The following is a 55,523-nucleotide window of genomic DNA, read 5'->3' on the forward strand; positions in this document are numbered from 1 at the left end:
CTTCCGGCGGGAACTGGCGCGGGTCGGCGACCGATTTGAGCGAAACCAGCTGGGTGAGATCCTTTTTCGCCTGGCCCATCAGCCCGGCGATCGTGGTGCGCAGCGCAGCCACTTCGGGGGTATCCGTCATCGATCACGCCTCACTTCGTGGTGTCGTCCAGCTTCAGGGTGTCGAGATGAGAAAGATAGTCCGGCAAGCGATCCGGGCAATAGACGGCGATGGTGAGCGCCACCGCCTGGGTGGTGGCACGCGGGCCGATCACCGGGCGCTGCCCCGGCCCAGCCGCGCCGTTGGTGATCGAGGCCTGGTAATTCGCCTCGATCAGCGGCGAACTCGGGTCCTGGCACACCGAGCCGCCGTCGTCGCCGAGCGCATCGGCGATCACCTCGGGCTCGGGTGCGGGCAGGCCCGCCGCGAGCAGATCGCTGTGCAGCTGTTCGGCTTTGGCGCTCGCCTGGGTGTTCTCGCGGATCCCATCGAAGGTGAGCAGGCCGATCAGGGCGAACACCACGAGCAGCGCACCCGCGGTGAGGTAGATCCAGCGGCGCTTGTGTGCGGGGGCGTCTCCGGTCGTCATGCCTTCTCCCCTTCCGGAACGTCGAGTTTCCAGCTGTCCCTGCGGTTTCGGTAGAACAGGTACGGGATCAGCAGACCGACGATGCCCATGCCGCCGCCGACGATGAGCAGATACACCCACGGGCTCCCCGACCCGAATTGCGAGGGCGGCACGAAGCCGATCGCGAACGCCGCGATCGAGGACGCGGCGCCGAGACCGCAGAGCGCGAACAGGGCGGGTGCCCGATAACCGCGCGGATGGCCGGGATCGTCGCGGCGCAGTTTGGCGGCTGCCGCGAACATCAGCACGTACATGATCAGATACACCTGCGTGGTGATCACCGACAGAATCCAGTACGCGCTGGAGACATTCGGGATGAAGGCGTAGAGCAGCGCGATGAACGTCGTGAACACGCCCTGCGCCACCAGCATGTTCTGCTGCACGCCGTGCTTGTTCATCGTGGTCAGCCACGGCGGCAGATAGCCCTCGCTGCGCCCGATCAGCAACAGCCCCTTGGACGGTCCGGCCAGCCAGGTGAGCATGCCGCCGACCGCGGCCGCCACCAGCGCGATGCCCACGATCGGGGTGAGGAAGCCGACGCCGAAGTGGCTGAAGAACCCGTCGAAGGCCTGCATCACGCCCGCGGTCAGGCTCAGGCTGGCCGACGGGACCACCCAGCTGATCGCCAGCGCGGGCAGGATGAAGATGACCAGCACCAGGCCCATCGCCAGGAACATCGCCTTCGGGAATTCCTTGGCCGGATTCTTCAGCGACGACACGTGCACCGCGTTCATCTCCATGCCCGCGTAGGACAGGAAGTTGTTCACGATCAGCACGAGACTCGCCAAACCGGTCCAGGCCGGCAGCAGGTGACTCGAATCCATCGGCGCCGCAGACGGATTGCCCTGCGCGAGGAACACCATACCAAGCAGGACCAGGATGGTGCCGGGGATCAGTGTGCCGATCACCAGGCCCATACTCGACAGCCCGGCCACCGTCTTGGTGCCCTGCGAGGACACGTACACACCTGCCCAATAGACGGTGATGATCACGATCGCCACATAAAGACCGTTGGACGCCAGTGACGGATCGATGATGTACGCGAAAGTGCTTGCCACATAAGCGAGCAAGCTCGGGTAGTAGAAAATCGTCATGGCGAATTGACACCAGACGGCGAGAAAGCCGAGCGGCTTGTTCAGCCCGTCCCCGACCCATTTGTAGATACCGCCCTGCCAGCCCGAGGCGAGTTCCGCGGCGACCAGCGAGGTCGGTAGCAGGAAAAGAATCGCGGGAATGATGTAGAGGAATACACAGGCGAGTCCGTAGACCGCCATGGTGGGCGCCGAGCGGAGGCTGGCCACCGAACTCGTGGTCATCAGCGCCAATGTCACCCAGGATAAATACTTCGTCGTCGTCGCGGCTTTCGTCGCGGAGCCCGTCATCAGCGCTGCCTCCTGCTGTGTCTGCACAACTAGCGGAAACCCTCGATCACTTGCTCTTGCATAGTAACTGTCCAGCATCCTCCCGGTAGGCTCGAATCGAGCACAAAGAGAACGGAATCGTTGCAGAATCCCGATAGAGCAAACACCTGGCAGTGCACCCGCTGACTGGAGGAACAGTGGCCGAGAATCTCTTCCCCAACGACCTTTTCAGTCTTCCCGGCTTCACCCGGCCCGCCCCGCACGGCGGTTTCCCGGCCCATGAGCTCTTTCCCGACGTCGCCTACGAGATCGTGCACGACGAATTGATCCTCGACGGTGTCGCCCGGATGAACCTGGCCACCTTCTGCACGACGTGGATCGATGACAAGGCCCGTCGCCTGATGGCCGAATCGATCGACAAGAACATCGTCGACAAGGACGAATACCCCCAGACCGCCGAGCTGGAGAAGCGCTGCGTGCGCATGCTCGCGGACCTGTGGCACGCCCCCGATCCCGCATCGACGCTCGGCACCTCGACCACCGGATCCAGCGAGGCCGCGATCCTCGGCGGTCTCGCCGCGAAGTTCCGCTGGCGGGCGCGCGGCGGCACCGGGATGCCGAACCTGGTGAGCGGGCCGGTGCAGGTGTGCTGGGAGAAGTTCGCGCGCTACTTCGATGTGGAACTGCGGCAGGTCCCGTTGCGCGGCGACCGGTACACCCTGCACCCCGACGACCTGCCGAACTACTGCGACGACAACACCATCGCCGTGGTGCCGACCTTCGGCCAGACCTTCACCGGCCTGTTCGAGGACGTCGCCGCGATCAGCGCCGCCCTCGACCGCATACACACCGCGGGCGGTCCCGACATCCCGATCCACGTCGACGCGGCCAGTGGCGGCTTCCTCGGTCCGTTCACCGCACCGGAGCTGGTGTGGGACTTCCGGTTACCGCGGGTGAAGTCGATCAACGCCTCCGGTCACAAGACCGGTCTCGCCCCGCTCGGCGTCGGCTGGGCGTTGTGGCGCGAAGCCACCGATCTGCCGCGGGACCTGATCTTCGACGTCGACTACCTCGGCGGCAACATGCCGACGTTCAATCTCAACTTCTCCCGGCCGGGCGGGCAGGTCATCACCCAGTACTACGACTTCATCCGGCTCGGCCGGGCGGGCTACACCCGGGTGCAGTCGGCGATCTACTTCGTCGCACAGCATTTCGCGAAGGGGTTGGGCGCGGTCGGACCGTTCGAGCTGATCCACGCGGGCGAACCAGAGCGTGGCATCGCCGCGGTGGCATGGCGGCTGACCGAGGGCGCCGACTACAACCTCTACGACCTGTCCGACCGGCTGCGCGCACGCGGGTGGCTCATCGCGGCCTATCCGCTGCCCGCCGACCGGCAGGACGAGACGATCATGCGCGCGGTGTTCCGGCACGGCTTCACCATCGACATGGCCGAACTCCTGCTCGCCGACATCGGGCGCAGCCTGCGTCAGCTCTCGGCCAATCCGTGGCGCACGCCGCTGACCCGCGCGCAGGCGGGTGGCTTCACCCACGACGCCGCCCCGGAAGTGCCGTGACATGGGGCCACCGCCGCGCGCTTGATCGCCGACGCGCGCGGCGGTGGCCGGTCAGGCAGCTCTGGCCGCGGTGAAGGGTTCCCAGCGGTAGACGTCGCTGCGCGCACCGTGATACAGCGCCAGGTCGACGGCGTCGAGCATCGCCTGGCGCGGGCCCGATCGTTGCAACTGGGCCGCCGAGATCGCCAGCCGCAGGACACCGCCGCGGCGAGCCGTGCGCGCGGCACCCATCACCAGCGCACGGCACCACCACGGTTCGGCGCGGAAGCCCTCACCGATGCCGTACACCCGGGCCCGCTGTGCCACATCGCGTTCCAGGTCGAGCATGGTGGTCAGACCGAAGGCCATGCGGAAGCCGACGTCGGGCAGCGCGGCCAGCGCGCCCGCCGAGGCGTCCCAGCGCGGCGCGGCGAACAGCCGGGTGCGCAGCTGCACCTGTTCCATCACCCGGTCGGCAGCCTTGAGCCGCAGCGTGGCCTCATGCCTTGGCAGGCTCGCGAACTCGGCCCGCCGGGACTTGGTCGCCGCCTGGTCGTACCCGTGCAGCACGATCGCGTCGCCCTCGAGCCGCCTGCCCCGCAGCCACGACTGCGTCGCCGGATCGTCGACCAGCCGGTATTTGCCCTTCAACCGAGGCGCGACCAGCAGCGACAGCCGAACACCGCGCTGGTCCATCTCCGCCCCGAACTCGATCGCGGCGTCGCGGGTCGTGTCCCGGATCCCCGACACGGAAACGATCAGCTCAGCGTTCATGAACCTACGGTGTCAGCCCCAGGTGACACCCGCGTGCTGCGCCGATGACGCCCCGACGAACATCGGCGCACGCCTTCCGCTGCGGTTACGCGTCCGCCAAGCCGACCTTGTCCAGGACCCAGGCGTACTCGAAGCCGACTTCCTTCCACTTCTCGTAGCGCCCGCTGACGCCGCCATGGCCTGCGCTCATCTCCGTCTTCAGCAGCAATTCGCTGTCGCCGGACTTGGTGTCGCGCAGTTTGGCGACCCACTTGGCAGGCTCGACGTAGAGGACGCGGGTGTCGTTGAGGCTGGTGATCGCCAGGATCGCGGGGTAGTTCTTGGCTTCGACGTTCTCGTAGGGTGAGTACGACTTCATGTAGTCGTAGACTTCCTTGTTCGCCAACGGGTTTCCCCACTCGTCCCATTCGATGACCGTCAGCGGCAGCGACGGGTCGAGGATCGAGGTGAGCGGGTCGACGAAGGGCACGTTGGCGAGGATGCCGGCGAACAGTTCCGGCGCCAGGTTGGCGACCGCGCCGACCAGCAGGCCGCCCGCACTGCCGCCGTCGGCGATCAGCCGGTCCGCCGCCGTGGCGCCGCTGTCGATGAGATGGCTTGCGCAGGCGACGAAGTCGGTGAAGGTGTTCTTCTTCAGCAGCGTCTTGCCGTGCTCGTACCAGAGCCTGCCCATCTCGCCGCCGCCACGCACATGCGCCACCGCGAACACCATGCCACGATCGAGCAGCGACAGCCGCGAGACCGAGAACGACGGGTCGATGCTGGCCTCGTAGGAGCCGTATCCGTAGAGCAGCATCGGCTTCGGTCCGTCGGCGGGCAGGTCGCGGCGCTTGATGAGCGAGATCGGGATCCGGGTGCCGTCCTGGGCTACCGCCCAATCACGGTGCTGCTCATAGTCGTTCGGGTCGTAGCCGCCGAGCACCGGCTGCTCCTTGCGCAGCAGCAGCTCACCGGTGGCGGGCACGTAGTCGAACACCTGCATCGGGGTGATGAACGAGGTGACCCCGACCCGCAGCGTCGGCTGTTCCCACTCCGGGCTGGAACCCGCTCCGGCGGAGAACAATTCGAGCCCGAAGTCCAGCTCGGTCAGTTCGCCGTACCCCTCGGCGGTCAGCGGCCATACCGACAGGCGCGGCAGCGCGTCACGGCGGTAGCCGAGCACCAGGTGGTTGGCGAAGGCGTCGATGTCCTCGAGCCGCACGTCCTCGCGGTGCCCGATCAGGATCGTCATGTCCGACGGGTCGGTGGCTGGCGCCTCGGCGAGGACGAAGTTCTCCGCCTTCACCCCGTCGACCACGTCGTTGTGCAGGATCAGGAAGCGATCCTGGCCCGCGATCACCGCGTGCTCGGCCGAGTACTCCACGCCCTCGCGGCGCGGCAGCAGCACCCGGAACTCGCCCTCGGGGTTGTCGGACTCGAGCACCCAGCCCTCGGTGGTGATCTTGGAACCGAGCCAGATCATCAGATACTTCTCGGAGCGGGTCGCGCCGACGCTCACCCAGTAGCGCTCGTCGGGCTCGTGGAACACCGTCACGTCGGTGTCGGCGGCAGCCCCGACGCGGTGCCGCCACACGGTGTCGGGACGCCACGACTCGTCGACGGTCTGATAGAAGATGTGCGTGCCGTCCAGCGACCAGGTCGCCCCCGGTGCCGCGCCGGCGACCTCGTCCGGCAGCAGCTCACCGGTGCGCAGGTCCTTGATCCGCAGCGTGTAGCGCTCGTCGCCGGTGCTGTCGACCGAGTAGGCGAGCAGGGTGCCGTCGTGGCTCAGCGAGAACGCGCCGAGCGCGAAGAAGTCGAGGCCCTCGGCCAGGACATTGCTGTCGAGCAGTACCTGCTCGCCCTCGATCACCGTTTCGGCCTCGAGCTGCGGCGGCGTCCACGCGTCGATGCCCTCGGCGTTCGCGTCGATGGGACAGCGGCAATGCACGCCGTACTGCTTGCCCTCGAAACTGCGGGAGTAGTACCAGTACTCCCCCAGCCGGGTCGGCACCGACAGATCGGTCTCCTGGGTGCGGGCCTTGATCTCGTCGAAGATCTTGTCCCGGAGCGGCTGGAGCTGGTCGGTCTGCGCCTCGGTGAAGGCGTTCTCGGCCTCCAGGTACGCGATGACCTCGGGATCGTCCTTGTCCCGTAGCCACTCGTACTCGTCGACGAACGTGTCACCGTGGTGCACCCGCTCGAAGGGCACCTTCTTCGCGATCGGCGCCGACACCGTCTCATTCTCGCCAGCCATGGGTCCACCGTAGCCGCAGCGCTCCAGCCGGGCCCGCCAACTCGGCCGCTACGCCCCAGGGCGTCCGTGCTAGGTATTTCTGCGGATGGCAGCGGGGCGGTGGGTGCGTAGCCTGCTCGCATGGGGATGCGGTATGCGGTTCGATCGTTCGTCGTGGCTGTCGGGGTGGTGCTGGCGGCAGGTTGGGCGGCGGTCACGCCGGCGACCGCGTGTGCGTGCGGTGGGGTGGTCAGCGGGGGAAACTCGGCCCGGGTCGACAGTGAGACCGCGGTGCTCGGCTGGGACGGGACGCGCGAGACGATCCTGATGCGGTTGGGGATGCGGTTCGATGGTGCCGATGCGGCCTTGATCGTTCCCACGCCGACACCGGCGACCGTGTCGGCGGGGAGTGCGGCCTCGTTCAGCGAGCTGTCGCGGCTCACCGCGCCCGAGGTGGTCAAGGAATACCGCTGGTTCGGTAGCGGCTATGACGGCGCGACCTCGGGTGCCGCGCCCGGCTCCGGCCCTGACGTTCTCGGACAGGTGCGGCTCGGCCCGCTGGAGGCGACCACCTTGCGCGGCGGCGACCTCACCGGCGTACGAGAGTGGCTGGACGTCAACGGCTATCAGCTCCGCCCCGAGGTGAGCGCCACCCTCGACCCGTATCTGCGCGAGGGCTGGTCCTTCGTCGCCATGCGTCTCACCAGCGCGAAACCCCTTTCGGGCGAGCTCGATCCGGTGCGCCTCACCTTCGATTCCGACCGCCTCGTCTACCCGATGCGGATGTCCGCCGCGGCCACCCGACCCCAGTCGGTCCACCTCTACGTCTTCAGCGACCACCGGGTGGCTCGCACCGACGCCGACACGGCGACCCAATCGACCACTACCGAATTCGCTTCCCCCATCGGCGAACTCACCGACTCTGACCTGAAAGCGCTTGCCGCGGGCAAGAATTACCTGACCGAGCTCTCGGTGAACATTCCCCAGCCGTCGAGCATTACCAGCGATTTCACCCTCGCCGCCGCATCGGAGGACGTCACCGTGCGCGACCGGGTGGTGAGCAGGGAGTACGTCGAGATCCTCGGCTTCCCAGCGGGTTACGTGCTGATCATCGCCGGGCTCTCAGTCGTCGGGGTCATCGCGGGCGCGGTACTGCGCCGCCGATCGGCTCGATAGCACCCTGGAACGCACCGCGGCCCGGCTCTCGGGCCGCGAAGCCGTCGAGCCGGGCCACGTCGGGCAGGATTCTCAGGCCCCCAGCGCCGGGCCGATGGTGTGCCACGACGCGTGCAGCGCGTCCTGCCAGTAGGACCACGAGTGCGTCCCGACCGGGTGGTAATCGATCTTGGCGCCGATGCCCGCCGCGCGCAGGCGCTGGTCGAAGGCCACCATGCACGTGTTGACGCCGAGTTCGATCGGCCCGCCGAGGAAGATGTTCTCCGCCAGCTGCGGCTTGAGCTCGGCTTCGTGCGGGCCGGGGATGCCGGTACCGGTCGACAGGTACAGCGCCTTGCCGCGCAGCCGGTCGATCATCAGCGCCGGATCGTGCGCGGCCCATTCCGGGCTGCCGGGCGCGCCCCACATATTGAGCGGGTTGCCACCGCGATTGGCGATGGAGAACATGATCGCGCCCGCCGCCATAGCGCTGTCGGGGCACGCGCTGTAACCGGCGACGGCCCGATACAGCTCGGGGTGGCGGGCGGCCAGGACATAGGCCGCGTTGCCGCCCATCGACAGGCCGCCGATGCCGTTGACGCCGTTGCCTGCGAACTCCGCGTCGATCAGGCCGGGCAGTTCCTTGGTGAGGAACGTTTCCCACTTGTACCGGCCGAAGCGCGGGTCATCGGTGATCCAGTCGGCGTAATAGCTGGCCTGCCCGCCGATGGGCATCACCACGTTGACGTTCTTGCCGCGGAAGAAGGCCTCGGCGTCGGTCGCATTGGTCCAGGTGCTCTGGCCGACACCGGGATCGAGCCCGTCGAGCAGGTAGTACGTCGATCGTGCGCCGCCGCCCGCCGGGTGCAGCACCTGCAGGTCGACATTGCGGCCCATCGCGGGCGAGGTGACCGTGATCGCAGTGCGGGTGGGGCTGAGGTTGTTCGCCCCGATGATCTGCGCGGCAGCCGCGGGAGCGGGGTTGACCACCGCGGGTCCGAGCAATGCGAGAGCGAAAGCCAGCACTGAAGCAGCAACACCTATACGACGCACGACCCACCCTCCATTACCGCATGCCAATGACAGTCCAAAGTAACCCAGAGGTGAATGAACTGGAAGCATTTGGCGCTTCGGGCGTTTCTTCAGCAAACTCGCTGGTTCGCAATGCCCGGTTAGCCCGAAGTGGGCGTCAGCGAGTGAGCGCGCCCCGGATGGAACCGGCCAGATAGTCGAGGTCGGCGCGGGCAGGCGAGGTCGGGCGGGCGCGCAGCCCGAAGCCGTCGCCCGGCGTCCGCGGGATCACGTGCAGATGCACATGGAAGACTTCCTGCCCGGCCGTGACCCCGTCGGCGAGAAAGAAGTTCACCCCGTCGGCGGCCACCTCACTGGCACGCAACGCGGCCGCGATCCGCTGACCCACCTGAAAGAGCTTGCCGCCCAACGCCGGATCCAGATCCGCCAGGCTCGGCGCGGCCGCCTTGGGCACCACGAGCACATGCCCCGGCGTCACGGGACGAATATCCATGAATGCCAGGACATCGTCGTCCTCGTACACCTTGGACGAGGGGGCGAGCCCGGCGATGATGTCGGCGAAGATCGTGTACGGATTCACCCGCGTACGGTATCCAGCCCGGTATTTTCGTGCACTTCGGCCGCTTCGAGTCAGAAAACTGACTGCGACGAGCCGAAGTGCACGAATACGCCGGATCAGAGAATCGGCGACGGCGTGTAGCGCGCCGCCTCGGGGTTCGCCTCGACCAGCTTCTGCACCTGCGCGATCACCTCGGACACCTGGTCGGACGCGGCGCCGATGAACGCCGACTTGTCGGCCAGCGCGGCATCGAGGCCGGCGCGGTCAAGCGGCATCCGATCGTCGGCGGCGAGGCGGTCCAGCAGATCGGGCTCGCGACCCTGCTCGCGCATGGCCAGCGCCACCGCGACCGCGTGCTCCTTGATGACCTCGTGCGCGGTCTCGCGACCGACACCAGCGCGCACCGCCGCCATCAGGATGCGGGTGGTGGCCAGGAACGGCAGGTACCGGTCGAGCTCACGGGCGACCACCGCCGGGTACGCGCCGAACTCGGCGAGCACGGTCAGGAAGGTCTCGGTCTGGCCGTCGATGGCGAAGAACGCGTCCGGCAGCGCGACGCGGCGCACCACCGAGCAGAACACGTCGCCCTCGTTCCACTGCGCGCCCGCGAGCTCGGCCGCCATCGAGCCGTAACCGCGCAGCACGACCTGCAGGCCGTTGACGCGTTCGCAGGAGCGGGTGTTCATCTTGTGCGGCATCGCCGACGACCCGACCTGGCCGGGCTGGAAGCCCTCGGTGACCAGCTCGTGGCCCGCCATCAGCCGGATGGTGTGCGCGAACGACGACGGGCCCGCGCCCAGCTGCACCAGCGCGGAGAGCACGTCGTGGTCGAGCGAGCGCGGATACACCTGGCCGACGCTGGTGAACACGGTCGCGAAGCCGAGGTGCGTGGCCACCTGCTGCTCGAGCGCGGCCAGTTTGCCCGCGTCGCCGTCGAGCAGGTCGAGCATGTCCTGGGCGGTGCCCATCGGGCCCTTGATCCCGCGCAGCGGGTAGCGGTCGATCAGGTCGCGCAGCCGGGCCAGCCCGACGAGCACCTCGTCGGCGGCGGAGGCGAATCGCTTGCCCAGCGTGGTGGCCTGCGCGGCGACATTGTGCGAGCGACCGGCCATCACCAGCGTCTGGTATTCGGCGGCCCGCTCGGCCAGCCTGGCCGCGACGGCGACACCGTGGTTGTAGACGTGCTCGAGCGAGAGCCGGATCTGCAGCTGCTCCACGTTCTCGGTGAGGTCGCGGCTGGTCATGCCCTTGTGCACGTGCTCGTGCCCGGCCAGCGCGTTGAACTCCTCGATGCGCGCCTTCACGTCGTGGCGGGTGACCCGCTCGCGCTCGGCGATCGAGGCCAGATCCACGTGGTCGATCACGCGCGCGTAGTCGTCGATCACGCCGGCGGGGACGTCGATGCCGAGCTCCGACTGAGCCCGCAGCACCTCGAGCCACAGCCTGCGCTCGAGCACGATCTTGTTCTCGGGCGACCAGAGCGCGACGAGCTCCGGGCTGGCGTATCGGGTGGCGAGGACATTCGGGACGAGGCTCACGAACGTTCAGTCTAGTTGGCGTGCCCGTTCCAGCTGCTGGGGCATCATGTTGGGCACCACGGGCGGGGCGACGATGTCGATCATGTCGAGCAGACCGGCCCGTGCGGGGCGGCGCGGCTCCGGATGGCCCTCGATCAGCGCGGCCACTACGGCGCCGTCGACGACGGCGACCAGCCTGCGTAACTGCTCGGGGCGCACCACTCGGTCGGAGCGGCGCAGCACGTCGGCGAGCAGTTCTTCGAGCTGGGTGCGTAGTCGGAGCTGGACCTCACGTAACTCGGGGTGCCGGGCGGAGGCGACCGAGCGCTCGTAGCGGGCGATCAGCTGACCGCGGGCGTCGAGGTCGCCCTCGTCGGGCCCGACGAGTAGGTCGAGGACCAGGTCGACGGTCGCCTCGGCGCCGCGCCTGCGATGGCTGACCTCACCGACCCGGCGACGCATCGCGTCGAGTTCGATCGCGCCGCTGAACTCGACGGCCCGGGCGATCAGATCTTCCAGCGACTCGAAGTAGTAGGTGGTCGAGGCGAGCGGAAGATCGGCCCGCGACGCCACCGAGCGATGTCGCACCGCGTCGAAGCCGCCTTCGAGCAACAGTTCAGCGGCCGCCGCCACCAGGGCCTGGCGGCGTCGTTCACCTTTCGGGGTCGTCGCGGTGGTCACCGTGCCATCGTGCCAGTCATCATCAGTTCAACCGTGCGCAATCGTCATCGGGGAAACGCGGGAAATCGGGATAACTGAGTTTTACCGTATCCCGGCACGGAAGTGTTCGTACTAGGCAAAGTTGTTGTCGCACATCACTGTTGACAGCGAGACCGGTCAGTCCTTCAGGAACCTTCCCAACCGGTCCAGCGCTGCGGCGATGTCGTCGCCCGAGCCGGCGAAGGAGAAGCGAACCGTGCGAAGTCCGTGCACGGTGTCGAAGTCGAGACCGGGCGCCAGCGCGACGCCGGTGTGCGCGAGTATCTCGGCGCACCAGGCACGGGAATCGTTGGTCAAATGACCAATATCGGCATAGGCGTAGAAGGCGCCGTCGGCGGGCGCGAGATCGGTGATACCGATGCTCGGCAGACCCTCCAGCAACAGTGCCCGGTTGCGCGCGTACCGGCGCACATGACCGTCCAGTTCATCCTTGGCTTCCGGTCCGAACGCGTGCACCGCCGCGTATTGGGAGATGGCGGGCGGGCAGACGGTCATGTTGGAGGCCAGCCGCTGCAGGGCGGGACGCAGGTCCTCGGGGGCGAGCATCCAGCCAAGGCGCCAGCCGGTCATCGAGAAATACTTCGACACCGAGCCGATAACCACCGCGGATCGGGAGAATTCCCAGGCCGACGAGGTCGGCGTGCTCGCCCCCTCGTAGGTGATGCCGTGATAGATCTCGTCGGAGATCAGCAGGGTGCCGTGTTCCTCGCACCAGCGGGCCAGCGCGGCCAGTTCGGCCGGGTCGATCATGGTGCCGGTCGGGTTGGCCGGGCTGGCCACCACCAGGCCCGCGGGCGGCTCTGGCAGCGCCTCCAGCATGGCCACGGTCGGCTGGAAGCGGGTCTGCGGGCCGCAGTCCAGTTCGACCACGGTGCAGCCGAGCGCCGTCAGCGTGTTCCGGTAGGCGGGGTAGCCGGGCCTGGCCACCACCACGGTGTCGCCCGCGTCGAAGGCGGCCAGGAAGATCAGCGTGAACGCGCCCGACGATCCCGTGGTCACCACCACTTCGTCCGGGTGCACGTCGTAGCCGTAGGTCTCGCTGTGATGCCCCGCGATGGCTTCGCGCAGCGGCAGGATGCCGAACGTCTCGGTGTAGCCGAGCAGTTCGTGGTCGATGGCGGCCCTGGTGGCCCGCAAGACCGGCGCCGGCGCCTGCGTCGACGGCTGCCCGGCCGCGAGGATCAGCACATCTCCATGCGACCTGGCCCGTTCGGCCGCCGCCTTCCACACATCCATCACGTAGAAGGGGGGAATTGTCGACCGGCGCGATTCTCTGGACACCCGAGAGACGGTAGAGCACCCGATCGCGCGCGTTCACAGATATGGTCGGCACAATGGCTCCGACAGCGAAGACGCAGCCACCGACGCAGCAAGCGCGTCGGTGCCGGGGCGCGGGGGCACCATGGAGTGGATGAGGGCGGGGAGAGTGCGGCGGGCGGATGCGCGAACGGCCGATCGCGCTGACACGTCGTCGGCAGTCGATGGTTCGTCGGCCGCGGCAATCGCGTCCACGACGGGTGACAGTGTGCGCCCGGCGGATACAGCGGCAGACAGTCACGAGCAAGCGGTAGCCGACGGGGTCGGCACGGCCGATGCAGGCGTCGGCAAGCAGGCCACAGCCAACAGTGTTGCAGCGGATGACACTTCGGCCGGCCACGATGCCCCGGCGGACGACAACGCGTCGGCACGATCCGCCGCCGATAGTGCAGCCCGGCGCATCGTCAGCATCAACGGCCATGTCCTGCAAGCGAATTGGCGCGAACAGCTGACGTCGAAGACCAGCGTCCGCGAGCGGGTGACGGCCTGGGTGGACAAGCACCCGGCAGTCGGCGAGGTCGCGGGTGAACTGCGCCGCGGCGATGCGCGCACGGTGTTCTGGCTGCGGCCCAAGGCACATGCCGAAGCGCTGTGGGCGCAGCGGCCGAGCCGGGATCGAGTGCGTCAGGTGCTGCTCGAGCGTCGGGTGCTGATCGCCGGAGTCGCCGTCGTCGCGGTGTTCGCCGCCGCCGACTCGCAGATCAGGGACATCGCGAGCGAACGTCCGCTGGTGCCGGGTGAGGCGCAGCGGGTGGCGATCGCCTATCCACCGCAGCTCGCGCCGAATCCGCAGTCGTCGAGCCGCCTGCTCGCCGCCATCGCCAGGGGTGAGAAGCGCCGCGAGGCAGCGGTGGTCGCCGCCGCCGCGCGCGCCACCCTGGAGCGGGCGAAGGCGGAAGCGGCGGCCGCGGCGTCGGGCGAGTGGCAGGACTGGATGGGTCAGCGCGCCCCGGTGGTCCCCGGGGTCATGGTGCCAGGGTCGACACCGTCCGGCGGCGGCTTCAGCCTGCCCGCCAAGGGCGCGTTCACCTCCGGTTTCGGATCGCGCTGGGGCACCATGCACCGCGGCATCGACATCGCCGCCCCCATCGGCAGCCCCATCTACGCCGTCGCCGACGGCACCGTCGTGGAAGCCGGACCGGCGCAAGGTTTCGGCCTGTGGGTCCGCATCCGCCACGACGACGGCACCATCAGCATCTACGGCCACATGTACGACTTCTTCGTCTCCCAGGGCGAACGCGTCCCCGCGGGCATGCAGATCGCCCGCATCGGCAACCGCGGCGATTCCACCGGCCCCCACCTGCACTTCGAAATCGTGCAGAACGGCCAGCACGTGGACCCACAGGCCTGGCTGGCCCTGCACGGTTTACGCCTGACCTGACGCCCGGCCTCACCAACGGGAAATCGGAGTCGTTCGATCACCGGATGCGCTCGGCGCGAACGGCTTACTGCCAGAGTCGCCGGACACCCACGGCCGCATTTGCACCAATCATGTCGATGTTCACCGACTGTTCGTCCGACGTGTACGGAACGAGTAGGTCGATCGCGATGCCACCCGCGTGCTCGGCGGCGATCTTGATCGCATCGCCGACGAAGGGATGTCGCGCGGTCACGGCGTACACGATGACTCGAGCGCGCAACTCCCGCCGATCATCATCAAAGGTGAGGTCATCCCGGATCGAATCTTCGTCTGAGGCCGCCCCCGCAAGCCGGCGCATCGACTTGGCCCCGTCCACGCCAACAACCAGCATGAAAGGCACGAGACCTGCTACGCCACTGAGCATTTCACCGGCGACACCTATACTGTCTCGCAGCAGGTTGTCCAGGTCGTCCTGGTCTTGTTGCGACGCCACGCTACGCCAGTCCATGCGCGCTTCCTCCAGACAGACGATCGGGAACGGGGAAGGGAATGCTATGGACGACAGTACGCTCGACGTCAGCCCGGAGAAGCTTCGGCAAGCAGCGACTGCGCTGCAGAACAGCCAGGGCGATCTTCTCTACGAACTCAACAGGATTCACCTCGCCCACACAGATCTCCAAAACACCTGGCAGGGCGCCGCCGCGGATCTGATCGCCACGACATGGGAGTCGTTGAACTCACGGGTCGCCGCGCATACCAGTCACCTCGAAAGCTATGCACAGCACCTTCGAACCGCTGCGCAGGCCTTCGCCGGACAAGATGACAACAGCGCCGCAGAGATCCAGCAGTACAGATTGAACCTGTGACAGGGCAGGACCGCATTCCTGATGGCACTTTTCTCATACGATCTGTCCGCGATGACCCAATTCGTCACCGATCTCGACACCCGCATCGCGACGTTGGAAACCTATCTCGCCGACGCCCGCACCACCGCCGCGACTCTCGCCCAGGAATATTCGGGGGAGGCAGCAGACGCTTTTGCCGAAACTCACACGAACTGGCAGGCCACCGCTGCGGACCATCTCGTTGAGTTGCGGGAGCTTCGGCGCCATGTCGATAGTTGCCGCCAGAACTATGCCGACGCTCGTGAGGCCAATCGCCAGATGTTCGGCTGGTCAAACGGATGACCGACATCGATCCCGAGTCCTACTACAATGCCGCACGACAGCTGACCGGCACTAGCCGGGACGTGGAGCGTGATCTTCGAGCCCTCAAGTCCAAGTTGACGGTCGCCAACTCCGCCGGGAGCTATTTTCCGGGAGGAACCCGGTGGGGCCAGAATTTCGACCAGGCAGCCACCGATATCTTCGAAGTTGCTTCGACCAGCGCAATGGCCGCACGCGAACTGGGTTACCAGGTGCACTGGGCCGGACTCAATCACGCCCATGCCGAGAACAACAACAACCCGAAAGCTAATCAGCCGACCCCTGCAGCACAGGACGGCACTACGCTGAAGATAAATCTGCACCCTGGCGAGTACGCGGCAGGCGGTCAGCACGATACGCCATCCAACTGGGACTTGCTGAGGGGATTGGTTACCCGCCCATGGGCCGATAGCGACCCCGCAAGGATCACGAAGGCAGGCACCGATTTCGGCGATTGGGGTCGAGCCACCAAGAGAACCGCCGACACGATGCGCAATTTTGCAGTATTGAAATGGTCCGCCGAAGAGAAGGCTGACGTCGAGGTCAGCGGAATCATAGATGAAATCAACAACGTGCACACGGCATTGCACGACTCCGGCGAGCTCGGCACATACCTCGAGACCGCCTGCAAATCGGTAGGGACGATCAGCGCGGACAATCGTGCATTGATAGTGACTTCGCTCAACATTCTCCGGATCATCCTCCTGTCTTATGAAGCAGACAAATTTGCCCTGAAACGCCTTCCCGGGTTCATATCGGGGCCGATAATCAGGGCGATAGAAAGACTTGAAGAGAAAACAAAGAAGGATTACGCCAGCGCAATCGACGGGTTACTGAACGAAATAAATGAACACGTCGACCAAGCGATTGGCAACTGCCAGGGCATCTACGCGGCAGCAAGTGGCGACGTACAGTTCTTGTCATCTATCCTGAATCGAACACCGCGCAACGCCCAACCAATTCGCAATCGCAATAGGGACGACAACGAAGAAGCCGGCGACCGCGGCGAGGAAAGAGCGGGGATCCCGCTGCCCGCCGGCCAAAGAGGAGTAACGGTAAACGGTGACACGATATACCCTGACTACATCGATGTAGGAAACAAGCAAGTGGTCGAGGTGAAGAATGCAAACGAGCTGGACGACCGCTCGATCAAGCAGATCAAACTCGAAACCATATACGCGCAGAGTCAGGGCTATACCATGGTTCTGGTAACCGACCACCGAACAAACATAAACGATCCCGATATTCAACATATGATTGATACCGGGCAAATCCAGCTGGTCAGGAAGGAGCTAGACGATAACAATGACGCCAAACCCAAACCTCGATAGGTCATCGGAGCTCCGGAAGTTGCGAGAGCAGATCGCGCGGATAGAGTCGGGGACGGAAGACATCGCCGAGGCAGCCGCCGAGGCGCGAGCGAAGGCCCGCATCCAGGAACCCGAGAAGATTGCGCAGCAGGAATGGTCGGGCGCTAACTATCCGGGAATGCCGGATGGTGACGACTGGCTTGAGAATATTCCGCCGGAATACGTTGATGGCGAGCGCGGGTTCGAACTGCGACTCGCTCAGGACCTGGCCGCCGTCGGAGTTCGATGCTTCAGACTTGCCGACCTCGACAATTACGTCGGCACCGACCCGCAAGCGGTACCAGTTTTCACAGATTGGCTGGCCAATCTTGACAGAAAGATTCCTGGACCCGAGACAACGCACCGGCAGGGGATCCGCGCCCATCTGCTGCACAACCTCGCCGATCCGGTTGCCTACGGCGATCAAGCAGCGATCGCCGCGTTGATTGCGCAGCTTCGGCGAGACCCGCCGATGCCAACTGATTTGCAATGGTGGGCAGGCGGCGCACTCGACAAGATCGCGGGGCCGGAGAACTATGCTGAAATACTCGGTCTGTTCAACGAACTGACAGATGACAACCCGCGTGCCGCTCTACTCCCGTACCTCGGACGATCGAAGACCCCCGAAGCGATACAAATCGCTGTCGATGCACTCGCCGATCGCGGCACCCGCCAATGGGCGATTCAAGCTCTCATTCTCGCGGAGGCGGACGGCACTCTCCCGCTCATTGCCCGCTATGCCGACGATGAGAGCGAACAAGTTCGCGATTGGGTCCACACAGCGATGGAGCAACTCGAATGACACCGAACGATTCCGAACTGGAAGCCGCCGCCGACGAGTTCGAGGCCCAGTTGCGGGCCATCGAAGCCAACAGCGAGCAGATCGCCCGAATCGAGGGGGAGGCACGGACACCGGATGGGGCAGTCAGGGTTCGAGTGAATGCCATGGGTCTCCTCCTCGATGTCGAGCTCGGCCGGACTACGTCGAACGCAAATCGGGAATGGCTCGGACGCACGATCGTCGAACTGACGGCTGCGGCTGCCCAGAATGCGGCTGCGCAGGTCGACAACCACTATGCAGATCTCCGCGCTGCGCAACGAGCGGTCCAGGATCGGATCACCGATGTAGACCGTGTCCAGGGCCAATTTCTACGCATGGTGTCCAACAGCGTCCAACGCCCGACATGAACGCGAACGACCGATGGAACTCTGCTGAGGGCGCAGCGCAGAAGTGCTAGCTACGTCGTCCGCTCGGGAACAACCACCTCGGTCGCGCCGATATCGGTGCGGAAGTGGCTGCCGGGGAGCTTGATCTGGGCGAGCCGGGCGTAGGCGCGTTCCCTGGCCTGGGCGAGATCCGCGCCGACGCCGACGACGTTCAGCACACGGCCGCCCGCCGAGACCAGCGCCTTGTCTTCGCGCTGGCTCGTACCCGCGTGCAGCACCAGCGTGTCGCCGACCAGCACGCCGTCCTCGGCGCCGGTGATCACGTCACCGGTGCGGGGGCGGGCCGGGTAGTTCTCGGCGGCCAGCACGACCGTGATCGCGGAGCCGTCCTTCCAGCGCGGCGGCTCGACCTCGGCCAGGCGGCCGGTGGCGGTGGCGTGCAGGAGTTCGGCGAACGGGCTGTCGAGCAGGGCCAGGACGGCCTGGGTCTCGGGATCGCCGAAGCGGCAGTTGAATTCGACGACGGCGGGGCCGTTGGTGCCGATCGCCAGGCCCGCGTACAGCAGGCCGGAGAAGGAGCTGCCGCGCGCGACGAGCTCGGCCGCGACCGGCTTGACCACGTCCTCGACGATCTCGTTCAGCGTCTCTTCGGGCAGCCACGGCAGCGGGGTGTAGGCGCCCATGCCGCCGGTGTTGGGGCCGGAATCGCCGTCACCGACGCGCTTGTGGTCCTGGGCGGGCAGCAGCGGGACCACGGTCTCGCCGTCGACCAGACAGAACAGCGACACCTCGGGACCGTCCAGGAACGACTCCAGCAGCACCGGGTGGCCCTGCTCGAGCAGCTCGGCGCCGTGATCGCGGGCCGCGCGGCGGTCGGCGGTCACCACGACGCCCTTGCCCGCGGCCAGGCCGTCGTCCTTGACCACCCAGGTCGGGCCGAAGCGGTCGAGCGCGGCGTCCAGGTCGGCGGGGGTGTCGACGATCTCGCTGTGCGCGGTCCGCACACCGGCGGTCGCCATCACGTCCTTGGCGAACGCCTTCGAGCCCTCGATCCGGGCCGCGTCCCTGGACGGACCGAACACCGGGAACCCGGCCGCGCGCACGGCGTCGGCGATGCCGAGCACCAGCGGCACCTCGGGTCCGATGACCACGAGATCGGCGGCGACCTCGGCGGCCAGCGCGACGACGTCCTCGGCCGCGCACGGATCGACCGGGCGTAGCTCGGCATGCTGACCGATGCCCGGATTGCCCGGGGCGGCGATGACCGCCGTCACGGACGGGTCCCGGCGTAGCGCCAGGACGAGGGCATGTTCACGGGCTCCGGAACCGATGACGAGTACGCGCACGGTCACAGATTAGTCGCGCACTTCGCACCTGCTTCGCACGCCCCAGCCCGCTACCTGGTCGCGGTATCCGGTACCGGCCGCCCGGCCGTGGCCGTGGGTCCCGGCACCGGGAATTCACCCGCACACTCCACCCACATCGGGTTCGCTTGGGGGACAATGGTGCTGGCGGGACGACGGGTCCGCCAGCTGCCGAGGGGAGCACAGCATGGGTCTGCTCGACGGAATGATGGGCAATGCGGGCCGCATCGACCCCGCCGCCGCCCAGCAGGAGTACGCGAGGCTGTTCGGCCAGGGTGAGCAGGTCTACTCGGCCTTCATCCTGGTGCGCGACGCGATGCTGTTCACCAACCGCAGGCTGATCCTGGTCGACAAGCAAGGCGTCACCGGCCGCAAGGTCAGCTACCACTCCATCCCCTACCGCTCTATCACCCACTTCGCCGTCGAGACCGCGGGCACCTTCGACCTCGACGCCGAGCTCTACATCTGGATCGGCAGCGGGAACGAGCCGGTCAAGCAGCGGTTCAACCGTCAGGTCGACATCTACGAGGTGCAGGGCATCCTGTCGCATTTCGTCGGGATCTGATTAGGCTCGCCGCATGGCATCCGTCTTCAACGCGATCATCGCCGGACAGCTTCCCGGCCGCTTCGTCTGGGAGGACGACGAGTTCGTCGGCTTCCTCACCATCGCCCCCGTCACCCAGGGCCACACCCTCGTCGTGCCGCGCGCCGAGATCGACCAGTGGCAGGACGTCGACCCCGCCGTCATGGCCCGGCTCACCGGCGTCGCCCAGAAGATCGGCCAGGCCGTCCGCATCGCCTTCGACGCCCCCCGCGCCGGCCTCCTCATCGCGGGCCTGGAAGTCCCCCACCTGCACACCCACGTCTTCCCCGCCTACACCATGGGCGACTTCGACATCTCCGGCGCCGACACCGCCCCCAAACCCGAATCCCTCGACGAGGCCCGCGACAAGATCAAGGCCGCCCTCCGCGAACTCGGCTACGGAGCCAACGTCCCCGACTGAGCCTTGCCCGCCGAGGGTTGTGTGAGTTCGCACACCTCGGTGGACATCGGTCCGGACCTCTGTGGCGAATCGTTCAACCATGCACGGATCGTGCGGCGAATGCGTCACCGGAAGTTGCTTTGCAATATCCAGTCAGAGTTCAGCCAATCCCCTCACAGCCGAAGTTCTTCAAAGCCACTCGTCCAATGATCTTCGTCGACCGTATATCGCTGTACTACAAAATTGTCGGGGTATTCACGAAATCCTGGCGCAGCACTAAGGCGTGCAGCAGCCGCCCGTGCAGCACCCTCCGACACGTACACGCCGATTCGCTTGGACTCTTCAGTGCCATCTTCCTTTGTGTACGTATGTTCGAGCAGATACACCGAGTCCATCGAAGCCTCCACAGGTAGTGTGCTCATGTGCTTGCGGAAACAAAGCCGCCGGTCCAATGATCTTTGCCCACCGTATATCTGTCCACACTGAAATTATCGGGGCGGTCACGAAATCCCGGCAACTTCTTCATTCGATCTACTGCATCGCTGGCTTTCAGTTCCGACGAATACAGCCCAATCGTACGGATGACCTCCTCCCCATCTTCCAATTCGTACCAATGATCGACCACAAATATTTCGTCCATTCACATCTCCATCAGCGCACTACTTGGGGTCTTGCCAGGCACGATCACCATACTTCTTGATCTTGTTGAACTCACTCTTCGGTCCCGTCCCCTCCCAATTACCGGGCCCATACTGCTCATCCATCAGTCGGCGCGCATAATCTTTCCCGCTTTCACCTACGAATGGCGGTCGACCCTTGGCCCAGCTTGGCACATCATCTGCCTTTTCTTTACCCGAGCCAGAGGTTGGCACCTTCTTGGGCCGATCGACCGGGACAGCGTCGTCGTTGGCGGCGATGTATACCGCCATGCCGGCGATCGCCGTGACCGCGGCGCTGACACCAGCATTGGTGAGGTCGGGGATTCCGGTGAATCCGCCTGTGGCAGTGCCCGCCGCGACGACAGCGCCGAAGATCATCAGGAGGCGGCTGGCGGTCACTGTGTTCTTGATGATCAAGGCGGTGCTCTCGACGATCTCGACCGTGATCACCGCACCACCCGCCGCTGCGCCGCCGGAGGCGAGTCCAGCGGTGAAGACCGCGGTGACCGCGACGACGGCGATGGTGATGCCGATCGCGGCTGCGATCTCGATGCCGGCTTGGGCAACGGCGGATTGAATCTCCGAGCGCATGTCGGTAAGCGCCGTGTGATGCTCGGTGACAGGCGTGACCATGCCCTTGGCGGCCTCGGCTACGAGTTTCGCGGCCTGCTCGAGTGTGTCGAGCTTTTCCTCGATACCGATGATGTTCGGGTCGGTGCTGCCCTCGAACTTGGCGCCGATCCCCTTGATCCGGTCTTCCGCACCGGCGATGTAGCCACTCTCGGCGAACTTCTTCCAGGCATCGCGCGCCGTAGCGAGCTTGGTGGCGTCTCCGTTGGGAATCTTGCCGACCTTCTCCAGCAACCCGACGACAGCGCCTTCATCCAAGCCCGCGCCGTTGTCACCCTTGGCGGTGACGGGTAGCGCCATCCCGGAGTCGTACAGGGGTTCCGAAACCGATGGTCGTGCGGGTTCAGCGCCACTGGCCGTGGCTCGGTTGGAGTGCCACCAGTTGTAGCCGTTCGCTTCCAGCACGTCACCATATCGGCGAAGCGCGTTCGCCAAGGTAGCGGTGAGAGTGATGATGTCGGCGGCGTGCCGGTCGTAGGCGGTGGTCCACTCCCCGCATTTCTCGTGGTCCCCAGACATTCCACCGCACTCATGTTGCAGCGTGGAGTTCAGCGGGCCCAGTGCAAGGCTGATATCGTCGGCGAGCAGATGACATTTTTTCGCGGCATCATAATACATGCCGGAGTCGATGGTCCAAGTCATCGGCTAACCGCTTTGCAGCATCCGCTTGTTGGCATCCGCCGCCGTGGAATAGCGACCGTGAGCGGCCTTCGCCGCGTCGCTCATATCACTTATGCCCTCGGCGAATTCGCGTGCCCCCGTGATCCACTGCTGGTGCGCTACCTGATAGGCATCCGCCGCGAGCCCCTCCCAGCTGGTGCCCTTCAGCTTGGCGACCTGATCATCGATGTCATCGAGATGATCGGCTACAAACCCAGCCAATCCGGCCAGGCGAGCCACGATCTGATCGAGCTGATCCATATCGACAGAAAATTCCGAACCCATTACAACTCCGATAGATCGAGGCCAATCATATTGAGAGAGAACTGATTCGAGACATCTTGACTCTGGAACGTGTCGGCGGTGACACCCAGCTTCTCGGCCATCTCGGTCAAGGCTGTGCAGATCTGGCGGCCGCCACTGCTTGTTTCGGTCCAACCGGTACCGAATTCGTCGGCCAGATCACCGAGCCATCCGCCGCCGAGCAAGGCCTCGACATCCCCACTCGCCGAATCCAACGCTGCGCGCAGCGTTTCGGCGAGACCGTAGACGTATTTGCCGACGTCACTGACTTCGTCGGGGACCACCGACAACGACTGACCGTCGCTCCCCCCAGGAGTACTCATGGCGGAAGACGCTACCGGACAACGACATACGGGACCAACCCTGGCTGGGCGGCGAAGGGCAGTCATGGATGGTGGCTCATCAGCAGGCAAGTGCGGATCAGGGCAGGTCGATTACGAACGGTAGGGAAATGTCAAAATCAGCGCCGCCGAGATGGCGCACACGGTGATCAGCGTCGCCGTCCCGCTGCCGCCGACCGCGATCGAGGTCATCACCAAGGACGAGCAGGCTCGGCGCGCCGAAGCTCCGACACTGCCGGAGCTGATATCCGCCCCCGAGGTGGGCGAACTCCTCGGGGTAAGCCGTCAGCGGGTGCACCAGCTTCGCTCGACCCCGGCGTTCCCGCAGCCGCTGTTCGAATTGCGTACCGGTCGGGTGTGGGGATGCGGTACCGATCCGCAAGCTCGCGCAGGAATGGGACCGCAAGCCAGGCCGACCGAGGACCAACCGCGCCTGACAGATTCTAGTTCGCCAGCGCCTGAGCACCCTCAGGCGCTGGGTGGGGTCAACTCCGTAACGGTGCCGAGGAAGCTCGTCACATAGAGGGCGTGCGCGTCCCAGCCCGGGCCTGCGCCGAAACGGACCGAGGAGGACAGTGGGAGTCCGTCGGCGATCGTGCAGGATTGGCGGGTGTCCAGGTCGACCTGCTGGATTCGGCCTGCGACATTGAGCGCCACGTATGCCTTGCCGTCCGGGCCGACGGTCAGGTCGTCGGCCGCGTTCAGTGGGCCGTATCCGGGGATCACGGTTTGCGGGGCCGGCTTGGCGGGGTCGGCGTAGTCGACGAAGGTGACCACTGTTGTCGGGTCGAAGGTCGTCGAGACGACGAGCCGATCGCGGGCGCGGTCGAACGCGAGGCCGTTGGTGGAGGTGAGGGACGGTGCGTAGGGTGACGCGCTGCCATTCGCCGCTACTCGCGTCATGGATCCCGCGCCGACGTCCTTGCTGACGACGAAATCGCCGTTCGGCAGCTGCGCCAGGCCGTTCGGCATCGTCAAGCCGGTGGCGACCGTGGTGACCGCGCCGGTGTCGAGGTCCAGCGCGCGAATGGTGCCGTCCGCGCGGCCCGTCAGCGCGGCCACGGCGCTGTTGCCGGTCGTGAAATAGGCCGTGTCGCCCACGACGATGACTCCGCCGGGTCCGTCGATACCGCCCACCGCGACAGACTTCGCGCCGTCGGCCGCCAGGCGCTGTAGCGAGCCGCCGACTCCGGTGGTGGATTGCTCCGACAGCAGCAGGTTGCCGCGGCCGTCGAAGGCGAGATTCTCGAGCAACCCGTAGCCGGACGCGACCGTGCGCTGTGTCCACTGTGGACACGATTCCGGTGCGGCGGCAGCCGGGTTCGCCGCGGGCAGCAGCGCGGCCGTCGCGATGACGGTCAGCACGCCGATTGTCCGGAATGCCGGACGAGAGAGGTTCATCGGTTCTCCAGGTAGTTCACCGGTGAACTCACCCTATGCCGAACGCTTCGCGTATGAGTGCAGTTGCACGAAAGGCCTCCGACTGCGTTTCAACGCAGTCGGAGGCCTGTTCTCGGAGCCCCCTGTCAGGATTGAACTGACGACCTTCGCTTTACAAGAGCGGTGCTCTACCACTGAGCTAAGGAGGCGGGTACTTCATCGCCCCGGAGGGCAGCGACCATCATAGCGGCACGCGGCGGCCGCGTGGCATCGGTAGGAGTGCCACACGGCCGTCACGCTCAGCGAGGTCCCGGCGCAGTATCGGTGTTACTGCTCAGGACTGGGCGCGGGCCGCATCGTCGGCGGCCATCGCGTCACGCAGGCTCTTGGGACGCATATCGGTCCAGTTCTTCTCGACGTATTCGACGCACGCGGCCCGGCTTTCTTCACCGAACACGACACGCCAACCCGCCGGGACCTCCGCGAACGCGGGCCACAGGGAGTGCTGCTCTTCGTCGTTGACCAGAACGAAGAAGCGGCCGTCCTCGTCGTCGAAGGGGTTGGTGCTCAATTTCACCTCACTGGATACTGGCGCTGTGTACGGGATCGCTCAGGGGTGCGCACCCCCGGGCGTTGTGTCGACCCTAGCAAGGCAGACGTTACGTGTAGGTGGTTACCTCAGCCCGCGAAGAAATCGAGCAGGATCTTGTTGACCGCCTCGGGGCGTTCCAGGTAGCCGTAGTGCCCGGTGTCCGGAATCTCCTGGTACCTGGCGCCCGGGATGGCTTCGGCAACCTCCCGTGACAGATAAGGCGGAATCATCCTATCATCGGCGAAGCCAATTGCCAGGCAGGGCACCGTGATTGCGCGATAGGCGGCGATCCGGTCGAACTCGTGGTCCATCGCCCGCTGGGCCCGGATTCCGGGGGTCGCGGCCCCGCCGGTGAACTCGAACAGATCCAGCCAATCGCGGGCGGCGTTGGTGTCGGCCATGGTCGCGGGTGACAGATTCATCACCGCGGTCAGGGCCGCCTCGAATTTCGCGGGCAGCTGCACACCGGCGGCGTCGAGGTCCTGTTCACCGGCCGACAGCGTCTTCTGGAACTGGTCGAGCCTGCCGTGGCCAGCCATGAAAACGGCCTTGCGGACCAGGTCGGGACGGGCCAGCGCCAGCTCCTGGGCGACCCTGGCGCCCATCGAGGTGCCCGCGACCAGGGCTGGCCCCTCGTCCAGGAACTCGATCAGCGCCGCGGTGTCGGCCACCAGCTCCTCGATCCGCATGCCATCGGCCGCCTCGAACGACGGCGCGATACCCCGGTTGTCGAAGACGCACACGCGGTACCCGGCCGCGACCAGCGCGGGAACCTGGTGCAGATCCCACACCCGGCCCGGCGACCCGGTGCCCATGATCAACACCACCAGCGGACCGCCGCCCTTGACGTCGGTGCCCTTGGTACGGTCGCCCTTGACCTGATAATTCAGTGCGATGCCGTTCACCGTGGCCAGTGGCATGAAAGAAACCTCTCTGCGGAGTGGAGCTGTCCGACAACCACGGTAACGGGACCGCCACGACACTGCACCGGGGTGGGGTGATCGGGTCGGGAGTTCATCGGCCGTGCACAGGCGACCGATAGTATTGGCTACTCGCACGCAGAGCGTTTGGGAAACCGGGAGGACGAACCACTATGGCCGCGAAGAGCAGCGCCAACGACATCGCCGACGACGAGCTCGAGCCGCTGGCCGACGAGACCGCTCGCCAGGCCCAGCGCGTCGTCGCGGCATACGCCGAAGACGCCGACGAGTGCCGGATGCTGCTGTCGATGCTCGGCATCGGCCCCAGCTGACCCTCCCCTACGACCACAACCTCAAAGCGGGACCCTGCGACGCGCAAAGGATGCGTGAGTGGACCAATGATCGATAAACAGTCCAACGACCGTCCGTCCGATGAGAGCGAATCCGTCGCGAGCGGTGCGGGCTCGGGGTTCGTCGTCGTGGCCAATCGGCTGCCGGTAGACCTCGAACGCCTGCCCGACGGCACGACCCGATGGAAGCGCAGCCCCGGTGGTCTGGTGACCGCGCTGGAGCCGGTCCTGCGCAGCAACAAGGGGGCCTGGGTCGGCTGGGCCGGTGTGCCCGACGTCGAGGTCGAGCCGATCATCGAGGACGGTCTGGAACTGCATCCGGTGCCGCTGACGGCGCAGGAGGTCGAGGACTACTACGAGGGGTTCTCCAACGGCACGCTGTGGCCGCTGTATCACGACGTGATCGTGCGCCCCGTGTACGACAGGGCCTGGTGGGCCGCCTATGTCGAGGTCAACCGCCGGTTCGCGGAGGAGACGGCGAAGGTGGCCGCCGAGGGCGCGACGGTCTGGGTGCAGGACTACCAGCTGCAGCTGGTGCCGAAGATGCTGCGGATGCTGCGGCCCGACCTGACCATCGGTTTCTTCCTGCACATCCCGTTCCCTCCGGTCGAGCTGTTCATGCAGATGCCGTGGCGCACCGAGATCGTCGAGGGCCTGCTCGGCGCCGACCTGATCGGCTTCCACCTACCCGGCGGCGCGCAGAACTTCCTGTACCTGGCCCGCAGACTGGCCGGTCAGCCCACCTCGCGCGGCACCATCGGCGTGCGGTCCAAGCTGGGTGTGGTGCAGGTCGGCTTCCGCACAGTGCGCGTCGGCGCGTTCCCGATCTCGATCGACTCCGCCGAGCTGGACGAGCATTCGCGGCGCCGTTCGGTGCGCGAGCGGGCCGCCAAGATCCGCGCCGAGCTGGGCAATCCGAAGAACATCATGCTCGGCGTCGACCGCCTCGACTACACCAAGGGCATCGACATCCGGCTCAACGCGCTGCAGGAACTGCTGGAAGAGGGCCGGATCGACCCGACCGAGACGGTGATGGTGCAGCTGGCGACCCCGAGCCGCGAACGCGTGCAGAGCTACATCAAGATGCGCGGCGACATCGAACGCCAGGTCGGCCGGATCAACGGCGAGTTCGCCCGCGTCGGCTACCCGGTCGTGCATTATCTACACCGCCCGATCCCCCGCGACGAGTTGATCGCCTTCTTCGTCGCCGCCGACGCCATGCTGGTGACCCCGCTGCGTGACGGTATGAACCTGGTCGCCAAGGAGTACGTGGCCTGCCACAGCGACCTCAACGGCGCCCTCGTGCTCAGCGAGTTCACCGGCGCGGCCGCCGAGCTGCGCCAGTCCTACCTGTGCAATCCGCACGACCTGGACAGCGTCAAGGACGCCATCGTCGGCGCGCTCGACGACGACCGCGACACCAAGCGCCGCCGGATGCGCTCGATGCGCCGCCAGGTGCTCACCCACGACGTCGAGCGCTGGGCCCGCGCCTTCCTCGACGCGCTCTCCCACGGCAATGTCGCCGGTTCGGCCCTGCTCAGCGAAGACGAGGACGTGTTCGGCGAAACGTCGCGCTGAGCGGCACACAGCGACCTCACAGCATGGGTCCAGCCACTTCCCAGCGAGGTGCGCGACGATGGGACCCATGAGCGGTGTGCCTGATGCACCCGAAGCCAGGGTGCTCGTCGTCGACGACGAACCGATGATCGTCGAACTGCTGGCGGTGAGCCTGCGCTACCAGGGTTTCGAGGTGGCCACGGCCGCCGACGGCGCCGAGGCCCTGGACAAGGCGCGCGTGTTCCGGCCGCAGGCGCTGATCGTCGACGTGATGATGCCAGGGATGGACGGCTTCGGCCTGCTGCGCAGGTTGCGCGCCGACGGCATCGACGCCCCTGTCCTGTTCCTGACCGCCCGTGACGAGGTCGAGGACAAGATCACCGGCCTCACCCTCGGCGCCGACGACTACGTCACCAAACCGTTCAGCCTCGAGGAAGTGGTGGCCCGGCTGCGGGTGATCCTGCGCCGCGCCGGCCAGACCGCGCCGGAAAAGGCGAGCACCCGGCTGCGCTTCGCCGACATCGAACTCGACGACGACACCCACGAGGTGTGGAAGGCGGGCGAGCCGGTTGCCCTGTCCCCCACCGAATTCACCCTGCTGCGCTACTTCATGGTGAACGCGGGCAGCGTGCTCAGCAAACCGCGCATCCTGGATCACGTGTGGCGCTACGACTTCGGCGGTGAGGTCGGGGTGGTGGAGACGTATGTGTCGTATCTGCGCAAGAAGGTCGACACCGGCGAGCAGCGGCTGATCCACACCCTGCGCGGCGTCGGATACGTGATGCGGGAGCCCGCCGCGCGATGAGGCCGCGCGTACCGAGGTTCTCGGCCATCCCGCTGCGGGTGACGCTGGTGCTGATCCTGGTGGCGATGGCCGGATTCGGTTTGGTCGCTTCGGGTTTCGTCGTCACCAAGGCGATGGAGACCTCGCTGCGGAATCGCACCGATCAGCAATTGACGGACGCGGCGATCGAATGGGAGCGCCGGGTCGGCCTGCCCGCCCCCGCGCTGCCGGCCCCGGCACCGGACCGTCAGCCTCCTGGCAGGTACTACCTACACGCCGAGAGCTCCGACGGAACCCGGGACATCACCCTGGACAACGTCTTCGGCACCGACGCCACCCCAGCGCTGCCCGATCCGCCTGCGCTGCAACCGGTCACGGTCGGCTCGGAAGGTGACTCGACCGAACAGTGGCGGGTGCTGACCGTGCACGGCAAGCACGCCTCGGCGACGGTCGCCTGGCCGCTCACCGAGAACATCGAGACCGTCCGCAATCTCGTCGTGCTGGAACTGGTGGTCGGCGCGATCATCCTGACGGCGTTGGCGATCGCCGCCTACTTCGTCGTCCGTGGCAGCCTGCGGCCGCTTGGCCGGGTCGAGGCGACCGCAGCGGCCATCGCGGAGGGCGAGCTGCACCACCGGATTCCGGTGCGCGGCACCGATACCGAGGTCGACCGCCTGTCCCGCTCGCTCAACAGCATGCTCACCCAGATCCAGCAGGCCTTCGCCGCCACCGAGGCCTCCGAGGCGGCCGCGCGCGAATCCGAGGCGAGGATGCGGCGTTTCGTCGCCGATGCCAGTCATGAACTGCGTACCCCGCTGACCACCATCCGCGGCTTCGCCGAGCTGTACCGGCAGGGCGCGACCGGCGATCCGGCGACGTTCATGAACCGGATCGAACACGAGGCGCAACGCATGGGCCTGCTGGTGGAGGACCTGCTGATGCTGGCCAGGCTCGACGCGCAACGACCCGTCGACCTGCGACCGGTCGACCTGCTCGCCATCGCGGGCGACGCCGTGCACAGCGCACGCGCGGTCGAGGAGGCCGCTGGCGAGCACCGGCCGATCACCCTCGACGTCGCCGAGGGCACCGGCACCCTGGAGATCCGCGGCGACGAGCACCGCCTCCGCCAGATCCTCACCAACCTGCTCAACAACGCCCGCACGCACACACCGGACGGCACGACGATCACCGTCCGGCTCACCCCGGCCGAAGACGAGGTGCGCGTGGAGGTCGCCGACACCGGACCCGGCCTTACTTCCGAGGAGTCCGCGCGGATCTTCGAGCGGTTCTACCGCGCCGACACCTCACGCGCCCGCAGCAGCGGCGGCACCGGCCTCGGCCTGTCCATCGTGGCCGCGCTGGTGGCGGCCCACAACGGCACGGTGGAGGTCGCGCCGACGCCGGGCGGTGGCGCGACATTCGTGGTCCGGCTGCCCCGAGACGACCGCGGCCCGGCCTGAGTTCAGGCCGGGCCGACGGCGCCACGGTGGATGCGATCCGCGTCGCGGTGGATCAGACCGGCGTGACCTGGGCGACCAGCCAGCGGTCGTCGGACTTGTCCAGCGAGACCCGCACCCGGCTACCGGAAGCGGTGCCGTCGGGGGTGTCCTTGCTGGTGGTCAGCTGGTTCAGGTACAGCAGCACGACGGCGTGCTCGGGATCGGCGGACACGACGCCTTCGGCCTGGGTGGTGGCCTTGACCGTGAGCTGCTTCTCCTTGGCGCCCGGCGCGATGGCCTGCTCGATCAGCTTCAGGTAGTCGCTGCGGAAGGACTCGGTCAGGCCGTCGGCCGCCTTCGGCAGCGCGGTGTCGACGGTGGCGGGCTCGTAGGTGAACATGGCGCTGACCGTGCGGCTGGCCGTGCTCATCGCGTCGGAGCGGGCCTGCTCGGTCCGGTCGTGCTGCCAGAGCTGATAGCCGCTCACACCGAGGACGATCGCGGCGATCAGGCCGAGGGCGGCAAGGCCGCCGAAGACGATCTTCATACGCTGGCTCATCCGACGAACTCCACTTTCGACACACTCATTCCGGTATCGCTGTTCGACACGGTGATCCGGAACCGGTACTGCCGCGACTGCGGTTCGGGCGAGCCGTTGTTGCTCACCGTCTGCTTCGCGGCGACGAGCACCTGCGCGGACTCGTCGTCGGCGGTGACGATGCCCGATTCGACCACCTCGCCGGTGGAGACCACATTCGCCTGCTTGACGATGTCCATGAACGGATCGACGCGACCGTCGAACTCGGTCTTGAAGTCGCCGGACGCCACCGAGAGAATCCGGTCGATATCCTCCTTGGCCGTGTCGGCGCGGATGGTGGTCAGGTTCAGCACCGCCTGGCGGGCGGTCTCGGTGTACTGCGCGCGCAGGTCTTCGTCCTGGTTCGCCGAGTAGGCCGTGAAGGCGGCGAAACCGGCGCCGGCGACCAGGGCGAGCACGAGCACGATCGCCGCGGCGAGGGCCAGGATGCGGGCGCCCGAGCGGGGTGCCGCGTCGGTGTCGTCGGCGGACTTCGTCAGATCGACCGGGGGCTTGTCCGAGGTCGCCGGGGCGGCGTCCGCGAGCTTCACCGTGTCGTCTGCGAGCTTCACCGTGTCGTCCTCGGACTTCACGGTGGTGACATCGGACTTCACGGTCGCGTCGGACTTCACGGTGGCGTCGGTGAGCTTCACCGTGCCGTCCGTGGTTGATGCAGTTTCGCTCTTACTGATGGTGACCGTTTCGGCCGCTGTCTCGTCGACCGGTGGTCCGGCCGAGCGTGCGGCCCGCCTGCGCGGGCGGCGGTTGTCGTTGTCGTTCATCGTTGCTGCTCCTCCAACATCGCCTGCCAGCTGGCCGGAACAGTGCCCGAGCCATCCGCGGCGATGTCGCCTTGGCGGTACGTGCGTCCGTCAGTGCCCAGATAGCTGCCGGTGGACGGATCATAAGGGCGCGCTGCGGCGGGGGTCACACCGCCCGTCGATGCGCCTGCGGGTGCCGAGGCCGGAGCGACCGGCTGCACCGGGCCGAACGGCGGGTTGTTGCCTTCCGGCACGAATCCCGTCCGGCACAGTTCGGGCGTTGGCGCCCGGACCCCGGGGAACTCCATGCACGGCGTGTTGCGGATGCCGCGCACCGCGATATTCGAGTCCTGCGGCACCTTGCAGTACAGCCCGGGCGGAGTGTCCATCGGGGTCAGTTCGCTCGGCTGCCGCCACTGGTCCGCGGGCAGGAAGCCGGTGGTACAGGCGGGCGGGTCGTTGAGGACGGTCATGAAGTCGACCATCACGCCGTACTTCGCCGGCCCACGGATGGCGGTTCGCAGCGCCGCGATCAGCGGCGGGAAGACGACCATGAGCTGTTCCAGGCTCGCGTTGTACGTCACGCCGACCTGTCCGAGGCTCACCAGATTGGTGGCGAGCAGCGGCAGGGTGGGCCGCAGATCCTGGAACTGCCTGTTCACCGTCTCCATCGCGGAAGGACTGTTGTTCAACAGGCTCCGCAACGTGGGATCGTGCTCGCGGAGTTGATCGGTGAGCGTGGCCAGATCCGCTGTCCAGGAACGGATATCGTCGGCGGATCGGGTCTGGGTGTCCAGCAGCGGACCGATCTGGTCGAGCAGCTTCTTGGTCGGCTCGATATCGGTTTCGGCCTGCTGCACCAGCAGCGCCGCCGAGTCGATGAACCGCTGCAGATCGGGCCCTGCGCCGTTGAACGCGTGGAACGCCTCGTCGATCACCTGCTTCAGGCGGGTGTCGGCGACGGTGGCGAGCAGCTTGTCGGCCTGGTCGAGCATCGCGCCGACATCCTGGGGCAGGTGGGTGCGCTGCTCCGGGATCACCGAGCCGTCGCGCAGATGCTTGTCGGACGGCTGCTCGGTGGGCACCAGGTCGACGTACTGCTCGCCGATGGCCGAGACACTGCGCACCCACGCGCTCGAATCGGCGGGCACCTTGTAGTCGCTGTCGATCGACAGATCCGCTTCGACCCCTGCCGTCGTCAGCCGCACCGCTTCGACCTTGCCGATGTTCTGTCCACGGTAGGAGACATTGGCGGTGGGATAGAGCCCACCGGTGGCGGCCAGCTGCACGGTCACCGCGTACCGGCCGATGCCTAACATCGCGGGTACCTGCAGGTAGCTGCCGCTCATCACGACGAGACCGACGACCGTGAGCACCGCGAAGATCGCGAGCTGGATTCGCACGAACCGGGTGAGTTTCATCGACCCGCCCCTTCCTGGCCGGGCAGCGGCGCGGTGATACCGGGGATAGCGGGCAGGCCGGGAATGGACGGTAGCCCTGGAATGGTGGGCAGGGGTCCGGGGGCCTGCGGGGCCGCGAACGGCGCGGTGGCCGGGTCAGCGGCATCGGTGGCGGTCGACGGCGCGAACGAGCCGACGACGCCCTCGACACCACCGAAGCGACCGCCGAGCGGGGTACCGGTGAGCCAGTTGCTGTCGAGGCGGCTGGCGGTCAGGTCGAACGTGATGAACAAGTTCATGTAGTCGCCCATGATCGCGTTGTCGATGTTCTTGATCGGGAACGGGAAGGTCGGCAGGATGCCCAGCGCCTGGACCAGGTTGTTTCCGGTGTCGGCCAGCGTTTTCAGCACGGGACCGAGACTGCGGAGATTGGCCACCAGATCGTCACCGCTGGTCTTGATGAGTCGTTCGCTGACGTCACCGAGCTCACCGAGCGCGGTGATCGCCGCGGTGATGTTCGCCGACCGGTCGGCCAGCGCGGTGAGTGCGGGATGGATCTGTTCGATCGCCTCGGCGATCACATCACGCTGACCGGCCAGTTTCACCGCGAGCTGGTCCAGGCCCTCCATCGCGGCGATGATGCTGCCGGTCTGCCGCTCCAGACCGGTGGTCAGCTCGTTGAGCTGCGGCAGCAGGTCGGCGATCTCGTCCTCGCGGCCGTTCACCATCGCGTTCAGTTCGGTGGTGATGGTCTCGAGCTGCGCGATACCGCCACCGTTGAGCACCACCGACAGCGAGGACAGCACCTGCTCGGTGGTCGGGTAGGCGCCCGCGCGTTCGAGCGGGATGACATCGCCGCCGCGCAACTGCCCTTCCGGCGCGACCGTGGTCGGCGCGGACAGCTCGACGTGGTTGCTGCCGAGCAGACTGGTCTGGCCGATCTTGGCGATCGCGTTGGCGGGCAGATGGACTTCGGGGTTGAGCGACACCGTCACCAGCGCGTGCCAGCCCTCGACCTCGATCCCGGTGACGTTGCCGACCTCGACATCGTCCACCCGCACCGGTGAATTCCGGGTCAGGGTGGTGACATTGGGCATCTGGATCCGCACGGTGTACGAGCCGGGCCCGCGCCCCTCGGAGCCGGGCATGGGCAGCGAGTTGAGCCCGTCCCATTGACAGCCGGTGGTGCCGAGCGCGACGGCGACGCCGACGGCCAGCCCGGCGAGTATGCGTTGCCGCCTCATCGCTGTCCTCCTGGAACGGCAAGCCCGGCAAGACCTTCGGGCACGGTGATCGGAGCAGCGGCCGGTGCCTGGTTCGGCTGGCCCGCGCCGGCCAGACTCGGGTCGCTGTACACCAGTTGCTCGGGGAAGGCGGTCACGCCGCTGGCCGGGTTGGTCATGATCGGCACGTAATTCATCGCCAGCGAGCTGATCACCGGTGCCAGGAACTCCGCGCACAGATCCGCGGACCTGTCCGAGTTGTTGAGCTCCAGCGCCCGGATCGAACCGCACAGGAAGCTGAGTGGACTGGCCGAGTTGTTCAGCGCCACCGCGCCGGTGAGCGAGCCCTGAGCCGGCTTGTAGAGCTGGTAGAAGTTCACCATCGCGGTCGGGCCGGAGTGCAGCACCTGTTCGAGCTGGGGTCGCTTGTCGACCAGCGTCTGGGTGACATCGGCGAGCCGCTCGACGCCCTCGGTCAGTTCGCCCCCGGTGCCGTCGAGGAACCGCTTCACATCGGCCAGCGCCACATCGAGACTGTCCAATCCGGCGCCGAGTTCTTCGGATGCGCCGGCCAGCACCGAGGACACCGAAGCCAGCCGACCGCTGAACTGCACGATCTGCTCATTGCTCGCCGAGAGCACCTCGACGAACTTCTGCAGGTTGCGAATGGTGCCGAACAGGTCGGTTCGCCCGTCGGACAGGGTGGTCAGGGTCGCGGACAGTTCGCGCAGGGTGTCCCGGAACTTCTGTCCGTTGCCGTCGAGGTTCTCGGCCGCGGTGTCGACGAAGCGGCCGAAGGAGCCCTGCTTGTCGTCACCGACGGGACCGAGCGCCGTCGACAGTTTGGTCAATTCGGCCTTGATCTCGTCCCACTCCACCGGCACCGCGGTGCGCTCGAGCGGAATCTGCGCGCCGTCGGCCAGTTTCGGGCCGCCACTGTAGGCGGGCGCGAGCTGCACGAAGCGGGCCGACACCAGCGACGGCGCGATGATCACGGCGCGCGCGTCCGCGGGCAGATCGACGCTGCTGTCGATACTCATCTGCACGCGCACCTGGCCCTTGCCGGGTTCGATCGAGTCGATGCTGCCGACGGTGACGCCGAGCACCCGCACCTCATCGCCTTCGTACAGGCCGGTGGTGGAGGTGAACGCGGCGGTCACCGTGTTCTTTCCGGCGCCGGTGACGAGGTAGACGCCGACCGCCACCAGCGCCGCGATCACTACCACCGCCACCGCGATCGTCCAGCGCGGCAACCCGCGCACCTGCTGGGTCAAGCTCATCGCGGGGGATCCTCCTCAGCAGGAGCGATGTACGGCGTCCTCGGGTTGGTGAAGATGTCGATCAGGTCTTGTGGCACTTGTTCCGGCCAGACCAGCGCGTCGACGAGGGGGCGCAATTCGGTACTGGTCGCGTTCACCACGTAGGCGTTGAACCAGGGCCCGTTGCCGACCTGCTCACCGAGCGCGGCAGCGTAGGGACCGAGGCCGTCGAGGGCTTCGTTGAGGTTCTGTTCGTTGCGCTGGAGCAGGGCGAGTACCGAATTCAGGCGGTCCAGCGTCGGCCGCATCTGCGGCTCGTTGTCGGCGACCAGGCCCGAGAGCTGCCTGGCCACATCGTCGATATAGACGACGAGCTGGTTGATCGCGGCCCGGCGCCGGTCGAGCTCGCCGAGCAGCTCGTTGCCGTCGATGAGCAGCGTATTGAGCTGGGTGCTGCGGTCAGCCAGGATCTTGGTGACATTCTGTGCCCGGGCCAGCAGGTCGGTCAGCGCCTGGTCGCGCACATTGATGCTGCGTGACAGAGCGGTGACACCGTCGAGCGCGTTGCGCAGCGGGCCCGGCGTGTCGGCGAAGGCCGCCGACAGGGTGTCGAGGGTCTGGTCGACCTGATCCAGATCGAGATCGCGCACGGTCCCACCGAGATCGCTCAGCGCTTCGTTGAGCGAGTAGGGCGAGGTGGTGCGGTCGACCGGGATGGTGTCCCCGGTGCCGATCGCGCCGGGGCCGGTCGGCACCACGTCCAGCGATTTGCGGCCGAGTACCGTATTGGTCTTGATCGCGGCGGTGGTCTTCTCCCCCAGCACGATCGACTCGTCGAGGTCGAACTTCACCAGGACCTTGTCGCCGTCGAGGCTGACCTGCCGCACCTCGCCGGAACGCACACCGGCCACGTGAACCGGGTCGCCCGGTACCAGGCCGCCCGCATCGAGGAAGTTCGCGGTGAACGTCGCTCCCGAGCGGATGAAGGGCAGCTCGGTGAATTGCAGCGTCGCGAGCGAGATCGTCACCGCCAGAACCACACCGACGATACCGATCGTCGCCGCCGACGATTTGTTCTCATTCATTGGGCGTGCACCTTCCGGTCGCCTGCAGACCCGGCGCGTGAACTTCCATCGGCTGGCCGTTGGGGCCGCTGACCAGGAAGTTGGTACCGCAGATATACAGCTGCAGGAACGAACCGTAGGCACCGATCCGGATGAGCTTCTTGTAGGTATCCGGCAGTTTTCCGAGCACCCACTCGATGTGATCGGAACCCTCGTCCAGGTTCGTGGCGAGCCTGCCGGTCTGTTCGATGGTGTTGCGCAGATCGGGACGGGCCTGCACGAGCAGGTCGTTGAGTTCCTGTGTCGCGCCCGCGATCCGCGGCAACGCGTTGCCGATCGGGTCGCGCTGGGCGGACAGGTCGCTGACCAGGCGCTGCAGCTCGTCGATGGTGGTGGCGAACTGATCGCCGCGATCGTCGATGGTGGCGAGCACGGTGTTCAGGTTGTCGATCACGCTGCCGATCAGCGCGTCCCGGTCCGCCAGGGTCTTGGCGAAGTTGCCACCGCTGTTCAGCAGCGAGACCAGAGTGCCGCCCTGCCCCTGGAAGATCTGCAACAGCGCCGCGGTGAGGTCGTTGACCTGCGCCGGGTCGAGCCCTCGCAGCAGCGGCTTGAATCCACCGAGCAGCAGATCCAGATCCAGCGCGGGCGAGGTCTGCTCACGGCCGATGGTGTCACCGCCGGAGAGCCGTCGGGCCGAACCAGGGCCTTCCAGCAATTCCATGTAGCGGTCGCCGACCAGGTTCTCGTACTTGATCGCCGCACGGGTACTGGCCAGCACCGCGTACTTGCTGTCGACATCGAACTCGACATGGGCGAGGTTGTCGTCGCCGACCTTCACCGATGTCACCGAACCCACCGGCACACCGGCGATGCGCACTTTGGCACCGGGCAGCATGCCCGAGGAGCTGGTGAACACCGCGCGATAGCCGTTCTCGCTGGAGAACCGCGCCTGGCTCAAGACGATCGCCAGGCCGGCGAACACCAGCGTCATCACCACGGTGAAGATCGCCAGTTTGATCGTCGTCCCCGTGTTCCTCACCGCGTCACTCCCGGCAGTCCGTCCAGCAGCAGCTGGAATACCTTTGGCACACCGTGGAATTCGTGCTGGGTGTTCGGCGTGTACACCGTGCCCTCGCTGGTATCGGTCACCAGATAGTCCGAATGGCTTTCCGGTACCCGGTCCACCACACCCGCACAGCGCGGGCCGCCGGTGGCGTTCACCTTGGGCAAGTCGTTCGGGTAGGTGTAGGGCTGGGCGCCGAGCATGAAGCTGGCATTCATGCCGACACCCGGCAGCAGCCCGCCCATCATGTCCTCGGCGATCGGCATCAGCGGGCCGAGGCCGTCGATGATGCAGCCCAGAGCGGGCGCGTACTCGAACAGCAGGGCGGTCGTCGGCCGTAGCAGGTCGAGCGCGGTCACCAGGTCGTGTTCGTTCTCGCGCAGGACCGAACCGACCGTGTCGGACAGCCCGATCACATTGACCAGCACGTTGTCGAGCTGGCCCTGCATCTCGGCGATGGTCTGCGAGGTGACCGTCGCGTTGTCGACGGTGCGCAACAGCGGGTCGGTGACCTCGGCGTAGAGGCCGGTCACCGCGGCGGTCTTGTCCAGATCCGACTGCAGGGTCGGCAGGTATGGATTGAGTTCGCGCAGATAGCGATCCGAGCGCACCAGCAGGTCGCCGAGCTTGTCGCCGCGGCCTTCCAGGGCGGTGCCCAACGCGGTCAGTGTCGCGTTGAGCTTCTCCGGCTCCACCTGGGCGAGCACGTCGGACAGGTGCTGGAACAGGGTGTTGAACTCGACGGTCACCGAGCTCGCCGCCACGGTGCTGCCCGGGGACAGCGAGGCCGAGGCCGGCTGGTCGGGGACGATGAAGTTGACGTACTTGGCGCCGAACACCGTGGTCGAGCGGATGTCGACACCCGCGTTGGCGGGCACCAGCTTCAGCTGGTCGGGGTCGAGCTCGAGCCGCAGCTGGGCGCCGTCGTCACGCAGGTCGATGTCGGCGACCCGGCCGATCTCGACGCCGCGCATCTTCACCTTGGCGTCGGGGTCGAGGACCAGACCCGTGCGTGGCGTATCCACCAGCACCACGGCGGTATTGGTGAACGCACCCTGGAAGAGTGCGATCGCGAGCGAAGCGCCGGCGACTAGCAGGCCGACCAGCGCGAGCGCGGCGAGCTTACGCCCGAGCCCGCCCTGCAGTGCGGCAACGATCCGTGAGGTATCCATCGCGCTATCCCGAGAGGTGGAAGTTGCCGGAGGTGCCGTAGATGGCCAGCGAGATCAGCAGCGTCACTGTGACGACCGCGACCAGCGAGGCTCGCACCGCATTGCCTACCGCGACACCGACACCCACCGGACCGCCCGCGGCGTTGAAACCGAAGTAGGTGTGGATCAGCATGACGGCCAGTGCCATGACGATCGCCTGCGCGAACGACCACAGGATGTCGCTCGGAATGAGGAACGTCGAGAAGTAGTGGTCGTAGACGCCGGCCGACTGGCCGTAGATGACCACCGTCGCGAAGCGGCTGGCGAGGAAGGAGGCGATCACCGCGAGTGCGTAGAGCGGGATGATCGCGATCAAGCCGGCCAGCACCCGGGTACCGACGAGGAACGGCACCGGCCTGATCGCCATCGATTCCAGCGCGTCGATCTCCTCTGCCACCCGCATCGCGCCCAGCTGGGCGGTCGCGCCTGCGCCGATGGTGGCGGCCAGACCGATGCCGGAGATCACCGGCGCGGCGATGCGCACATTGATGAAGGCGGCGAAGAAGCCGGTCAGCGCCTCGACACCGATATTGCCGAGCGAGCTGTAGCCCTGCACCGCGATGGTGCCGCCCGCCATGAGGGTCAGGAAGCCGACGATCACGACGGTGCCGCCGATCACCGCCAGTGCGCCACTGCCCATGCTGATCTCGGCGATGAGCCGGATGGTCTCGGTGCGGTAATGCACCAGCGCGCGTGGCACCGAGGCGAGCGCCTTGACGAAAAAGATCGCCTTGTCGCCGAGGGAATCCACCGATTTCGACACCCGGTCGAAACGGCGGACCGTGCGCGGGAACTTACTGCGAACTACGAATGCCATTTCGGTCACCGCACCGTGAATTTCAGGCCGATCGCGGTGACAACCACATTCACCACGAAAAGCGCCATGAAGGCGAATACCACTGTTTGGTTCACCGCGTCACCGACACTCTTGGGTCCGCCTTTCACCTGCAGGCCGAGATAGCAGGCGACCATTCCGGCGATCAACCCGAACAGACCGGCCTTGACCTCGGAGATGATCAGCTCGGGCAGATTCGTCAGCAGCGGAATGCCGTTGACGAACGCGCCGGGGTTCACGCCCTGCAGGAACACCGAGAAAGCGAAGCCACCGACGATGCCGACAGTGCACACCAGGCTGTTGAGCATCAGCGCGACGAACATCGAGGCGAACACGCGCGGCACGACCAGTCGGCTGATCGGGTCGATGCCGAGCACCATCATCGCGTCGATCTCTTCGCGAATCGTGCGTGCGCCCAGGTCCGCGCAGATCGCGGTGGCGCCGGCGCCCGCCACGATCAGCACCGTGACGATCGGGCCGACCTGCGTGACGGCACCGAACGCGGCGGCCGCCCCGCTGAGGTCGGCGGCGCCGATCTCGCGCAACAGGATGTTGAGGGTGAATACCACCAGCACCGTGAACGGAATCGCGACCAACAGCGTCGGCACGATCGAGACGCGAGCGACGAACCACGACTGGTCGATGAACTCACGCCATTGGAACGGTCGGCGCACGGTAGCTTTCGCCACGTCCGCGCCGAGTTCGAAGAATCCGCCGACTGCCCGCAACGGGACAGCAAGGAGGTCGTTCACGCGAATACCTCCTTCTTGGACGGGCGGACCGATCGACCCGCGTACCCGTACTTCACCGCCACCCCGATCTGAAGACTGCCCAAAGACTAGAACATGTTCCTGTTGATGTCTGCCGTTTGGGGAGACTATTACCAGGACTTTTTCACGAAATGTGCCGTCAAAACTGAAACGAAAACTGACCGGATGCCTTTTACCTCCTGTGAGGCGCCACACACCCCGACGCTCATGTCTACCAACACCTGGACCTGTGATCAACACAACTCGGCAGACATGCCCGTCGTGGCGCGCGGCGAGCCAACACCCGGCAAATCGGTGGTTCGGAGATCAGCCCAGATCGCGGAGCGAGCGGGCCGAGAACGTGTGGTCGGCGGGCCGCTCGGCAAAGTAGCCGTGCAGCGTCGAGGCGAGGTCTTCCTCGGACCATTCGGCACCGGCGGCGTCGAAGCGAGCCTCGACCTCGGGCGCCGCCATCAGGGCGACCATCGGGCCGTAGACGACGAATACCTGCCCGTTCACCGCGTCGGCGGCGGGCGAGGCGAGATAGGCGACGAGCTTGGCGACATGTTCGGGCGCGAGCGGGTCGACCGAGCCCTCTGGCGCCTCGGAGAACACGGCCTCGGTCATCGCGGTCCTGGCCCGCGGGCAGATCGCGTTGGAGCGAACGCCGAACCGGGAAAGCCCACGCGCGGCCGACAGCGTCAGCGCGGTGATACCCGCCTTCGCGGCGCCGTAGTTCGCCTGCCCTTCGGGTCCGAGCAGCCCGGCCTCCGAGGAGGTGTTGACCAGCCGGCCGTAGACCGGCGCACCCGCGGCCTTGGACGCCGCGCGCCAGTAGGCGCCCGCATTGCGCGAGAGCAGGAAGTGACCGCGCAGGTGCACGGCGATCACCGCGTCGAAGTCCTCGTCGGACATGTTGAACAGCATGCGGTCGCGGGTGATGCCCGCGTTGTTGACGACGATGTCGAGGCCGCCGAGGGATTCCTGGGCGGTCGCGATGAGCGCGTCGGCCGTCGAGCGCTCGGCGATGCTGCCGCCGACGAACTCCGCCTTGCCGCCGAGCTCGCGAATCGCGGCGATGGTCTCGGCGGCGGCATCCTCGGTGAGGTCGTTGACCACGACCGCCGCACCCGCGCCCGCCAGCGCGAGGGCTTCGGCCCGGCCGAGCCCGGCCCCGGCGCCGGTGACGATAGCGACCCGGCCGTCCAGTGAAGTCTGCATCACACTCATCGGGCCGACTTTAGAACGTGTTTCACTATCCGACAAGAGGCGATCACGCCAACCTCAGCGCAGCCTTGGGACACTGCGCCACCGCTTCCTCTGCGTCGGCGACGCGATCGTCGGCCACATCACCCTCGAGCACGTGCAGCTGATCGTCGTCATCGAGTTCAAACATGTCAGGGGCGATTCCAACGCACACGCCGTTCGCTTCACACCGGTCGAAATCGACGATGATCTTCATGAGAACTTCCTTCCACGCGGTCTCCGCGACACTAACCCAGACAGTACGCCCACGAGACGGGAACAGCTGTCGATTCACTGTCAATACTGGAACATGTTCCAGTTGATATGCAATGATCGGTTTCGGCGGGGCCCATCCCCTGCGCCCCGCCCCGTCCGTTTTCGCAGCAGAGACCGAGGTAGGGACCCATGCGCGTCGCGTATACGCCGCAGCAGGAAGAATTGCGCGCCGAGCTGCGCGAATATTTCGCCCGGTTGATGACGCCGGAACGACGCGCGGCGCTGAGCCTGCAGACCGGCGAGTACGGCGAGGGCAATGTCTACCGCGAGGTCGTCCGCCAGATGGGTAAGGACGGCTGGCTGACGCTGAGCTGGCCCAAGGAGTACGGCGGCCAGGACCGCACGACGATGGATCAGCTGATCTTCGTCGAGGAGGCCGCCATCGCCGGCGCGCCCGTCCCGTTCCTCACGCTCAACTCGGTCGCGCCGACGATCATGCAGTACGGCACCGAGGAACAGAAGAAGTTCTTCCTGCCCAAGATCGCCTCCGGTGAGCTGCACTTCGCCATCGGTTACTCCGAGCCGGGCGCAGGCACCGACCTCGCCTCGCTGCGCACCGCCGCGGTGCGCGACGGCGACGACTTCGTCATCAACGGCCAGAAGATGTGGACCAGCCTCATCGCCTACGCCGACTACATCTGGCTGGCGGTGCGCACCGATCCGACGGCCAAGAAGCACAAGGGCATCACGATGTTCATCGTGCCCACCGATGTCGAAGGGTTCTCCTGGACGCCGGTGCACACGATGGCCGGGCCCGACACCAGCGCCACCTACTACCAGGACGTGCGGGTTCCCGCGTCGTCGATCGTCGGGCCGGAGAACGGCGGCTGGTCGCTGATCACCAACCAGCTCAACCATGAGCGCGTCGCGCTGACCTCGGCCGGGCCGCTCTCGCTCGCGGTCAACCAGACGGTGCGGTGGGCGCGCGAGACCACCGGTCCCGACGGCAAGCGGGTGATCGACCAGGAGTGGGTGCGCCTGAACCTGGCTCGCGTCTACGCCAAGGTCGAATACCTCAAGCTGCTGAACTGGGAGATCGCCAGCCGCGCCGACCAGGGTGGCGAGGCGGCGCCGAAGCCGTGGGACGCCTCCGCGTGCAAGGTCTACGGCACCGAACTGGCCACCGAGGCCTACCGCCTGCTGATGGAGGTCGTCGGCTCGCACGGTTACCTGCGCCAGGACTCCCCCGGCGCGGTCATGCTCGGCAGGCTCGAGCGGATGCACCGCGCCGCGCTGATCCTCACCTTCGGCGGCGGCACCAACGAGGTGCAGCGCGACATCATCGCCATGACCGCCCTGCGCCAGCCCGCTTCCGCCCGCTGATCCCGAAAGCCGGTATCCCCTCATGGATTTCACACCCACCGAAGCCCAGACCGATCTCGCCCGGCTGACCGGCGAGATCTGCGCCAAGCTCGTCACCGCCGACCGCCTGCGCGAACTCGACACCGCGGGCCGCTACGACGAGCAGCTGTGGAAGTCGCTCGCCGAGACCGGCGTGCTCGCGGCCGCGCTGCCGGAAGCTTTGGGCGGCAGCGATTTCGGCATGCTCGAGCAGACCGCGATCCTGCGTGAACTCGGTCGCGTGGTCGCCGCGGTGCCCTACCTGTGGTCGATCATCCTCGGCGCCGGCGCGCTGGCGAAGTTCGGCGATGCCGATCAGCAGCAGCTGGCCGCGCGGGCGGGCGCGGGCGAGATCGTGCTGACCGCCGCGCTCGCCGAGGAACTGCGCGCCACCACCGCCGCGCCGGGCATCGTCGCCGAGTCCGCCGGTGCGGCCTGGACGCTGACAGGCACCGCGACCACCGTCGCCTACGCCGACCGCGCCGAGCGAATCCTGGTGCCCGCCATCACCTCCCATGGCGTCGGCGTCTTCGTGGTCGACCCGGACCACGCTTCGGTCACCCGCACCGCCCAGCAGGTCGTCGACCTGAGCCCCGAGTTCGTCGTCGAACTCTCGGGCACCCCCGCCGAACTGCTCGGCACCGTCGAATCCGGCGCCGACATCCTCACGTGGCTGCGCGAACACGCCTGGCTCGGCCTCTCCGCGCTTCAGCTCGGCACCCTGGAACGCGCACTCGAGCTGACCGCCGAGCACACTCGCACCCGCGAACAGTTCGGCAAGCCGATCGGCTCCTTCCAGTCCGTCGCCCAGCGCCTGTCGGACGCCTACATCGACATCGGCGGCCTGCGCCTGACGGTCACCCAGGCCGCCTGGCGCCTGTCCGAGAACCTCCCCGCCGCCGAGTCCATCCACATCGCCAAGTTCTGGGCAGCCGACGCGGGCCACAAGGTCGCCCACACCGTCGTCCACGTCCACGGCGGCCTCGGCATCGACCGCGACCACATCGCCCACAACTACTTCACCGCCGCCAAACACCACGAATTCGCCCTCGGCGGCGCCACTCCCCACCTCCTCGCCCTCGGCGCCGAACTGGCGTCGATGGAGTAACCTTGCTAGGGCCAAGCAAGGCAAGGTAACTTGTAGCCATACAGCCGGAGCCGGTGATCGCGTCAAGTGCCTACAAGCACGGCATCGACTCCGGCGACATGGTGCACGCTTTCGATAATGCGCTCGCCGCGTTCGATCTCGATGACGGTTTCATCATGCTCATCGGACCGGCAATGGACGCGACGATGCTGGAAGTCGGCTACGTGACCAGTACCGACTCCCACGTCATCATCCACGCTATGGAGGCCCGGCCGAAGTTTCTGAGGTGATGAACATGCCGCGTACGACGAAAGACATCCTCGCCCACGCCGACGACCTGGCGAGGCGATTCGAGAACTACGAGCCGCGAGCGGAAGACGAGCGCGACCCCGCCGCGCTCGCTGCTCTGCGAGCGGCTGTGGTCGCAAGGGCCGAGGCGGAACGCCAGGTCATCGACGGCGTCGCCGCCGCCCGAGAGCGTGGCGTGCCATGGTCGACCATCGGCGCCGAAGTCGGCACTTCGGGCGAAGCCGCACGCCAGAAGTACGGCCCACTCCTCGCCTCGTAACTCGATCGGTCTACCGCGACACCTACTCGGCGAGCCGCGCGCCGTCGGCCTCTTCCGGCACGGGCTCAGCCGCACGCGCACCTTCCCCTAGCCGACGATTCAGCTCACCGCTCGCATGGAGCACATGCGCTGCCGCCGCGCTGAACCGGCGCTCACCATCCACAGATTCCCTCGGCTGGTCCACCTGCTCACGATACGAGCGGCCGATCGATCAGGGTCGAAGTCAGGTAGCGCTGGAGGGTGGGGGCGATGTCGGTGACGATCTGGGTGGGGGTCAGGTCGACTACCGGGGGGATGCGCAAGACGTAGCGGCACAGGGCCAGGCCGAGGAGTTGGGTGACGATGAGGGCTGCGCGGCGGGGGGCGTCGGTGGGAGTGCCGAAGCGGAGGACGGCGGGGAGGACCTGGTCGGCGAAGATTTCTCGGAACCGGGCTGCGACGGCTTCGTCGGTGATCGAGGAGCGGAGCAGGATCAGCAGGACGGTGTTGTCGTTTTCCTCCCAGATAGTGAGGAAGCGGCGGATCACCAGCTCACCCATGGTGTCCGGGTCGGCGGCGGCCAGGTCGGGGAGGTCGAGGTCGATCTGGGCGGCGGCGGCGAAGAGGCCGTCCTTGGAACCGAAGTAGCGCATGACCATGGACGGGTCGATCGCGGCGTCGGCGGCGATGGCGCGGATGGTCGCCTTCGCGTAGCCGTCGGTGGCGAAGCGGGCGCGCGCGGCGGCGAGGATGGCGGCGCGGGTGGCGTCGGAGCGGCGGGCCGGGGTCTCCTGGTCGGCGGAAATCATGTCAACAAGTGTAGGCCAACAACTGTTGACTTTCATCGACGGCCGGGTTTACCGTTATGCCTACAAGCGTTGGCAAACAAACGTTGACCAGGAGTCGTCATGACCGCCACCTCACTGCCCGAAGCCACTTCCGTCATCATCGTCGGCGCGGGCCCCGCCGGTCTCACCGCCGCGATCGTGCTCGCCGAAGCGGGCGTCGAGCATGTGCTCATCGATCGGCTGAGCGAGGGCGCCAACACTTCTCGTGCCGCGGTCGTGCACGCCAGGACCCTGGAGGTCCTCGACGAACTCGGCATCGCGAAGGAACTCCTCGCGCGCGGTATCCAGGTTCCCACCTTCAAGGTGCACGATGGCCCGAAAACGTTGGCCACCGTCGAATTCGGTGACCTGCCGACCGCCCACCCCTACACGCTGATGATCCCCCAGGATGTCACCGAGCAGGTCCTGCTCGACCGGCTGCACGAGCTGGGCGGCACCGTCCACCGGCCGCTCACCGTCGATCGGGTCAGCGACGAGAACGGCCGTGTCACCGTCGAATACACCACCGCCGACAACACGGCGGGCGCCATCACCGCCGACTATGTGATCGGCGCCGACGGCATGCACAGCGTGGTACGCGAGCAGGCGGGCATCGGCTTCACCGGCGACACCTACCCGGCGTCGTTCGTCCTGGCCGATGTCAGGATGAGCTGGCCGACGCCGCGAACCGAAGTCTCGCTGCATCTTTCACCGGAGGGCGTCACCGTGGTCGCCCCGTTGCCCGACGAGAACCAGGACCGCTACCGCGTCGTCGCCACCGTCGACGAGGCGCCCGAGAACCCGACGATCGCCGACATCCAGACCCTCCTCGATGCCCGCGGCCCGGCAGGTGAGATCCGGGTCGACGAGGTCCTGTGGAGCTCACGCTTCCGCGTGCACCACCGCGTCGCCGACCACTACCGCGCGGGCCGCATCCTGCTCGCGGGCGACGCCGCGCACGTCCACAGCCCGGCGGGCGGGCAGGGCATGAACACCGGCATCCAGGACGCCGCGATGCTCGCCGGGCTGCTGACGAAAGTGATTGGCGGCGCCCCGGATTCGCTGCTGGACGACTACGAGACCGTCCGCAGGCCGATCGCCATGGACGTAGTCGCTTTCACCGACCGGATGACCCGCATGGCCACCCTCGAGTCGGCCCCGGCCCGCACCCTGCGCAATACCGCGGTGCGCCTGCTCACCAGCATCCCGGCAGTCCGCGGCAAACTGGCCTACCAGCTCGCAGAGCTCGGCAACCGCTGAAAAATGGGCCCTCCCGGCGACATTGCCGGAAGGGCCCATTGCTGTTCGAACCGCTAGGCGGAGCCAGCCTCGGCGTGCTCGTCGGCGGGACGCTCGTCGGTCTGCGCCTTGGCCCACCGGTAATCCGGCTTGCCCGCGGGCGAGCGCTTGATCTCGTCGACGAACCACAGGCTGCGCGGCTGCTTGTACGACGCGATCTCCTGCGCCAGCACCGGCTTCAGCTCGGCCAGGGTCGGACGCTTGTTGTCGCGACACTGCACCACCGCGACGACCCGCTGACCCCAGCGCGCGTCCTCGACACCGACGACGAGGGCGTCGAAGACGTCCGGATGCGCCTTGAGCGCGCCCTCGACCTCTTCGGGGTAGATCTTCTCGCCGCCGCTGTTGATGCTCACCGAACCGCGGCCGAGCATGGTGACGGTGCCGTCTTCCTCGACGCGCGCGTAGTCGCCGGGGATCGCGTAGCGAACCCCGTTGAACTCCTTGAACGTCGCGGCCGACTTGACCTCGTCCTTGTAGTAGCCGAGCGGGATGTGCCCGCTGCGGGCGAGCAGGCCGACGACGCCGGAACCCGGCTCGACCGGATTGCCTTCCTCGTCGAGCACCTGGGTGGCCGCGTCGATCTTCACGCGCGGGCCACCGGTGTGGGTTTGGCCCTTGGCGATCGTCGCCAGACCACCGAAACCGGTTTCCGAGGAACCGATGGAGTCGGTGAGCAGGCGGTTGGGCAGCAGCTCGAGGAACTTGTCCTTCAGCGGCGGCGAGAACAGCGCCGCGCTGCTGGCGAGCACGTACAGCGACGAGAGGTCGTAGGGCTCACCGGTTTCCGGGTTCCCCTCCTCCAGCGCGTCGAGCATGGGCCGCGCCATCGCGTCGCCGGTGATGAAGATCAGGTTGATCTTGTGCTTGTCGACGGCCTGCCAGACACCGTGCCCGCTGAACTCGGGGATCATCACGGCCTTGCCGCCACCGAACAGGCTGTGGAAGGTGGCCCACTGCGCGCCGCCGTGGATCATCGGCGGAATCGGGAAGCGCACCATCTGCGGATTCGCGGCGCCGACCTTGGCCAGCTCCCACTCGTCCTTGGTGTACTCGCCGGTGATGAAGTTGATGCCGGCGCCGAGCACCCGCCACACGTCCTCGTGCCGCCACATCACGCCCTTGGGCAGGCCGGTGGTGCCGCCGGTGTAGAGCATGTAGATGTCGTCGGGCGAGCGCTCGCCGAAGTCGCGCTCTCCGGAGGACGCGGCCAGCGTCGCCTCGTACTCCACCGTGCCGGGCGAGGTCGGGGCGTCCGTGCCGTCCTCGACGACGAGCACCGTCTTCAGTCCTGGCACCTTCGAGCGGACCGCGTCGACCTTGTCGGAGTAGCGGCGCTCATGGATCAGCGCGACCATGTCCGAGTTGTCGAAGATGTGCAGTAACTCGTTCTCGACGTAGCGGTAGTTGACGTTGATCATCACCGCCCGCGCCTTGAAGATCGCCACCATCGCTTCGACGGCTTCGACGGTGTTCCTGGAATAGATTCCGACTTTGTCGCCGGGTTTCACACCCTGTTCCAGCAGGTAGTGGGCCAGCTTGTTGGCCCGCTCCTCCAGTTCGGCGTAGGTCGACTCGCGATGTTCGCCGACCAGCACGATCCGGTCGGGCATCAGGTCGACGGCGTGTTCGACGAGATCGGCTATGTTGTAGCTCACAGAGACAAAAATAGAACGTGTTACTGTTTCTGACAAGGTCTTCGGCGTCTCGATCTGGACTGACCGGAGGGTGCGACGAAGGAGTGCCCGGAGGGAGGGAAGATCGAGACGGGAGGCCGAAGACCTGCGCGCGTCAGCGCGCCGTGACAGAGCTCGAACGTCAGGAGATATCGAATGGCCCACTGTCTGGTCGAGAAGCGAGACCACGTCCTCATCGTCACCATGAACCGGCCGGAGGCGCGCAACGCCCTGTCCGGCGAGATGATGGCGATCATGCGCGACGCCTGGGACCAGGTGGACAGTGATCCCGATATCCGCGTCGCGATCCTCACCGGCGCGGGCGGGGCCTTCTGCGCGGGGATGGACCTGAAGGCGATGAGCTCGCAGCATCCGGGGGACACCGCCTCCGCCGGCAGCTGGGATCCGGCCTACCTCCCCGCGCTGCTGAAGGGGCGGCGACTGGCCAAGCCGCTGATCGCGGCAGTCGAGGGCCCGGCCATCGCCGGTGGCACCGAGATCCTGCAGGGCACCGACCTGCGCGTGGCCGGGGAAAGCGCCAAGTTCGGTGTCTCCGAGGCCCGCTGGGGCCTGTTCCCGCTCGGCGGTTCCGCGGTGCGGCTGGCCAGGCAGATCCCGTACACCGTGGCCGCCGATCTGCTGCTGACCGGTCGGCACATCACCGCCGCCGAGGCCAAGGAGATCGGCCTGATCGGCCACGTGGTCCCCGACGGAACCGCCCTCGACAAGGCCTTGGCGCTGGCCGGCCAGATCGCCGACAACGGCCCGCTCGCCGTCCAGGCGATGCTGCGCACGCTGCGCGAAACCGAGGCGATGCCGGAGAACGAGGCGTTCCCCATCGAGGCGAAGATCGGCATCGAGGTGTTCAGATCAGCCGATGCCAAGGAAGGGCCGCGCGCCTTCGCGGAGAAGCGCAAGCCGAACTTCACCGGGCAGTAGTCACCACCAACAGGGCGCGAGCCATCGGCCTCGCGCCCTGTTCGGCCGGGTGCCTACGCGCCCGGGTAGTTCATGTAGAACGGCTCCCACTGGTGACCGTCGGGGTCGAGGAACGTGCGGCCGTGCATGCCCACCTGGGCCTCCTGGGCGCGCTTGTCCTCGTTGGTCTGCTCGGTCGCGCCCGCGGCGACGGCCGCGTCGGTCAGCGCGTCGACCTCCTCGGCACTGGCCAGCGAGAGCGCGTAGCCCGCGGCGGCGGTGTTGATCGTGTCGGCGATCGGGCGTGTGCTGAAGGTCGAGAAGAAGGGCTTGGTCAGCAGCATCAGGCAGATGTTGTCGTCGATGACGATGCACGACGCGTTCTGATCGGTGAAATCCTCGTTGACCTTCCAGCCGAGCGCCTCGTAAAAGCTCTTCGAGCGGTCGAGGTCGGCGACGGGGAGGTTGATGAAGATCATCTTGCTGCTCATGGGTATCAGCCTTTCGTGGCGTCGTTGCGGTCTCGAACATGTAGACGCGACGGCTCGCCGGAATTCATCGCGCCGGGCAAAGTTCGCAAATCTCGCCGGTCTGTTCTCGCCTCTGTCGACTGTCGGACCCCTGTGGCATCGTGGGAAACTATGAGCGACGCCACAACCGCTACCACCGGCCCCGATCCCGCAGTGCTGGCCGAATTCGAAACCCACCGGCGCGAATTGTGCGCGTACGCCTACCGCATGCTCGGCTCCTCGTTCGAGGCCGAGGACGCGGTGCAGGAGACCTTCACCCGCGCCTGGCGCTCCTACGATTCGTTCGAGGGCCGCGCGAGCCTGCGCTCGTGGCTGTACAAGATCGCCACCAATATCTGTCTCGACATGCTCGATCGCCCGCAGAGCCGGGCAAGGCCGATGGACCTCAACGGACCGGGCCGCCCGGATTCGCCGCTGCCTGCCCCGCAGCCCGACTACGTGTGGATCGAGCCGATCCCGAACGCGCTCGCCTTCGGCGCCGACCCGGCCGAGCATGCCTCCACCAAGGACACGCTGCGCCTTGCCTTCGTCGCCGCCTGCCAGCATCTGCCCGCCACCCAGCGCGCGATCCTGATCATGCGCGAGGTGCTGCGCTTCTCCGCGGGTGAGACCGCCGAGGCGCTGATGATGTCGCCGGCGTCGGTGAACAGCGCGCTGCAACGGGCACGCGCCACCATGTCCAAGGTGCAGCCGACCGTCACCGACGGGTTCGACGAGAGTGATCCCGAGCAGCGCAAGCTCGTCGACGATTTCGTGAAAGCGTTCGAGGCCTACGACATGGACGCGCTCACCACGCTGCTCAAAGCCGATGTGGCGCTGTCGATGCCGCCCTTCGATCTCTGGATCTCCGGGCCGGAGAATGTGGCCGCGTTCATGCTCAGCACCGGCAGCGCGTGCCGCGATTCGCGCATGGTGCCGCTGGAGGGCGCCAACGGGCTGCCCGCCTTCGGTCACTACAAGCCCAGTGGGGAGCCCGGCGTGTGGGTGCCGTGGTCGATCACCGTGCTCGAGCTCGATGGCGACACCATCTCGGGCCTGAACTTCTTCCTCGACACCGAGAAGTTGTTCCCGCTCTTCGGGCTCGCGCCGGAGTGGCGCGAAGCCGTCTGAGCGGGAACATCTTTCAGAGCAGGCGGCGCTTGTACAGCTTGCCGTTGGGGTCGCGGGGCAGCTCCGCACGGTATTCCACCGTGCGGGGCAGCTTGTACTTGGCGAGCTGACCGGCCGCGAACTCGAGGATCTCGGCGGTGAGCGCGTCGTCGCCCGCGGTGCCGTCGACCGGCTGCACGAACGCCTTGACCTGCTGGCCCCAATCCGGGTCGGGCACACCGAGAACCGCCACGTCGGCCACCTTCGGGTGGCTCATCAGCACGCCCTCGATCTCGGCCGGGTAGATGTTCACGCCGCCGGACAGGATCAGGTCGGAACGGCGGTCGCAGAGGAACAGGTAACCGTCCTCGTCGAGGTAGCCGATGTCGCCGACGGTGAACAGGTCACCGACGCGCGACTCCTCGGTCTTCTCCTTGGCGTGGTGGTACTCGAAGCTGGACGCGCCCATCTTCATGTAGACCATGCCCTCTTTGCCCGCGGGCAATTCGGTGCCGTCGGTCTCGTCGAGGATCTTGATGACCGACCACGGCCAGGCCTTGCCGACCGAGCCGGGCTTGTTCAGCCACTCGGTCCCGTTGATCACCGTGCCGCCGCCCTCGGTGGCGGCGTAGTACTCGGTGACGACCGGGCCCCACCAGTCGAGCATCTGCCGCTTGGTCGCCTGCGGGCACGGCGCCGCGCCGTGCACCATGCTGCGCAGCGAGGACACGTCGTAGCGGGCGCGCACGTCCTCGGGCAGGGCGAGCAGGCGATGGAACTGGGTGGGCACCATGTGGCTGTGGGTCACCTTGTGGCGCTCGATCAGCGCGAGCATGTCCTCGGGATCCCACTTGTCCATGAGCACCAGCTTGTGGCCCATCTGGATCGAGATCGTCGAGAAGTTCAGCACGGCCGTGTGATAGAGCGGCGAGCCGCAGATGTGCACGTGCTCGTCGTAGGGCGCGAGCTCGAACAGGGCGAAGAAGGCCTTGTTCGGCGCGGGGACCTGATCGGGATCGGCGCCGGTCAGCGGGCGGCGAACGCCCTTGGGGCGCCCCGTTGTTCCCGAGGTGTAGAGCATCGGCGCGCCGACCGAACGCTCGTCGGGGCGGCCGGTGTCGGCGGCGCCGAGCCAGGAGACCGGCCGGAAGCCGTCGATGACACCCGCCGAGAAGCGGGCTTCGGCGGGCAGTTCGGCGAGCTCGGCGGCCTCGGCGGCGGTGGCGGCGAAGCGCTCACTGGCCAGGAAGGCCGAGGCGTCGCTGTCGCCGAGGATGTAGGCGATCTCGGGCGCGGTGAGGTGCCAGTTCACCGCGACGATGTACAGGCCCGCCTGATACGCGGCGAAGTACGCGGCGATCGCCTCCACACCGTTGTGCAGCATGCTGACGACCACGTCGCCGGTGCGCAATCCGATGCCGCGTAGTCCGTTGGCGTAGCGGTTGGCGAGGGTGGCCAATTCTCGATAGGTGATCTCCCTGCCGTCCGGGTCGACGACGGCGATCCGCTCGGGATCGGCCGCGGCGATATTCCACAGTCCGAGGACTTCCGTTGTCTGCTGGCTGCTCACCCCATCGAATTTAGAACGTGTTCTAACTCGATACAAGGGTTTGGAGACGACGCATCTGATCGGCATCCGAAACCGAGATCAGCATCATCGTCACCCCGGCGTCCTCCCATTCCTTCAACCGCGAGCGCACATGGGCCTCGTCGCCGAAGATGGCGGTGTCGGTGATCAGCTCGTCGGGCACCGCCGCGGCGGCCTCGGCCTTGCGACCCGCCTGGAAGAGAGCGGAGATCTCGTCGACCTCGGCACCGTAGCCCATCCGCTTGTACACCTGGGCGTGGAAGTTCAGCTCGGGCGCGCCCATGCCGCCGATGTAGAGCGAGGTCACCCAGCGCATCCGCTCGATCTCGCCCGCCGGATCGTCTGTGACGACCACCTGGGCGCTCGCGGCGATCTCGAAATCCTCCCGGCTGCGACGGGCGCCCGGCCGGGCGAACCCCTCGTCGAGCCACTCGTTGTACATGCCAGCCAGGCGCGGCGCGTAGTAGATCGCCAGCCAGCCATCGGCGATCTCGGCGGTCTGGGCGACGTTCTTGGGACCCTCCGCACCCAGCCAGATCGGCAGGTCGGCGCGCAGTGGATGCACGATCGGCTTGAGCGGTTTGCCGAGGCCGGTCGCCCCTGGACCGGTGTAGGGCAGGCCGTAGTGCTTGCCGCCGGAGGTCACCGGAGCCTCGCGGGCCATGACCTTGCGCACGATGTCGACGTACTCGCGGGTGCGGCGCAGCGGCTGGGCGAACGGCTGCCCGTACCAGCCCTCCACCACCTGCGGACCGGAGACGCCGAGGCCGAGAATGGCCCGGCCGCCGCTGAGGTGATCGAGGGTGAGCGCGTGCATCGCGGCCGCCGCGGGCGTGCGGGCCGACATCTGCGCGACGGAAGTGCCGAGGCGAACGCGCTCGGTCGACGACCCCCACCAGGCCAGCGGAGTGAACGCGTCCGAGCCCCACGATTCGGCCGCGAACACCGCGTCGAACCCCGTTTCCTCGGCCGCGACGACCAGCTCGCCTGCGTTGGCGGGCGGCTGCGCACCCCAGTAACCGAGTTGCAGTCCGAATTTCATGACCGACGCCCTTTCCGGCGAATCCTTGCAAGCAGAATAAGAACCTGTTCTACTCGATATCGTGACCCAGGGGAATACCGCAGTGGAAGTATTGAGTGCACCCCTTCGGGTGCAGTTCGACTACACCAGGTCCGTCGGACCTGTCATCGGCGCCTTTCTGACCGGACTGCGCGACCGCCGGATACTCGGCGTTCGTGGCAGTGACGGCCGGGTATTGGTGCCCGCGCAGGAATACGACCCGATCACCTCGGCCCCGCTGGCCGAGCTGGTCCAGGTCGGGACGACCGGCACGGTGCAGTCGTGGACATGGGTGGCCGAGCCGCTGCCCGGGCAGCCGTTCGACCGCCCGTTCGCGTGGGCTCTGGTCCAGCTGGACGGGGCCGACACGGCGATGCTGCACGCGCTGGACGTGACCGGCCCGAGCCAGGTGAGCACGGGTATGCGTGTGCGGGTGCGCTGGGCCGACGAGCGCACCGGAACGATTCAGGACATCGCCTGCTTCGAACCGGGCGAAGCCACCGAGGCCACCGAGGCCGCCGCGCAGTCCGAGGACACCGCCGAGCCGGTGACCATGCTGACCACGCCCGTCGACATGAGCTACAAGCACACGGCCTCCCCGCAGGAGAGCGTCTACCTGCGCGGCCTCGCCGAGGGCAAGCTGATCGGCGGCCGTTCCGAAGCGGGCGGGCGGGTCTACTTCCCGCCGCGCGGCGCCAACCCGACCGACGGCACACCGACCGACGACCTCGTCGAACTGCCCGACAAGGGCACGGTGACCACCTTCTGCATCGTGAACGTTCCGTTCCTCGGCCAGCGGATCAAGCCACCGTATGTGGCCGCCTACGTGCTCCTCGACGGCGCCGACATCCCGTTCCTGCACCTGGTTCTCGGCTGCGAGGCGTCCGAGGTGCGGATGGGCATGCGGGTCGAAGCCGTGTGGAAGCCGCGCGAGGAATGGGGCCACGCGCTGGCCAATATCGACCACTTCCGGCCGACCGGCGAGCCCGATGCCGCGTACGAGTCCTACCAGCACCACCTCTGAGAGGCGACGTGAGTACACCAGAAATCGCGGTGGTCGGGTTCGCCCACGCACCGCACGTGCCGGAGACCTTCGGCACCACCAACGGCGTCGAGATGCTCGTGCCGTGCTTCCAGCAGCTCTACGCCGACCTCGGCATCAGCAAGACCGATATCGACTTCTGGTGCTCCGGGTCCTCGGATTACCTGGCGGGGCGGGCGTTCTCGTTCATCTCCGCGGTCGACGCGATCGGCGCGGTGCCGCCGATCAACGAGTCGCACGTGGAGATGGACGCCGCGTGGGCGCTCTACGAGGCGTGGGTGAAGCTGCTCTCCGGGCAGGCGCAGACCGCGCTCGTGTACGGCTTCGGCAAGTCGTCGGCGGGCACCCTGCGTCAGGTGCTGACCAGGCAGCTCGACCCGTATCTGGTCGGCCCGCTGTGGCCCGACGCCGTCTCGGTCGCGGGCCTGCAGGCACGCGCCGGGCTGGACGCCGGCCGCTGGACCGAGCGCGAGATGGCCGCCGTCGCCGGTGGTGACATCGAATCCCTGCTCGCCGAACCGTATGTCGCCGATCCGCTGCGCGCGCACGACATCGCCCCGATCACCGACGGCGCGGCCGCGATCGTGCTCGCGGTCGGCGACCGGGCCAGGGAGCTGTGCGAGCGTCCGGCGTGGATCACCGGCATCGCGCACAATATCGACGCCCAGGCGCTCGGTGGCCGCGACCTGACCCGCTCGCCCTCCACCACCAGGGCGGCCGCGGCGGCGACCCGCGGCAACACCGCCTTCGATCTGGCCGAACTGCACGCGCCGTTCAGCCATCAGCAGCTGATCCTGGCCGAGGCGATCGGCCTGTCCCCCGAGACCCCGGTCAACCCGTCCGGCGGTGCGCTCGCGGCCAACCCGATGTTCGCGGCGGGCCTCGAGCGGATCGGCAATGCCGCCACGGCCATCATCTCCGGCACCGCCGACCGGACCCTCGCTCATGCGACCAGCGGCCCCGCGCTGCAGCAGAACCTGGTCGCCGTTC

60 protein-coding genes and 1 tRNA gene (2 of these 61 cut by a window edge) are annotated in these 55,523 nt (G+C 66.9%); 23 read left to right on the forward strand and 38 right to left on the reverse strand.

Translation table 11 applies throughout. The features are described 5' to 3' along the window. The 3 genes in view from ACWF82_RS17130 to ACWF82_RS17140 are tightly spaced (at most 10 nt apart) and all read right to left on the reverse strand, a layout consistent with a single transcriptional unit that may run on beyond the window. Positions 1-130, reverse strand: the start of a protein-coding gene (locus ACWF82_RS17130; protein WP_452502164.1) for a M20/M25/M40 family metallo-hydrolase. Its footprint begins 1,223 nt before the window's first position; 130 of the gene's 1,353 nt are visible here — the first part of the coding sequence; its start codon is at positions 128-130; its stop codon lies off the left edge, out of view. Positions 131-140: 10 nt separating this feature from the next. Further along, entirely contained in the window at positions 141-578 is a 438-nt protein-coding gene (locus tag ACWF82_RS17135; protein ID WP_452502166.1) for a hypothetical protein, read from the reverse strand. Beyond that, positions 575-1,999, reverse strand: coding sequence for an APC family permease (locus ACWF82_RS17140; protein ID WP_379306577.1), 1,425 nt, complete (start codon positions 1,997-1,999; stop codon positions 575-577). Before ACWF82_RS17140 ends, ACWF82_RS17135 begins: the two co-directional genes overlap by 4 nt. A 176-nt stretch (positions 2,000-2,175) precedes the next feature. On the opposite strand from ACWF82_RS17140, the gene ACWF82_RS17145 reads away from it, so the two are divergent. Continuing rightward, on the forward strand, positions 2,176-3,552 hold the full coding sequence (locus tag ACWF82_RS17145) for a glutamate decarboxylase (protein ID WP_452502168.1): 1,377 nt from the start codon (positions 2,176-2,178) through the stop codon (positions 3,550-3,552). 51 nt (positions 3,553-3,603) lie between these two features. Here the strand turns inward: ACWF82_RS17145 and ACWF82_RS17150 are convergent, their stop codons facing one another. After that, positions 3,604-4,305 (reverse strand): DUF2334 domain-containing protein, encoded by a 702-nt coding sequence (locus ACWF82_RS17150; protein ID WP_452502170.1) that lies wholly within the window; start codon positions 4,303-4,305, stop codon positions 3,604-3,606. Positions 4,306-4,390: 85 nt separating this feature from the next. Further along, positions 4,391-6,541 (reverse strand): S9 family peptidase, encoded by a 2,151-nt coding sequence (locus ACWF82_RS17155; RefSeq protein WP_452502172.1) that lies wholly within the window; start codon positions 6,539-6,541, stop codon positions 4,391-4,393. A 120-nt stretch (positions 6,542-6,661) separates the two neighbouring features. On the opposite strand from ACWF82_RS17155, the gene ACWF82_RS17160 reads away from it, so the two are divergent. After that, positions 6,662-7,696 carry a DUF2330 domain-containing protein gene (locus tag ACWF82_RS17160; protein ID WP_452502174.1) on the forward strand — a complete coding sequence of 345 codons (1,035 nt, stop codon included), beginning with the start codon at positions 6,662-6,664 and terminating at the stop codon, positions 7,694-7,696. 72 nt (positions 7,697-7,768) lie between these two features. Here ACWF82_RS17160 and ACWF82_RS17165 read toward each other — a convergent pair whose 3' ends face one another. From ACWF82_RS17165 to ACWF82_RS17185, 5 genes are all read right to left on the reverse strand, one after another. Beyond that, positions 7,769-8,701: an alpha/beta hydrolase gene (locus ACWF82_RS17165; protein ID WP_452502176.1), complete on the reverse strand. Its 933-nt coding sequence runs from the start codon at positions 8,699-8,701 to the stop codon at positions 7,769-7,771. A 163-nt stretch (positions 8,702-8,864) separates the two neighbouring features. Then, a complete protein-coding gene (locus ACWF82_RS17170; RefSeq protein WP_452502178.1) occupies positions 8,865-9,287 on the reverse strand; it encodes an HIT family protein in 423 nt (140 codons plus the stop codon). Positions 9,288-9,382: 95 nt separating this feature from the next. Continuing rightward, positions 9,383-10,804 (reverse strand): adenylosuccinate lyase, encoded by a 1,422-nt coding sequence (purB, locus tag ACWF82_RS17175; protein WP_452502180.1) that lies wholly within the window; start codon positions 10,802-10,804, stop codon positions 9,383-9,385. 6 nt (positions 10,805-10,810) lie between these two features. Further along, a complete protein-coding gene (locus ACWF82_RS17180) occupies positions 10,811-11,464 on the reverse strand; it encodes a TetR/AcrR family transcriptional regulator (RefSeq protein WP_452502182.1) in 654 nt (217 codons plus the stop codon). 156 nt (positions 11,465-11,620) lie between these two features. Continuing rightward, positions 11,621-12,784, reverse strand: a complete 1,164-nt coding sequence (locus tag ACWF82_RS17185; RefSeq protein WP_452502184.1) for a pyridoxal phosphate-dependent aminotransferase — start codon at positions 12,782-12,784, stop codon at positions 11,621-11,623. Between the two features lie 526 nt (positions 12,785-13,310). On the opposite strand from ACWF82_RS17185, the gene ACWF82_RS17190 reads away from it, so the two are divergent. Then, positions 13,311-14,201: a M23 family metallopeptidase gene (locus ACWF82_RS17190; RefSeq protein ID WP_452502272.1), complete on the forward strand. Its 891-nt coding sequence runs from the start codon at positions 13,311-13,313 to the stop codon at positions 14,199-14,201. A 64-nt stretch (positions 14,202-14,265) separates the two neighbouring features. On the opposite strand, the gene ACWF82_RS17195 is transcribed toward ACWF82_RS17190, so the two are convergent. Continuing rightward, complete coding sequence (locus tag ACWF82_RS17195; protein WP_452502186.1) at positions 14,266-14,688, reverse strand: hypothetical protein; 423 nt, start codon at positions 14,686-14,688, stop codon at positions 14,266-14,268. Positions 14,689-14,734: 46 nt separating this feature from the next. Here ACWF82_RS17195 and ACWF82_RS17200 point away from each other — a divergent pair, with 46 nt between their 5' ends. From ACWF82_RS17200 to ACWF82_RS17220, 5 genes are read left to right on the forward strand one after another with little or no spacing between them, the layout of a single operon-like run. After that, positions 14,735-15,046 carry a WXG100 family type VII secretion target gene (locus tag ACWF82_RS17200; RefSeq protein ID WP_452502188.1) on the forward strand — a complete coding sequence of 104 codons (312 nt, stop codon included), beginning with the start codon at positions 14,735-14,737 and terminating at the stop codon, positions 15,044-15,046. Positions 15,047-15,067: 21 nt separating this feature from the next. After that, a complete protein-coding gene (locus tag ACWF82_RS17205) occupies positions 15,068-15,367 on the forward strand; it encodes a WXG100 family type VII secretion target (RefSeq protein ID WP_452502190.1) in 300 nt (99 codons plus the stop codon). Next, positions 15,364-16,716, forward strand: a complete 1,353-nt coding sequence (locus ACWF82_RS17210) for a putative toxin (RefSeq protein WP_452502192.1) — start codon at positions 15,364-15,366, stop codon at positions 16,714-16,716. The genes ACWF82_RS17205 and ACWF82_RS17210 overlap by 4 nt, the downstream gene beginning before the upstream one ends. A 19-nt stretch (positions 16,717-16,735) precedes the next feature. Beyond that, the gene (locus ACWF82_RS17215; protein ID WP_452502194.1) at positions 16,736-17,536 is read left to right on the forward strand and encodes a HEAT repeat domain-containing protein; all 801 of its coding nucleotides are present in this window, start codon (positions 16,736-16,738) and stop codon (positions 17,534-17,536) included. Next, positions 17,533-17,922 carry a YbaB/EbfC family nucleoid-associated protein gene (locus ACWF82_RS17220; RefSeq protein WP_452502196.1) on the forward strand — a complete coding sequence of 130 codons (390 nt, stop codon included), beginning with the start codon at positions 17,533-17,535 and terminating at the stop codon, positions 17,920-17,922. The genes ACWF82_RS17215 and ACWF82_RS17220 overlap by 4 nt, the downstream gene beginning before the upstream one ends. A gap of 50 nt (positions 17,923-17,972) precedes the next feature. Here the strand turns inward: ACWF82_RS17220 and purD are convergent, their stop codons facing one another. Continuing rightward, positions 17,973-19,247, reverse strand: coding sequence for a phosphoribosylamine--glycine ligase (gene purD / locus ACWF82_RS17225; protein WP_452502198.1), 1,275 nt, complete (start codon positions 19,245-19,247; stop codon positions 17,973-17,975). A 205-nt stretch (positions 19,248-19,452) separates the two neighbouring features. Here purD and ACWF82_RS17230 point away from each other — a divergent pair, with 205 nt between their 5' ends. Continuing rightward, positions 19,453-19,830 carry a PH domain-containing protein gene (locus ACWF82_RS17230; RefSeq protein ID WP_189029989.1) on the forward strand — a complete coding sequence of 126 codons (378 nt, stop codon included), beginning with the start codon at positions 19,453-19,455 and terminating at the stop codon, positions 19,828-19,830. A 13-nt stretch (positions 19,831-19,843) separates the two neighbouring features. Next, positions 19,844-20,269, forward strand: coding sequence for an HIT family protein (locus ACWF82_RS17235; RefSeq protein ID WP_452502201.1), 426 nt, complete (start codon positions 19,844-19,846; stop codon positions 20,267-20,269). Between the two features lie 152 nt (positions 20,270-20,421). Here the strand turns inward: ACWF82_RS17235 and ACWF82_RS17240 are convergent, their stop codons facing one another. The 9 genes from ACWF82_RS17240 to ACWF82_RS17280 all read right to left on the reverse strand — a co-directional run bounded on the left by ACWF82_RS17240 (position 20,422) and on the right by ACWF82_RS17280 (position 25,733). After that, positions 20,422-20,643: a hypothetical protein gene (locus ACWF82_RS17240; RefSeq protein WP_452502202.1), complete on the reverse strand. Its 222-nt coding sequence runs from the start codon at positions 20,641-20,643 to the stop codon at positions 20,422-20,424. Between the two features lie 23 nt (positions 20,644-20,666). Next, positions 20,667-20,888: a DUF7336 domain-containing protein gene (locus ACWF82_RS17245; protein ID WP_452502204.1), complete on the reverse strand. Its 222-nt coding sequence runs from the start codon at positions 20,886-20,888 to the stop codon at positions 20,667-20,669. A 19-nt stretch (positions 20,889-20,907) separates the two neighbouring features. Beyond that, positions 20,908-22,179, reverse strand: coding sequence for a hypothetical protein (locus tag ACWF82_RS17250; RefSeq protein WP_452502206.1), 1,272 nt, complete (start codon positions 22,177-22,179; stop codon positions 20,908-20,910). Between the two features lie 3 nt (positions 22,180-22,182). Then, positions 22,183-22,458 carry a WXG100 family type VII secretion target gene (locus ACWF82_RS17255; protein WP_452502208.1) on the reverse strand — a complete coding sequence of 92 codons (276 nt, stop codon included), beginning with the start codon at positions 22,456-22,458 and terminating at the stop codon, positions 22,183-22,185. Positions 22,459-22,481: 23 nt separating this feature from the next. Further along, positions 22,482-22,823, reverse strand: coding sequence for a WXG100 family type VII secretion target (locus tag ACWF82_RS17260; RefSeq protein ID WP_452502209.1), 342 nt, complete (start codon positions 22,821-22,823; stop codon positions 22,482-22,484). 486 nt (positions 22,824-23,309) lie between these two features. Beyond that, positions 23,310-24,242, reverse strand: a complete 933-nt coding sequence (locus ACWF82_RS17265) for an SMP-30/gluconolactonase/LRE family protein (protein ID WP_452502211.1) — start codon at positions 24,240-24,242, stop codon at positions 23,310-23,312. 116 nt (positions 24,243-24,358) lie between these two features. Next, positions 24,359-24,430: transfer RNA gene (locus ACWF82_RS17270), tRNA-Thr, on the reverse strand. Positions 24,431-24,555: 125 nt separating this feature from the next. Further along, complete coding sequence (locus ACWF82_RS17275) at positions 24,556-24,792, reverse strand: MbtH family protein (RefSeq protein ID WP_022565839.1); 237 nt, start codon at positions 24,790-24,792, stop codon at positions 24,556-24,558. Between the two features lie 107 nt (positions 24,793-24,899). Next, complete coding sequence (locus ACWF82_RS17280) at positions 24,900-25,733, reverse strand: alpha/beta fold hydrolase (protein WP_452502213.1); 834 nt, start codon at positions 25,731-25,733, stop codon at positions 24,900-24,902. 173 nt (positions 25,734-25,906) lie between these two features. Here ACWF82_RS17280 and ACWF82_RS17285 point away from each other — a divergent pair, with 173 nt between their 5' ends. From ACWF82_RS17285 to ACWF82_RS17300, 4 genes are all read left to right on the forward strand, one after another. After that, complete coding sequence (locus ACWF82_RS17285; protein ID WP_019044795.1) at positions 25,907-26,065, forward strand: hypothetical protein; 159 nt, start codon at positions 25,907-25,909, stop codon at positions 26,063-26,065. A 66-nt stretch (positions 26,066-26,131) separates the two neighbouring features. Continuing rightward, entirely contained in the window at positions 26,132-27,661 is a 1,530-nt protein-coding gene (locus tag ACWF82_RS17290) for an alpha,alpha-trehalose-phosphate synthase (UDP-forming) (protein ID WP_452502215.1), read from the forward strand. 67 nt (positions 27,662-27,728) lie between these two features. Continuing rightward, positions 27,729-28,445 carry a response regulator transcription factor gene (locus ACWF82_RS17295; protein WP_378851507.1) on the forward strand — a complete coding sequence of 239 codons (717 nt, stop codon included), beginning with the start codon at positions 27,729-27,731 and terminating at the stop codon, positions 28,443-28,445. Beyond that, positions 28,442-29,884, forward strand: a complete 1,443-nt coding sequence (locus ACWF82_RS17300; RefSeq protein WP_452502217.1) for a HAMP domain-containing sensor histidine kinase — start codon at positions 28,442-28,444, stop codon at positions 29,882-29,884. The genes ACWF82_RS17295 and ACWF82_RS17300 overlap by 4 nt, the downstream gene beginning before the upstream one ends. A gap of 52 nt (positions 29,885-29,936) precedes the next feature. Here the strand turns inward: ACWF82_RS17300 and ACWF82_RS17305 are convergent, their stop codons facing one another. The 12 genes from ACWF82_RS17305 to ACWF82_RS17360 form a co-directional block, all read right to left on the reverse strand. Continuing rightward, complete coding sequence (locus ACWF82_RS17305) at positions 29,937-30,422, reverse strand: h domain protein (RefSeq protein WP_452502219.1); 486 nt, start codon at positions 30,420-30,422, stop codon at positions 29,937-29,939. After that, a complete protein-coding gene (locus ACWF82_RS17310; protein WP_452502220.1) occupies positions 30,419-31,222 on the reverse strand; it encodes a hypothetical protein in 804 nt (267 codons plus the stop codon). The genes ACWF82_RS17305 and ACWF82_RS17310 overlap by 4 nt, the downstream gene beginning before the upstream one ends. Further along, positions 31,219-32,622 (reverse strand): MCE family protein, encoded by a 1,404-nt coding sequence (locus tag ACWF82_RS17315; protein ID WP_452502222.1) that lies wholly within the window; start codon positions 32,620-32,622, stop codon positions 31,219-31,221. The genes ACWF82_RS17310 and ACWF82_RS17315 overlap by 4 nt, the downstream gene beginning before the upstream one ends. Beyond that, the gene (locus ACWF82_RS17320) at positions 32,619-33,845 is read right to left on the reverse strand and encodes an MCE family protein (protein WP_452502224.1); all 1,227 of its coding nucleotides are present in this window, start codon (positions 33,843-33,845) and stop codon (positions 32,619-32,621) included. Before ACWF82_RS17320 ends, ACWF82_RS17315 begins: the two co-directional genes overlap by 4 nt. Continuing rightward, a complete protein-coding gene (locus tag ACWF82_RS17325; protein ID WP_452502226.1) occupies positions 33,842-35,104 on the reverse strand; it encodes an MCE family protein in 1,263 nt (420 codons plus the stop codon). The genes ACWF82_RS17320 and ACWF82_RS17325 overlap by 4 nt, the downstream gene beginning before the upstream one ends. After that, positions 35,101-36,168 (reverse strand): MCE family protein, encoded by a 1,068-nt coding sequence (locus ACWF82_RS17330; protein ID WP_189029964.1) that lies wholly within the window; start codon positions 36,166-36,168, stop codon positions 35,101-35,103. The genes ACWF82_RS17325 and ACWF82_RS17330 overlap by 4 nt, the downstream gene beginning before the upstream one ends. Further along, on the reverse strand, positions 36,161-37,189 hold the full coding sequence (locus tag ACWF82_RS17335; RefSeq protein ID WP_452502228.1) for an MCE family protein: 1,029 nt from the start codon (positions 37,187-37,189) through the stop codon (positions 36,161-36,163). Before ACWF82_RS17335 ends, ACWF82_RS17330 begins: the two co-directional genes overlap by 8 nt. After that, a complete protein-coding gene (locus tag ACWF82_RS17340; protein WP_452502230.1) occupies positions 37,186-38,385 on the reverse strand; it encodes an MCE family protein in 1,200 nt (399 codons plus the stop codon). Before ACWF82_RS17340 ends, ACWF82_RS17335 begins: the two co-directional genes overlap by 4 nt. A 4-nt stretch (positions 38,386-38,389) precedes the next feature. Further along, positions 38,390-39,241 (reverse strand): MlaE family ABC transporter permease, encoded by an 852-nt coding sequence (locus tag ACWF82_RS17345; RefSeq protein WP_452502232.1) that lies wholly within the window; start codon positions 39,239-39,241, stop codon positions 38,390-38,392. Positions 39,242-39,246: 5 nt separating this feature from the next. After that, positions 39,247-40,011, reverse strand: coding sequence for an MlaE family ABC transporter permease (locus tag ACWF82_RS17350; protein WP_379078522.1), 765 nt, complete (start codon positions 40,009-40,011; stop codon positions 39,247-39,249). 324 nt (positions 40,012-40,335) lie between these two features. After that, positions 40,336-41,238, reverse strand: coding sequence for a 3-oxoacyl-ACP reductase (locus tag ACWF82_RS17355; RefSeq protein ID WP_452502234.1), 903 nt, complete (start codon positions 41,236-41,238; stop codon positions 40,336-40,338). A 43-nt stretch (positions 41,239-41,281) separates the two neighbouring features. After that, the gene (locus ACWF82_RS17360) at positions 41,282-41,470 is read right to left on the reverse strand and encodes a ferredoxin (protein ID WP_452502235.1); all 189 of its coding nucleotides are present in this window, start codon (positions 41,468-41,470) and stop codon (positions 41,282-41,284) included. Positions 41,471-41,658: 188 nt separating this feature from the next. Here ACWF82_RS17360 and ACWF82_RS17365 point away from each other — a divergent pair, with 188 nt between their 5' ends. From ACWF82_RS17365 to ACWF82_RS17380, 4 genes are read left to right on the forward strand one after another with little or no spacing between them, the layout of a single operon-like run. After that, the gene (locus ACWF82_RS17365) at positions 41,659-42,852 is read left to right on the forward strand and encodes an acyl-CoA dehydrogenase family protein (RefSeq protein ID WP_452502237.1); all 1,194 of its coding nucleotides are present in this window, start codon (positions 41,659-41,661) and stop codon (positions 42,850-42,852) included. 22 nt (positions 42,853-42,874) lie between these two features. Continuing rightward, complete coding sequence (locus ACWF82_RS17370; protein ID WP_452502238.1) at positions 42,875-43,978, forward strand: acyl-CoA dehydrogenase family protein; 1,104 nt, start codon at positions 42,875-42,877, stop codon at positions 43,976-43,978. 53 nt (positions 43,979-44,031) lie between these two features. Continuing rightward, complete coding sequence (locus tag ACWF82_RS17375; RefSeq protein ID WP_452502240.1) at positions 44,032-44,247, forward strand: hypothetical protein; 216 nt, start codon at positions 44,032-44,034, stop codon at positions 44,245-44,247. A gap of 5 nt (positions 44,248-44,252) precedes the next feature. Next, positions 44,253-44,525, forward strand: a complete 273-nt coding sequence (locus ACWF82_RS17380) for a hypothetical protein (RefSeq protein WP_379306467.1) — start codon at positions 44,253-44,255, stop codon at positions 44,523-44,525. Between the two features lie 188 nt (positions 44,526-44,713). On the opposite strand, the gene ACWF82_RS17385 is transcribed toward ACWF82_RS17380, so the two are convergent. Further along, entirely contained in the window at positions 44,714-45,313 is a 600-nt protein-coding gene (locus tag ACWF82_RS17385; RefSeq protein ID WP_452502241.1) for a TetR/AcrR family transcriptional regulator, read from the reverse strand. A 99-nt stretch (positions 45,314-45,412) separates the two neighbouring features. Between ACWF82_RS17385 and ACWF82_RS17390 the strand changes: the two genes are divergently transcribed. Further along, complete coding sequence (locus tag ACWF82_RS17390; protein WP_452502242.1) at positions 45,413-46,591, forward strand: FAD-dependent oxidoreductase; 1,179 nt, start codon at positions 45,413-45,415, stop codon at positions 46,589-46,591. 53 nt (positions 46,592-46,644) lie between these two features. Here the strand turns inward: ACWF82_RS17390 and ACWF82_RS17395 are convergent, their stop codons facing one another. Beyond that, positions 46,645-48,288, reverse strand: coding sequence for an acyl-CoA synthetase (locus tag ACWF82_RS17395; protein WP_452502244.1), 1,644 nt, complete (start codon positions 48,286-48,288; stop codon positions 46,645-46,647). Between the two features lie 174 nt (positions 48,289-48,462). Here ACWF82_RS17395 and ACWF82_RS17400 point away from each other — a divergent pair, with 174 nt between their 5' ends. Beyond that, positions 48,463-49,245, forward strand: coding sequence for a crotonase/enoyl-CoA hydratase family protein (locus tag ACWF82_RS17400; RefSeq protein WP_357917699.1), 783 nt, complete (start codon positions 48,463-48,465; stop codon positions 49,243-49,245). A gap of 53 nt (positions 49,246-49,298) precedes the next feature. Here the strand turns inward: ACWF82_RS17400 and ACWF82_RS17405 are convergent, their stop codons facing one another. Then, the gene (locus ACWF82_RS17405; protein ID WP_189029928.1) at positions 49,299-49,715 is read right to left on the reverse strand and encodes a VOC family protein; all 417 of its coding nucleotides are present in this window, start codon (positions 49,713-49,715) and stop codon (positions 49,299-49,301) included. Positions 49,716-49,865: 150 nt separating this feature from the next. Between ACWF82_RS17405 and ACWF82_RS17410 the strand changes: the two genes are divergently transcribed. Then, positions 49,866-50,864 carry a sigma-70 family RNA polymerase sigma factor gene (locus ACWF82_RS17410; RefSeq protein ID WP_452502246.1) on the forward strand — a complete coding sequence of 333 codons (999 nt, stop codon included), beginning with the start codon at positions 49,866-49,868 and terminating at the stop codon, positions 50,862-50,864. Positions 50,865-50,877: 13 nt separating this feature from the next. On the opposite strand, the gene ACWF82_RS17415 is transcribed toward ACWF82_RS17410, so the two are convergent. Together ACWF82_RS17415 and ACWF82_RS17420 are read right to left on the reverse strand one after the other, a co-directional pair. Beyond that, positions 50,878-52,413, reverse strand: a complete 1,536-nt coding sequence (locus ACWF82_RS17415; RefSeq protein WP_452502248.1) for an acyl-CoA synthetase — start codon at positions 52,411-52,413, stop codon at positions 50,878-50,880. Positions 52,414-52,435: 22 nt separating this feature from the next. Further along, positions 52,436-53,473, reverse strand: coding sequence for an LLM class F420-dependent oxidoreductase (locus ACWF82_RS17420; RefSeq protein WP_452502250.1), 1,038 nt, complete (start codon positions 53,471-53,473; stop codon positions 52,436-52,438). Positions 53,474-53,534: 61 nt separating this feature from the next. Here ACWF82_RS17420 and ACWF82_RS17425 point away from each other — a divergent pair, with 61 nt between their 5' ends. After that, a complete protein-coding gene (locus ACWF82_RS17425; RefSeq protein WP_452502252.1) occupies positions 53,535-54,515 on the forward strand; it encodes a Zn-ribbon domain-containing OB-fold protein in 981 nt (326 codons plus the stop codon). A gap of 8 nt (positions 54,516-54,523) precedes the next feature. Next, a protein-coding gene (locus ACWF82_RS17430; RefSeq protein ID WP_452502254.1) for a thiolase domain-containing protein crosses the window boundary here: on the forward strand, positions 54,524-55,523 show its 5' portion. 20 nt of this gene lie beyond the right edge of the window; only the first 1,000 of its 1,020 coding nucleotides appear in the window; it begins with the start codon at positions 54,524-54,526; its stop codon lies beyond the right edge, outside the window.

The sequence above is a fragment of the Nocardia sp. NPDC055053 genome, assembly GCF_053608285.1.

Bases quoted from the DNA above. Each gene is read 5' to 3' on its own strand.
- ACWF82_RS17405 (WP_189029928.1), bottom strand. From the start codon at position 49,715: ATGAGCAGCAAGATGATCTTCATCAACCTCCCCGTCGCCGACCTCGAC.
- ACWF82_RS17255 (WP_452502208.1), bottom strand. From the start codon at position 22,458: ATGGATCAGCTCGATCAGATCGTGGCTCGCCTGGCCGGATTGGCTGGG.
- ACWF82_RS17235 (WP_452502201.1), top strand. From the start codon at position 19,844: ATGGCATCCGTCTTCAACGCGATCATCGCCGGACAGCTTCCCGGCCGC.
- ACWF82_RS17205 (WP_452502190.1), top strand. From the start codon at position 15,068: ATGGCACTTTTCTCATACGATCTGTCCGCGATGACCCAATTCGTCACC.
- ACWF82_RS17315 (WP_452502222.1), bottom strand. From the start codon at position 32,622: ATGAAACTCACCCGGTTCGTGCGAATCCAGCTCGCGATCTTCGCGGTG.
- ACWF82_RS17320 (WP_452502224.1), bottom strand. From the start codon at position 33,845: ATGAGGCGGCAACGCATACTCGCCGGGCTGGCCGTCGGCGTCGCCGTC.
- ACWF82_RS17310 (WP_452502220.1), bottom strand. From the start codon at position 31,222: ATGAACGACAACGACAACCGCCGCCCGCGCAGGCGGGCCGCACGCTCG.
- ACWF82_RS17385 (WP_452502241.1), bottom strand. From the start codon at position 45,313: ATGATTTCCGCCGACCAGGAGACCCCGGCCCGCCGCTCCGACGCCACC.
- ACWF82_RS17280 (WP_452502213.1), bottom strand. From the start codon at position 25,733: ATGCCACTGGCCACGGTGAACGGCATCGCACTGAATTATCAGGTCAAG.
- ACWF82_RS17160 (WP_452502174.1), top strand. From the start codon at position 6,662: ATGGGGATGCGGTATGCGGTTCGATCGTTCGTCGTGGCTGTCGGGGTG.
- ACWF82_RS17195 (WP_452502186.1), bottom strand. From the start codon at position 14,688: ATGGACTGGCGTAGCGTGGCGTCGCAACAAGACCAGGACGACCTGGAC.
- ACWF82_RS17250 (WP_452502206.1), bottom strand. From the start codon at position 22,179: ATGACTTGGACCATCGACTCCGGCATGTATTATGATGCCGCGAAAAAA.
- ACWF82_RS17340 (WP_452502230.1), bottom strand. From the start codon at position 38,385: ATGGATACCTCACGGATCGTTGCCGCACTGCAGGGCGGGCTCGGGCGT.
- ACWF82_RS17140 (WP_379306577.1), bottom strand. From the start codon at position 1,999: ATGACGGGCTCCGCGACGAAAGCCGCGACGACGACGAAGTATTTATCC.
- ACWF82_RS17400 (WP_357917699.1), top strand. From the start codon at position 48,463: ATGGCCCACTGTCTGGTCGAGAAGCGAGACCACGTCCTCATCGTCACC.
- ACWF82_RS17265 (WP_452502211.1), bottom strand. From the start codon at position 24,242: ATGAACCTCTCTCGTCCGGCATTCCGGACAATCGGCGTGCTGACCGTC.
- ACWF82_RS17150 (WP_452502170.1), bottom strand. From the start codon at position 4,305: ATGAACGCTGAGCTGATCGTTTCCGTGTCGGGGATCCGGGACACGACC.
- ACWF82_RS17325 (WP_452502226.1), bottom strand. From the start codon at position 35,104: ATGAGCTTGACCCAGCAGGTGCGCGGGTTGCCGCGCTGGACGATCGCG.
- ACWF82_RS17410 (WP_452502246.1), top strand. From the start codon at position 49,866: ATGAGCGACGCCACAACCGCTACCACCGGCCCCGATCCCGCAGTGCTG.
- ACWF82_RS17390 (WP_452502242.1), top strand. From the start codon at position 45,413: ATGACCGCCACCTCACTGCCCGAAGCCACTTCCGTCATCATCGTCGGC.
- ACWF82_RS17260 (WP_452502209.1), bottom strand. From the start codon at position 22,823: ATGAGTACTCCTGGGGGGAGCGACGGTCAGTCGTTGTCGGTGGTCCCC.
- ACWF82_RS17285 (WP_019044795.1), top strand. From the start codon at position 25,907: ATGGCCGCGAAGAGCAGCGCCAACGACATCGCCGACGACGAGCTCGAG.
- ACWF82_RS17365 (WP_452502237.1), top strand. From the start codon at position 41,659: ATGCGCGTCGCGTATACGCCGCAGCAGGAAGAATTGCGCGCCGAGCTG.
- ACWF82_RS17245 (WP_452502204.1), bottom strand. From the start codon at position 20,888: ATGGACGAAATATTTGTGGTCGATCATTGGTACGAATTGGAAGATGGG.
- ACWF82_RS17295 (WP_378851507.1), top strand. From the start codon at position 27,729: ATGAGCGGTGTGCCTGATGCACCCGAAGCCAGGGTGCTCGTCGTCGAC.
- ACWF82_RS17300 (WP_452502217.1), top strand. From the start codon at position 28,442: ATGAGGCCGCGCGTACCGAGGTTCTCGGCCATCCCGCTGCGGGTGACG.
- ACWF82_RS17290 (WP_452502215.1), top strand. From the start codon at position 26,132: ATGATCGATAAACAGTCCAACGACCGTCCGTCCGATGAGAGCGAATCC.
- ACWF82_RS17230 (WP_189029989.1), top strand. From the start codon at position 19,453: ATGGGTCTGCTCGACGGAATGATGGGCAATGCGGGCCGCATCGACCCC.
- ACWF82_RS17360 (WP_452502235.1), bottom strand. From the start codon at position 41,470: ATGAAGATCATCGTCGATTTCGACCGGTGTGAAGCGAACGGCGTGTGC.
- ACWF82_RS17355 (WP_452502234.1), bottom strand. From the start codon at position 41,238: ATGAGTGTGATGCAGACTTCACTGGACGGCCGGGTCGCTATCGTCACC.
- ACWF82_RS17220 (WP_452502196.1), top strand. From the start codon at position 17,533: ATGACACCGAACGATTCCGAACTGGAAGCCGCCGCCGACGAGTTCGAG.
- ACWF82_RS17135 (WP_452502166.1), bottom strand. From the start codon at position 578: ATGACGACCGGAGACGCCCCCGCACACAAGCGCCGCTGGATCTACCTC.
- ACWF82_RS17305 (WP_452502219.1), bottom strand. From the start codon at position 30,422: ATGAGCCAGCGTATGAAGATCGTCTTCGGCGGCCTTGCCGCCCTCGGC.
- ACWF82_RS17330 (WP_189029964.1), bottom strand. From the start codon at position 36,168: ATGAATGAGAACAAATCGTCGGCGGCGACGATCGGTATCGTCGGTGTG.
- ACWF82_RS17155 (WP_452502172.1), bottom strand. From the start codon at position 6,541: ATGGCTGGCGAGAATGAGACGGTGTCGGCGCCGATCGCGAAGAAGGTG.
- ACWF82_RS17420 (WP_452502250.1), bottom strand. From the start codon at position 53,473: ATGAAATTCGGACTGCAACTCGGTTACTGGGGTGCGCAGCCGCCCGCC.
- ACWF82_RS17345 (WP_452502232.1), bottom strand. From the start codon at position 39,241: ATGGCATTCGTAGTTCGCAGTAAGTTCCCGCGCACGGTCCGCCGTTTC.
- ACWF82_RS17370 (WP_452502238.1), top strand. From the start codon at position 42,875: ATGGATTTCACACCCACCGAAGCCCAGACCGATCTCGCCCGGCTGACC.
- ACWF82_RS17380 (WP_379306467.1), top strand. From the start codon at position 44,253: ATGCCGCGTACGACGAAAGACATCCTCGCCCACGCCGACGACCTGGCG.
- ACWF82_RS17200 (WP_452502188.1), top strand. From the start codon at position 14,735: ATGGACGACAGTACGCTCGACGTCAGCCCGGAGAAGCTTCGGCAAGCA.
- ACWF82_RS17240 (WP_452502202.1), bottom strand. From the start codon at position 20,643: ATGGACTCGGTGTATCTGCTCGAACATACGTACACAAAGGAAGATGGC.
- ACWF82_RS17210 (WP_452502192.1), top strand. From the start codon at position 15,364: ATGACCGACATCGATCCCGAGTCCTACTACAATGCCGCACGACAGCTG.